Source organism: Pseudomonas palmensis (assembly GCF_049942755.1).
Lineage (GTDB): Bacteria > Pseudomonadota > Gammaproteobacteria > Pseudomonadales > Pseudomonadaceae > Aquipseudomonas > Aquipseudomonas palmensis.
Genome location: NZ_CP187958.1, coordinates 2,600,271 through 2,657,941 on the forward strand (window position 1 = coordinate 2,600,271; position 57,671 = coordinate 2,657,941).

Genomic DNA, 57,671 nt, shown 5'->3' on the forward strand with positions numbered 1-57,671 from the left:
ATCCTGGACTATCTGGAGGTCTGATCGGGCCTCTTCGCCAGCAAGGCTGGCTCCTGCCAAACCTGTAGGAGCCGGCCTTGCCGGCGAAGCTTTTAACTAAATCTATTGACCTACCACAGGTCGATAGACAAAAGGCACGGTTCATACCGTGCCTTTTACGTTGGTGTCTGAGAAAATGCCCCCACTTTTTTTCCGGATGCCGACATGACTGCCTTGAAGAACGATCGTTTTCTGCGCGCCCTGCTCAAGCAACCCGTAGACGTCACCCCGGTGTGGATGATGCGCCAGGCCGGCCGCTACCTGCCGGAGTACCGCGCCAGCCGCGCCAAGGCCGGTGACTTCATGAGCCTGTGCATGAACCCGCAGTTCGCCTGCGAGGTCACGATGCAGCCGCTGGACCGCTACCCGCTGGACGCCGCGATCCTGTTCTCGGACATCCTGACCATCCCTGATGCCATGGGCCAGGGCCTGTATTTCGAAACCGGCGAAGGCCCGCGCTTCAAGAAAGTCATCAGCACCCTGGCCGACATCGAGGCGCTGCCGATCCCCGACCCGCAAAAGGACCTGGGCTACGTGATGGATGCGGTCAGCACCATCCGCCGCGAGCTCAACGGCCGTGTGCCGCTGATCGGCTTCTCCGGCAGCCCGTGGACCCTGGCCACCTACATGGTCGAAGGCGGCTCGTCCAAGGACTTTCGCAAGACCAAGGCCATGCTCTACGACAACCCGCAGGCCATGCACCTGCTGCTCGACAAGCTCGCGCAGTCGGTGGTCAGCTACCTCAACGGGCAGATCCTGGCCGGCGCACAGGCCGTGCAGATCTTCGACACCTGGGGTGGCAACCTGTCGGCGGCGGCGTACCAGGAGTTCTCCCTGGCATACATGCGCAAGATCGTCAGCGGCCTGATCCGCGAGCACGAAGGGCGCAAGGTGCCGGTGATCCTGTTCACCAAGAACGGCGGCCTGTGGCTGGAGAGCATTGCTGATGCCGGCGCTGACGCGCTGGGCCTGGACTGGACCTGCGACATCGGTGAGGCGCGCCAGCGCGTGGGCAGCAAGGTGGCCCTGCAGGGCAACATGGACCCGACTGTGCTCTACGCCAAGCCCGAGGCCATCCGCGCCGAAGTCGGGCGTATCCTGGCCAGCTATGGCCACGGGACCGGCCACGTGTTCAACCTGGGCCATGGCATCACCCCGGAAGTCGATCCGGAACATGCCGGTGCCTTCATCCACGCCGTGCACGAACTGTCTGCGCAGTACCACCAGTAACGGGCAACTGCCTGGCGGGTGCCGCGTATCGCGGCCCCGCCACTGACTTTTCACGCTCCCCCGCCGATCCGTCCTACGGCCCGTCCAAGCCTCCTCCCTTACCATTCCGACCTCGATGCACAGCCGTGCCATTCAAGGAAGGAACCCGTGCCCAAGGATACCCGCGCAGTACAGCATCCCCTGCTGGCGACAACCTGCCAACGGCTTGCCGAGCACGGTGACAACCAGCAACTGACGCGTCAGGGCATCCGCCTGGCGTTGCTGTATCCGGCGATCCTGATGTGCGCCGTGCTGGCCATCTTCGCGTTCCTGCTGGGTGTCGTGATCCCTGATGTCGTGCAGATATTCGCCCATCACCAGCAGGCGTTGCCGGCCACGATCCGCGTTTCGATGGCGCTGAACGAGAGCGGGCAGCGCTTCGCGCTGCCGTTTGCCGGTGTGCTGGTCGCCGCCGGCGTGTTCGCACGGCTCGCGTTGCATGCACTGCGGCGTCGCCTGAGGTGGCACGGTTTGCTGTCGGGCGTAAGGGTTGAACGAGCCCTGGGCCTTTTTGAGCCATTGATGCTGGCGATGACGGGCGGTGTGATGCTGTTCATCGGGCTGGCCATCCTTATGCCGATTCTGAGCCTCACCGCGTTGCTGGCCTGATCGGGTTTCCCACCATCGCGCATTAAGCTTCAGTTCAGGCGTGGGGATTAACCTCAGCGCATCCCCACTTGAAACGGAATGCCCACCATGAAAACTCGTTACCTGGCTCTGCTGCTTGCCCCGCTGTTCACCACTGGCGCGATGGCCGCCGGCTACACCGGCCCTGGCGCCCAGCCGGTCACCACGGTCGCGGCAGCCAACGACGCCGCCGACGACACTCCGGTGGTACTGCAGGGCTTTGTGGTCAAGAAGCTCAACAACGACGACAAGTACGAATTCAAGGATGCCAGCGGCACCATCACCGTCGAGATCGACAACGAAGACTTGCCGGCGGTGGCCTTCAACGACAAGACCAAGGTCAAGCTGACCGGTGAGGTCGAGAAGAACCTGATGTCCCGCGAGATCGATGTCGACCTGGTCGAAATCATCAACTGAACAGCTTCGCCGGCAAGGGGTATCAGCCCTTCACATTCCCCGGCAGCGCCGGCAGCTTGCTCAGGTGCAACGCCACCAGCAGTGCGATCACCAGCAGGCTGCCGATGAACAGCCCGATGCCGTTCCACTCACCGTAATGCCAGAACACCCCGCCTGCCGTGCCCGCCACGCTCGACCCCGCGTAGTAGCTGAACAGGTACAGCGAAGAGGCCTGCCCCTTGGCCGTGAGCGCACGCCGGCCGATCCAGCTGCTGGCCACCGAATGCGCGCCAAAGAAGCCGAAGGTGAACACCAGCATGCCGACGATCACCAGCACCAGGGGCGAGAACAGCGTCAGCAGCAACCCACCGAACATCAGCAGGATGCTCATCCAGAACACCTTGCGCCGCCCCAGCTTGTCCGACAGTGCGCCGATCTGCGCCGAGCTGTAGATGCCTGCCAGGTACACCACCGACAGCAGCCCCACCAGCGCCTGACTCATGTGGTACGGCTCGGCGAGCAGCCGGTAGCCGATGTAGTTGAACAGCGTGACGAAGGCGCCCATCAGCAGAAACGCTTCCAGAAACAGCCACGGCAGCCCGGCGTCGCGAAAGTGCTGGGTGAAGCCGTTCAGCAGGCTGCGCGGGTTCATCGAGCGTGCACTGAAGTTGCGCGACTCGGGCAGGATCCTCCAGAACACTGCCGCCGCGACCAGTGCCAGGCCGCCGATCACCAGCATCGCGGTGTGCCAGCTGACGAAGTCGATCAGTACCCCGGTGATCAGGCGCCCGCTCATGCCGCCGATGGCGTTGCCGCCGATGTACAGCCCCATGGCCAGGCCGATGTGCTGCGGATGAATCTCTTCGCTCAGGTAGGTCATGGCCACCGCCGCCAGCCCGCTCAGCGACAGGCCCACCAGGGCACGCATGGCCAGCACGCCGTGCCAGCTGGGCATCAATGCGCTGGCGATGGTGCACAGCGCGGCGCAGAACAGGGCGAACACCATCACCGGCTTGCGCCCGACGCGGTCGGAAATCGGCCCGGTCACCAGCAGCCCGAACGCCAGCAGGCCGGTCGACACCGACAGCACCAGGCTGCTCTGGGCGGCATTGATGGAGAACTCGTGGGACAGCAGCGGCATCATCGGCTGCACGCAGTACAGCAGGGCGAAGGTGGCAAAACCGCCACAGAACAATGCCAGCACCGTGCGCATGAACGCAGGGGTGCCTTTCTCGATCCAGCTTTCGTTCAGGGGGGCGGCGGTGTTCGCCGGGGCAGGGGGCAGCTCATGGGCAACAGCAGTTTTCACGGGGACCTCGAAAGGGGCACGGCCTCGCAGGCAGTGAAAAAAGCATATAGCTGGCTATTGATCTTTTCCAATATATTGTTCGACCTGTTTAAGAGGTTTTGCGACCTATTGGAGTTGCCATGGAACTGCGCCACCTTCGCTACTTCATCGCCGTGGCCGAAGAGCTGCATTTTGGCCGTGCCGCACAGCAACTGGGCATCTCTCAACCGCCGCTGAGCCAGCAGATCCAGGCCCTGGAGCAGGAGCTGGGTGCACGCCTGTTCGAGCGTACCAACCGACGGGTGGCACTCAGCGAAGCCGGCCGGCTGTTTCTCGACGAGGCGCGCCAGGTGCTGGCGCAGGTCGACAAGGCCGCCGACGTGGCGCGGCGTGCCCAGCTCGGCGAGCTGGGTGAGATGAAGATCGGCTTCACCTCCTCGGCGCCGTTCAACTCCAGCATCCCCAAGGCCATCAATGCGTTTCGCCAGCGCTTCCCGGCGGTGCACCTGAACCTCAAGGAAATGAGCAGCCGCGACGTGGTGGATGCCTTGCTCGACGAGTCCATCGAGGTCGGCCTGATGCGCCCGATGAGCGTGCCTGATGGCGTGGTGATCACCGAACTGTTCCGCGAGCCGCTGGTGGCGGTGCTCAATGCCGCGCACCCGCTGGCCCAGGGCAACGAGCAGGGCCTGCCGCTGGCGGCCCTGGCCCAGGAGCCGTTCGTGTTCTTCCCGCGCAGCTACGGCAGCGGCCTGCACGCGCAGTTGCTCAGCCTGGCGCGCTCGGCCGGCTTCAGCCCGCACTTTGCCCAGGAGGCAGGCGAGGCCATGACCATCATCGGCCTGGTATCGGCGGGGCTTGGGGTGTCGGTGCTGCCGGCGTCGTTCAAGCGCATGCGCATCGACGGGGTGGTGTACCGCACCTTGCTCGACGCCGACGCGGTGACAGCGGTATGGCTGGCGCAGCGGCGTGAGGACGTGTCGGCGATGGCCCGGGCGTTCACCGAACTGTTGATCCGCCAGGCCCAGACGCAGGGCTGAAAGGCACTGGCTAAACCGGCGCAACCCTCACATACTCGGTAGTTCCTTTCACATGGAGGTCTGTTCATGCGGCGCGTGGTGTTCAATCAGAAAGGTGGCGTGGGCAAGTCGAGCATTGCCTGCAACCTGGCGGCAGTCAGTGCCAACGAAGGCTATCGAACCCTGTTGATCGACCTGGACGCCCAGGCCAACTCGACCCAGTACCTCACCGGCCTGACCGGCGAGGACATTCCCATGGGCATTGCCGACTTCTTCAAGCAGACCCTGTCCTCGGGGCCCTTCGCCAAGAAGAACAAGGTCGACATCTATGAAACCCCGTTCGACAACCTGCATGTGGTGACCGCCACGGCAGAGCTGGCCGACCTGCAGCCCAAGCTCGAGGCCAAGCACAAGATCAACAAACTGCGAAAGCTGCTGGACGAGCTGTCCGACGATTACGACCGCATCTACCTGGACACCCCGCCTGCGCTGAACTTCTATGCGGTTTCAGCGTTAATCGCCGCCGATCGCGTATTGATCCCCTTCGACTGCGACAGCTTCTCGCGTCAGGCGCTGTACGGCCTGCTGGCCGAGATCGAAGAGCTCAAGGAAGACCACAACGAGGGCCTGGAAGTCGAGGGCATCGTGGTCAACCAGTTCCAGGCGCGCGCCAGCCTGCCGCAGCAGATGCTCGACGAACTGATTGCCGAAGGCTTGCCGGTGCTGCCGGTGTACCTCAACAGCTCGGTGAAGATGCGCGAGTCCCACCAGGCCAGCCTGCCGCTGATTCACCTGGAACCGCGGCACAAGCTGACCCAGCAGTTCGTCGAACTGCATACGCTGCTGGAAAATGCCTAGACCCCCTGGCTGCGCAGCCATTCCAGCAGTTGCTGGAGTGGGAAGGCGCCGCTCTGGCGCGCCACTTCGCGGCCGTTCTTGAACAGGATCAGGCTGGGAATGGAGCGTATGCCCAGTTGCCCGGCCAGTTGCTGATTGGCTTCGCTGTCGAGCTTGGCCAGGCGGCAGCGTCCGGCCAGTTGGCCGGCGGCCTGTTCGAAGACCGGGCCGAACGCCTTGCAGGGCCCGCACCAGTCGGCCCACACATCGATCAGCAATGGCAGGTCGCCCTTGATCTGGCTGGCGTAGTCGCCCTGTTTCAATTCGAATGGCTTGTGCAACAGCACCTCACCCTTGCAGCGCCCGCACTTGGGTGCGTCCCTCAGGCGTGCGGCGGGGATGCGGTTGAGGCCGTTGCAGTGGGGGCAGGGGATGTGGAGGGGGTCGGTCATGGTGGGAGTCCGGATGCGTCAGGTGATGTTGGGTATCTGGAGGTGATGAGGGTGGATTGCAAGGTGCCATAGCCTGCCAGATAAGCCAGCGATGCTGGCGAAGAGGCTGTAATGGTTTAGCATGCGGCCTTTCTGAACAGGCCAGGGACAGACCGATGGATTGCCAGCATTCACCGCACATTCGTGTATTCGTCGACAGAAAGAAGAACGGCGAGCCGGTGTTCGAAAGCGTGCCGGTGCGCGAAGTGGGCGAACATACCTATGAACTGCTGTCGTCGCCGGGGCTGGCGCTGAACATGGCGCGCGGCGACATCATCTGCACGGCCATCCCCGATCAGCATGTCGAGGTGGTGCGCCGGGGTGGCAATTTTTGCATCCATGTCTACGCCGACGATCTGCCCCAGGATGCCGTCGACACGCTGGAAAGCGAGGTGCAGACGTTGCTGGGCGGCACGCTGGATGGTCGCTACAAAGGCAACCTGACGCTGGCAGTGCCGGCGAGCAATGGGTTCGAGGCGATTCGCCCGGTGTTCGACCGGTTTCGGGAGGCGACGGGGGTGCAGTGGTATTACGCCAACATCTACCAGAACCTCGATGACGACGAGGATGAGACGTTGCTGAACTGGTGGGTCGACAACTGAAGCTGCGAGCGCTGCGCGCTCTATCGCGGGTCAAGCCCGCTCCCACAAGAACACCGCAGTACCTGTGGGAGCGGGCTTGACCCGCGAAGCAGGCGCTGCGATCTCAGGATGAACAACTGATCTCCAGATGCTTGCCCCACTCGGGCGGGCGTTCGGCATAGGCCTGCATCCCCGGCTGTTCCTCGAACGGCCGTGTCAGCACCTGGTGCAGGCGTCGCACTTCCTCGTAATTCCCGCCTTCAGCCGCCTCGATGGCACGCTGCGCCAGGTAGTTGCGCAGAATGTACAGCGGGTTCACCGCGTGCATCCGCGCGCGCCGGCCTTCGGCATTGCCCGGCTCCTGGTCCAGGCGCGCCAGGTACTCCACCGCCCAGGCATCGAACCCGGCCAGGTCGACGAAATCGTCGCGCACCACCCGCACGGCCTGCGCCGCCGGCTGATCACCCAGCTTGCGGAAGAACAGCGTGTAGTCCACAGCGCCCTTGTTCATCAGCCCCAGCAAGCGCTCGACCAGCGCCGAATCGTCATCGCGCGCCTCGGTCAGCCCCAGGCGTCGACGCATCAGGTCCAGGTAATGGGCCTGGTACAACGGCAGGAACAGCCCCAGCGTTTCCTTCAGCGCCTCGACGCTGATGAACGGGGTCAGCGCCTGGGCCAGCGCGCTCAGGTTCCAGTGTGCGATCGGCACCTGGTTGCTGAAGCTGTAGCGCCCCTGGTCGTCGGAATGGTTGCAGATGAAGCCGGCATCGAAGTCGTCGAGGAAGGCAAACGGCCCGAAGTCGAAGGTGATGCCCAGGATCGACATGTTGTCGGTGTTCATCACCCCGTGGCAGAAACCATAGGCCTGCCAGCGCGCAATCAGCTCGGCATTGCGTTCGACGATGGTACGGAACATCGCCAGGTACGGCTCGGGCTGCTCGCGGCACTCGGCAAAGTGCAGGTTGAGCACGTGCTCGGCCAGCTCGCGCTGCTGCTCGGGTTGGCGGGTGTAGTAGAAGTATTCGAAGTGGCCAAAGCGCACATGGCTGGGCGCCAGGCGCAGCACCATCGCCGCGCGCTCCTGGGTTTCGCGCCACACCGGCGTGCTCGAGCCGATCACGCACAGCGCGCGGCTGCTGGGGATGCCCAGCGCGTGCAGGGCCTCGGAGGCGAGGAACTCGCGGATCGACGAGCGCAGCACCGCACGGCCATCGCCCATGCGTGAATACGGCGTCTGCCCGGCACCCTTGAGGTGCAGGTCCCAGTGCTCGCCGGCATCGTTGTACACCTCGCCCAGCAACAGCCCGCGACCGTCACCCAGGCGCGGGTTGTACGAACCGAACTGATGCCCCGAATACACCATCGCCCGCGGCTCGGCCTCGGCCCACAGCTTGTGTCCGCTGAACAGCTCGGCGAACACCGGGGAATGCGCCTCGGTAGGGTCCAGGTCGAGCAGTGCCATGGCCGCGTCGCTGGCCACGACCAGGCGCGGCTCGGCAATCGGCTCGGGCAGCACGTGGGTGGAGAACGCATCTCCCAGGCGGGCGAAGCGGTTGTCGAAGGTCAGTTCGTCGAGGGATTTCAACGGCCATCTCCTGGCGCATCGGTGGGGGGCTCGGGCAGCACGGTCTTGTTCGGCGCTTCGACCGGTACCATCTTGTACTCCTGGCCCTGCATGTTCTTCAGGTACACCTCCATCTGGCGGAACGAGATGTTGATGTGCTGGCGCTTGAATTCCTTGTTGATGTAGCGGTTGATCTCGTCGAGTACCGGGTTGCGGTCACCCAGGTCACGCACGTGCATGCGCAGTTCGTGGTCCAGGGTACTCTCGCCGAAGTTCAGGAAGTACACGATCGGTGCCGGCTCCTTGAGCACCCGCGGGTTCTCGTTGGCTGCTTGCAGCAGCAGGGTGCGTACCAGGTCCAGGTCCGAGCCGTAGTCCACGCCCAGCTTGAGGGTGACGCGAGTGATGGTGTCGGTCAGCGACCAGTTGATCAACTGGCCGGTGATGAAGGTCTTGTTGGGGACGATGATGTCCTTGCGGTCGAAGTCGGTGATGGTGGTGGCGCGGATGCGGATCTTGCTCACCGTGCCCGACAGGTTGCCGATGGTGATGGTGTCGCCGATGCGCACCGGGCGCTCGAACAGGATCATGATGCCGGAGATGAAGTTGGCGAAGATCTCCTGCATGCCGAAGCCCAGGCCCACCGACAGCGCCGCCACCAGCCATTGCAGCTTGTCCCAGCTGACGCCGAGGGTCGACAGCGTGGTGACGAAGCCCACCCCGGCAATCACGTACGACAGCAACGTGGTGGTCGCATACGCGCTGCCCTGGGCCAGGTTCAGGCGTGACAGCACCAGCACCTCGAGCAGCCCCGGCAGGTTGCCGGCCAGGGCGAAGGTGATGCCGATGATCACCAGTGCCCCGAGCAGGTCGCCCAGGCTGATCGGCACCATGCTCATGGCCGCGCCGGTGCCGCTGGTGTACTCGTACAGGGTGATGTTGTCGAGGTAGGCGAACACACTGATCAGGTCGGCCCACACCCAGTACAGCGCGGCGATGAAGCCGCCCAGCAGGGCCAGACGGATCAGGCGCAGCGACTGCTGGTTGACCTGCTCGATGTCCAGGGTCGGCTCCTCGACGATCACCTCGCCATCGAGCCCTTCCTTGGTGGCCTGGCGCTTGCTCAGTGCGCGCTGGTAGGCCAGGCGCCGGGCGGCCACGGCCAGGCCGCGCACGAAGGCGGCCTCGATCACCAGCCAGAACATCAGCAGGTACAGGGTGTCGATCAGGCGGTCGGTGAGCTTGAGTGCGGTGTAGTAGTAGCCAAAGCACACGGCAATGAACAGCGCCACCGGAAGCGCCGTGAACGCCACGCCCACGGCCTTGCGAAACAGCGAGGTATTGCGGTGCGCGGGGCTGCTCAGCAGCAGGCGGCTGAGCAGCCAGGCCATCAGTGCGTAACAGGTCAGTACCACACCGATGCCGAGCACGTCGTCGGCCAGCGCCGAGGGCTGGTGCTCGGCCACCGCCACCACGCCGACCAGCGCCAGTACCACGCTGCCCAGGCGGCGGATCCAGCCGCGCAGGAACTCGACCTGGGCCTTTTCCCAGCGAAAGTGCAGCTCGGCCACGCCGCCGGGCGCCAGAATCCGGTAGGCGGTGTAGAACACCAGCCAGGCCTGGGCGATCTGCCACAGCGCGGCGCCCAGGTTGGCGTTCTGGCCGCGGGCGTCGATCTGCAGCGCATAGCCGCACAGCGCCAGGCCCAGGCTCAGCGGCATCGCCAGCAGGATATTGATCAGAATGGCCTGGGGCGTGTGCCACTGGCTGTCACGCTTGAAGTGGCCCACATCCTGGTGAACCTTGTTCAGCCGCGCATACAGGTACTTGCGCCGCCACAGCAGGGCGCCGATCAGCAACAGCAGCGGCAGGAACAGCAGCGGGCGCTGCGTCAGGCCGTCGGCCAGTTCGTTGATGCCCGACCCCCACGGCAGGCTCACCACCTGCTTTTGCAGGCGTTCGGGCACGCTGCGCAGCCATTCGAAGTCCAGCGGCTTGTTGCTGGGGATCCAGAACATCTGTTCGTCGAGGGTGCCGCGCAGGTTCTGTGCGGTGCTCAGCAGCTGCTTCTGGTTCAGTTGCAGGGTGATGGATTCGTTGAGCAGGGCGCTCAGCTCGCGGTTGAGCCGCTCCAGCAAATCGCTGCGGGTGATCGCCACCTCCAGCAGGGCCTTGCGCAACTGTGGGGTGACGCTGTCGGGCGGCTGGGTGGCCAGCAGCTTGTCGACGTAGCTGCTGGGGCTGCTGATCTGCTCGCGCTGCTGGTTGACCTCGAACTGGTACAGGCGAATGTCGGCGATCTGGTCGGCCAGGTCGCGATCGACCTTCAGGTGCGGCAGGGCCTGCTTCTGCTTGTAGAGGATCTTGGACAGCAACAGGCTGCCCTTGAGCACGCTGATCTGTTCGTCCAGTGCCTGGTCGGCCTGGGTCAGGCTGTCGAGCTGCTGCTTGGTCTGCAGGTTCTGCTGGGTCAGCTCGTTGAGGCGGTCGGTGCTGCGCAGCAGGTAGTCGGACAGCTTCAGGTTGGTGGCGCTTTCGGTGGCCAGCACGCTGCTGCCGCCGGCCTTCTGTGCCTCGATGGACTGTTCGGTGACGGTCTGCTGCGACTGCGCCAGGCGCTTCTGGTTGATCAGCGTCTGCAGGTCCTGGATCTCCTGCTCAAGGCGTGTGGCGCGCTCGATCAGCAGGTCGTGCTGGCTGTTGCCCAGGTCTTGCAGCAGGCTGTTGCCGGCCAGTTCCTGGCGGCGCAGCAGGGTCAGCGCGTTGAGCGAGGCGAGTTCGGCATTGAGCTGGTTGCGCTGGTCGGCCGAGAGGCTCTTGCCGTTGTCCTTGCCCAGCTTGAGGATGCTGTTGATCTGCTGGGTGCGGGTCTGGTTGCTGCTGATCTCGGCCTGGGCGCGCTCGGGGCGGGTCTGGGAGTTGATGATCAGGCTGTTGGCTTCGGACAGCGCCTTCTGCAGCTCGCCCTGCTGGGTGGTGCGCTCGGACAGCAACTGCTCCAGCTGCGGCACGCCCATGCTGGCGTAGCGCTGCGCCACGGGCAGGGTCTTGGTGTCCTTGAGCCGGGTCAGCTCGCGCTGGTTTTCGCTGGTCTGGCGCGGGGCGTCGGCCAGTTGCTGCTTGAGCGCGGCCAGGCGCTTGTCGTAGTCGTCGCGCGAGGCCAGCAGGCCAAGGGTCTGCTCCAGCACTTGCTGCAGGGCCTTCTGGTCGGCCTCCGGCAGCTTGCGCTCGGCGATCTTGTCCAGGCTGTGCTGGACGCTTGCCGTGGTGGGGGGTTCCGCCGCCTGGGCGAAGGAGAGGGACAGGCACAGCCCGAGCAGGGCTGCGCTAACAACAGTGCGCAGGGACATAGGCAGACGTCGTAGAACCGGGCAGAGAATCGAAGTTTAAAGGAACAACCCGGGGCCGGGTCGAGAACCTTCGGGGAATTTGATACCCACTTTGAGGATCTTGTTCCCTTCCATCAGCGCAACGGTCCACAGGGTGTTGTTCCATTCGATCTGGTCGCCCACCACCGGTGCGCCGCCGACCTTCTGCTCGATGAAGTGCGCCAGCGGCTGGTGCGGGTCCTGGCCGTCGAGCTGCAAACCGTACAACGCCGCTACAGCCCCCAGTTCTGCGTCACCTTCGAGCACGAAGTCGCCGAAGAAACGCAGGTCCAGGCCGCGTTGCGGCGCCTGGCTGAACAGCTTGCCCAGCGCCGGCAGGTTGTGTTCGTGGCCGATCACGCACAGCAGGTCGCCAACTTCGAGGGTGGTACTTCCCGACGGATGGAGCAGTTGCTGGCCGCGAAACAGGGCAGCGATACGCGTGCCTTCGGGCATTTTCAGCTCGCGCAGGGCGGCACCGATGCACCACTTCTCCGCACCCAGGCGATACACGAACAGCTCCCACTCGCTGGTGATGTGCACTTCCAGGGCCGAGCGCGAGATCGGCGCCGGGTCGGGCGGCACGGTCACCTTGAGCAGGCGCGCCACCCACGGCAGGCTGGTGCCCTGCACCAGCAGCGACACCAGTACGATGAAGAAGGCCAGGTTGAAGTACAGCTGGGCATGCGGCAGCCCGGCCATCAGCGGGAACACCGCAAGGATGATCGGCACCGCGCCGCGCAGGCCGACCCACGAGATGAACACCTTTTCGCGGCCATGGAAGGCCTTGAATGGCAGCAGGCCGATCATCACCGACAGCGGCCGCGCGAACAGGATCATCCACAGCGCCAGGCCCAGGGCCGGCAGCGCGATGGGTAGCAGGTCGTGGGGCGTGACCAGCAGGCCCAGCACCAGGAACATGCCGATCTGGGCCAGCCAGGCCATGCCGTCGAGCATGTGCAGGATGCCGTGGCGGCTGCGGATCGGCCGGTTGCCCAGCACCAGGCCGCACAGGTACACGGCCAGGAAACCGCTGCCGTGCAGGGCGTTGGTGAGCGCGAACACCACCAGGCCGCCGCTGATCACCAGGATCGGGTACAGGCCGCCGGCCAGGTTCATGCGGTTGACCAGCTGCAGCATCAGCCAGCCGCCGCCCAGGCCCAGCAGGCTGCCGATGCCGAATTCGCGCACCAGGTGGCCGAGCAGGCCCCAGTGCAGGCCGTTCTGGCCGCTGGCGATCATCTCGATCAGGGTCACGGTGAGGAACACCGCCATCGGGTCGTTGCTGCCCGACTCGATTTCCAGGGTGGCCGTCACCCGCTCGTTGAGGCCCTTGCCGCCCAGCAGCGAGAACACCGCGGCGGCGTCGGTGGAGCCGACGATGGCGCCGATCAGCAGGCCCTGCATCAGGCTCAGGTCGAACAGCCAGGCGGCGGCCAGGCCGGTGAGGCCGGTGGTGATCATCACCCCCACCGTGGCCAGCGACAGCGCCGGCCACAGGGCCACGCGGAAACTCGAGACGCGGGTGCGCAGGCCGCCGTCGAGCAGGATCACGGCCAGTGCCAGGTTGCCCACCAGGTAGGCGGTCGGGTAGTTGTTGAAGATGATGCCGCCGCCGTCGACGCCGGCAACCATGCCCACTGCCAGGATGATCACCAGGATCGGGATGCCCAGGCGCGAGGAGAGTGAACTGACCAGGATACTTGCACCTACCAGCAATGCGCCGATCAAGAACAGGCTATTGATGGTGGACGCATCCAAAGGCAGTACTCCAGGGGGGATTGCAGAAAGAGGCGCGACTTGCTTTTTGCCTGACTTCAGCTAGCAGGTCGCGTGCCAAGGATTCTAACCTGTGAGGTTGGCGGGCTGTAAAGCGATTATCGCGGGCACAAAAAAAGCACCGCAGGGGTGCTTGATCTGCTGTGAATGTACCGCCCCCATCGCGGGTCAAGCCCGCTCCCACAACGATCACATTGGTCTCTGTGGGAGCGGGCTTGACCCGCGATGGGGGTAGCAGGGTCTTAAGCCTGCGGCACCTCACGCATCGGCTTGCCCTTCACCGGTGCACCATTGGCCACATAGTACTTGGCCGTGCTGCGCGGCAATGGCTGGCGGCCACGGATCTTGTCGGCGATCTTCTCGGCCATCATGATCGTCGGCGCGTTCAGGTTGCCGGTGGTGATGATCGGCATGATCGAGGCATCCACCACGCGCAGGCCCTGCATGCCGTGCACGCGGCCCTGGCCGTCGACCACCGCCATCTCGTCGATGCCCATCTTGCACGAGCACGATGGGTGGAACGCGGTCTCGGCGTGCTCGCGGATGAATGTGTCCAGTTGCTCGTCGGTCTGCACGTCGGCACCGGGGCTGATCTCGCGGCCACGGTAGGCGTCCAGCGCCGGCTGCGCCATGATCTCGCGGGTCAGGCGGATACCGTCACGGAACTCCTGCCAGTCCTGCTCGGTGGCCATGTAGTTGAACAGGATGCTCGGGTGCTGGCGCGGGTCCTTGGACTTGAGCTGGATACGCCCGCGGCTAGGCGAGCGCATCGAGCCCATGTGCGCCTGGAAGCCGTGTTCCTGCACGCCGTTGCTGCCGTTGTAGTTGATCGCCACCGGCAGGAAGTGGTACTGGATGTTCGGCCATTCGAATTCCGGGCGCGAGCGGATGAAGCCGCCGGCCTCGAACTGGTTGCTGGCGCCGATGCCGGTGCCCGCGAACAGCCACTGTGCACCGATGGCCGGCTGGTTGTACCAGAGCAGCGACGGGTACAGCGACACCGGCTGGGTGCAGGCGTACTGCAGGTACAGTTCGAGGTGATCCTGCAGGTTCTCGCCCACGCCCGGCAGGTCGTGCACCACCGGGATGTTCAGGCTTTCGAGCAGGGCCGCCGGGCCCACGCCGGAGCGCTGCAGCAACTGTGGCGAGGCGATGGCGCCGCTGCACACGATGACTTCCTTGCGGGCACGGGCTTCGACGCGCTCCTCGCTGGCGCCCACCAGGTAGGTCACGCCCACGGCGCGCTTGCCTTCGAACAGCACGCGGTCGCTCAGGGCATGGGTGACGATGGTCAGGGTCGAGCGTTTTTTGGCGGTGTCCAGGTAGCCGCGGGCGGTGCTGGCGCGACGGCCCTTGGGCGTCACGGTGCGGTCCATCGGGCCGAAGCCTTCCTGCTGGTAGCCGTTCAGGTCTTCGGTGCGCGGGTAACCGGCCTGCACGCCGGCTTCGACCATGGCGTGGAACAGGGGGTTGTTGCCGGCTTTTGGCGTGGTGACGCTCACCGGGCCTTCGCCGCCATGGTAGTCGTTGGGGCCGATGTCACGGGTTTCGGCCTTGCGGAAATACGGCAGGCAGTCCAGGTACGACCAGTCTTCCAGGCCTGGCAGCTTGGCCCAGCCGTCGTAGTCCATGGCGTTGCCGCGGATGTAGCACATGCCGTTGATCAGCGAGGAGCCGCCCAGGCCCTTGCCGCGGCCACATTCCATGCGGCGGCCGTCCATGTGCGGCTCCGGGTCGGTCTCGTAGGCCCAGTTGTAGCGTCGGCCCTGCAGCGGGAAGGCCAGTGCGGCCGGCATCTGGGTGCGGAAGTCGAAGCGGTAGTCCGGGCCGCCGGCTTCCAGCAGCAATACGGTGACGCCTTCGTCTTCGGTCAGGCGGGTCGCCAGGGTGTTACCGGCCGAGCCGGCCCCGACGATGATGTAGTCAAAAACGTGGGACATGTTGCGTACCCTCATAGGCAGTGAGCAGGGGAGCGGGGGAGGCGCCCGGACCTGGCGGCCCGGGCGCGGCTACACGGGTGCTTAGAACACCGAGGCGTAGTTGCCCAGCTCGACCTGTACCGACTTGATCCGCGTGTACTGGGCCAGCGAGCTGACACCGTTTTCACGGCCGACACCGGATTGCTTGTAGCCACCGACCGGCATCTCGGCCGGCGATTCGCCCCAGGCGTTGATCCAGCAGATGCCCGCTTCCAGCTGATGGATGATGCGGTGCGCGCGGCTGATGTCGTTGGTGCAGACACCGGCGGCCAGGCCGTAGTCGGTGTCGTTGGCGCGACGGATGACTTCTTCTTCGGTCTCGTAGGAGAGGATGCTCATCACCGGGCCGAAGATCTCTTCCTTGACGATGGTCATGTCGTCACGGCAGTCGGTGAAGACAGTCGGGGCCACGAAGGCGCCCTTGGCGAACTCGCCGTCGGTCAGACGCTCGCCGCCACACAGTACGCGGGCACCTTCTTGCTTGCCCTTGGCGATGTAGCCCAGCACGCTTTCCATGTGGGCGAAGCTGACCAGCGGGCCGAAGTTGGTGTTCTCGTCCTGCGGGTTGCCGATGCGGATGCGCGCCACGCGCTCGGCGATCTTGGCTTCGAAGGCGGCTTTGAGCGAGGCCGGGATGAACACGCGGGTGCCGTTGGTGCACACCTGGCCCGAGCTGTAGAAGTTGGCCATCATCGCGATGTCGGCGGCGCGGTCCAGGTCGGCGTCTTCACAGATGATCAGCGGCGACTTGCCGCCCAGCTCCATGGTGACTTCCTTGAGCGAGGAGCTCGAGGCGCTGGCCATGACCTTCTTGCCGGTGGCGGTGCCGCCGGTGAACGAGACCTTCTCGATGCGCGGGTGTTCGGTGAGGTAGGTGCCGACGTCGCGGCCGCTGCCGGTCAGTACGTTGAACACGCCGTGCGGCAGGCCGGCTTCGGTGTAGATCTCGGCCAGTTTCAGGGTGGTCAGCGAGGTGACTTCCGAGGGCTTGAAGATCATCGCGTTGCCGGCGGCCAGGGCCGGGGCGGATTTCCACAGGGCGATCTGGATCGGGTAGTTCCAGGCGCCGATACCCACGGTCACGCCCAGCGGCTCGCGACGGGTGTACACGAACGAGCTGTCGCGCAGCGGGATCTGCTCGCCTTCGATGGCCGGCACCAGGCCTGCGTAGTATTCGAGCACGTCGGCACCGGTGACGATGTCGACGTAGCGGGTTTCGGAGTAGGACTTGCCGGTGTCCAGGGTTTCCAGTGCAGCCAGCTCGTCGTTGCGCTCGCGCAGGATGTCGACGGCGCGGCGCAGGATGCGCGAACGCTGCATGGCGGTCATGGCCGCCCAGACTTTCTGGCCACGCTCGGCGCTTTCCACTGCGCGCTCCACGTCGGCCTGGTTGGCACGTTGCACCTGGGCGAGGACTTCGCCGTTGGCCGGGTTGATGGCGTCGAAGGTGGCGCCGCTGGAAGCGTCGACATAACCACCGTCAATGTAGAGTTTTTGCGTTTCGAAACGGGCCATAGTGTCCTCGCAAGTGCAGTGTGTGTCGGCTATCCGCGCTGTGCTCCTGCTTGTTTGGCACTCGCGACGCGCAGTGGTTCAGAGGCCGGGTCCTGTAGAGCCGGGCTGCTCTGTTTAGCCAGTTGTGAATCCATGTATTCGTAAGCGATCTGCTGCGCCTGGTCGGTATCGAAGGCATCTCCCGACAGCGCGCCGCGCAGCCACAGCCCGTCGATCAGGGCAGCCAGCCCGCGGGCCGCGCTGCGGGCTTCGGGCAGCGGCAACACACGGCGGAACTGGCAGCACAGGTTGGAATACAAGCGGTGATCGTTGATCCGCTGCAACCGGTGCAAAGACGGCTGGTGCATGCTGGCGGCCCAGAAGGCCAACCAGGTTTTCATTGCCGGGCCGTTGACCTGACTGGCGTCGAAGTTGCCCTCGACGATCACCTTCAGGTGGGCGCGCGGGGTGTCCTCCGTGAGCGCCTGGCGACGTGCCGCGACGTTGTCGATCAGCACGTTCATCAAGTACCGCATGGTCGCTGCGATCAGGCCGTTCTTGTCCTGGAAGTAGTGACTGATGATGCCGTTCGACACACCGGCCAAACGGGCGATCAGCGCAATGCTGGCGTCCCCCATGCCGACCTGGTCTACCGCCATCAACGTGGCTTCGATCAACTGCTGGCGGCGAATGGGTTGCATACCGACCTTGGGCATCTGGCAAATCTCCTCAGGCCTTCGGGCAGACGACAGGCGGCTGACTCGGCGAAGACCAGTCTATTTTGTTTTGATTGAACGTTCAATCAACAAAGAATAAGCTCTGCGACAATTCGCGCCATTGACAGGTTTTTGTGGCCCGTCACTGACGCCGATTGGCACCCTAAAAAGACGTGTAACCCCCGTAATACAAGGCGTGCACGGGTTTAAACGAAACGTTGATCAGAATTGCCCAGCGGTGTCGCACCGTTCGGCGGGCCCTCGGATCGGGACCCTTTTTCTGTTTTTTTCAACGCAATCGGTTTGGGATCACGGTTTTTCAAGGTGCTTTTATAACACCTGACGCAGTGGGGCTATTGCACCAATTGCGCGGGTGACGGGTCGTTTCGTGTTTTCTCTCGCACTGCCTGGAGCATCTGTGCAATGAGTTCTGCCTCCCTGATAAAGACCCCTGCCGAGAGGGTCCGGGTCAACAGCGTGGTGTTCTACACCACCGCGCTGCTGATCCTGTTGTTGACTGCCTTGCTGATCGCCGCCCCGGACACGGCCGGTCAAATTCTCGGCCAGGCCCAAGCCTGGCTGTCGCGCAGCTTCGGCTGGTACTACATGCTGGTGATCGGCGGCTACCTGCTGTTCGTCATCGGGCTGGCGTTTTCCTCCTACGGCAAGCTCAAGCTTGGCGGCAAGGACGACAAGCCCGACTTCAGCTACGGTGCCTGGGCCGGCATGCTGTTCTCCTCCGGTATCGGTATCTCGCTGCTGTACTTTGGCGCGTCCGAACCGCTGGACCACTACTTCAACCCGCCTGCCGGTGCGCCGGCCAGCCTGGAGGCCGCACGCCAGGGCATGCAGCTGACCTTCCTGCACTGGGGCCTGCACGGCTGGGCGATCTATGCGCTGGTGGGCCTGGCCGTGGCCTACTTCGCCTATCGCCACAACCAGCCACTGGCCTTGCGTTCGGCGCTGTACCCGCTGGTGGGTGAGCGCTGGGTCAAGGGGGCTGCCGGGCACACCGTGGACATCTTCGGCATGTTCGTGACCCTGCTGGGCCTGGTGACCAACCTGGGCATCGGTGCGATGCAGGTGTCCTCGGGACTGGAGTACCTGTTCGGCATGCAGCACAGCAACACCAACCTGCTGATGGTGATCCTGGTGATGAGCACCGTGGCCACGATCGCGGCGGTGTCGGGCGTGGAGAACGGCATTCGCCGCCTGTCCAACCTGAACATCCTGCTGTTCAGCGGCCTGCTGCTGTTCGTGCTGCTGTTCGGTGACACCCTGCACCTGCTCAACGGTTTCGTGCAGAACATCGGCGACTACCTCAACGGCGTGATCCTCAAGACCTTCGACCTCTACGTGTACGAAGGCAACAACGCCAGGTCCGAAGGCTGGCTGGGCCTGTGGACCCTGTTCTACTGGGCCTGGTGGATTTCCTGGGCCCCGTTCGTGGGCATGTTCATCGCGCGTATCTCCCGTGGCCGCACCGTGCGCGAGCTGGTGGCCGGCGTGCTGCTGATTCCGTTGGGCTTTACCCTGGCGTGGCTGTCGATCTTCGGCAACACCGCGCTGGACCTGGTGATCAACCACGGTGCGGTGGAGCTTGGGCGCACGGCGGTGGAACAACCGGCGATGTCGATCTACCAGCTGCTGGAGCACTTCCCGGCGGCCAAGATCGTGGTTGGTGTGGCGGTGTTCGTCGGCTTCGTGCTGTTCCTCACTCCGGCTGACTCGGGCGCGGTGATGATGGCCAACCTGTCGTGCAAGGGCGGCGACGTGGACGAGGATGCCCCGCACTGGCTGCGTATCCTGTGGTCGGCGATCATCACCCTGGTGACCATCGGGCTGTTGCTGGTGGGCAACTTCCAGGCCATGCAGACCATGGTGGTATTGGCCGGGCTGCCGTTCTCGGTGGTGCTGGTGGTGTTCATGTTCGGCCTGTTCAAGGCCATGAAGCAGGACACCCAGGTCGAGCAGGAGCAGGCCGAACTGGCGGCGCGTGGCCGTCGCGGCTTCAGCGAGCGCCTCACCCAGCTGGACCTGCAGCCGACCCAGGCGATGGTGCAGCGCTTCATGGACAAGCAGGTGAGCCCGGCGCTGAAAGAGGCGGCGGTGCAGTTGCAGGGCATGGGCCTGCAGGTGCAGAGCCGCGTCGGCCAGTCGCGCGAGGCGATGGGCTTGCGCATCGAGATGGAGGAGGGCAACCCGTTCGTCTACGAAGTGAGCCTGGACGGCTACCTGGCGGCGCCGAGCGAAGCGCCGGCGCAGGGTGAAGGCGACGTGCGCCAGCGTTACTACCGGGCCGAGGTGTACCTGCACAACGGCAGCCAGGAGTACGACCTGATGGGCTTTACCGTCGAGCAGATCACCCGCGACGTGCTGGATCAGTTCGAGAGTCATCGCCAGTTGCTGGGGCGTGTGTACAGCTGATGGCAGATAGCTGAATGAAGAAGGGCCCTGCCGGTGACGGCAGGGCCTTTTTTTTGCTGGCGATGCGTTGGCGTTCTACAGCGCTGACGAAGGATAAATAAATTAAAAGGTTTGCTGGCTGGCGACCAAGGAAGCACGAAAAAGTCGATTCTCGACTTTTAACAACTGCGCAACTTCTTGCACAGTGCTGCGCAAGAAGTTGCGCACTTTTTCGGGTTTTGCCTTTCCCAAGGCCAGCGGGTTAAAACGTGCAGCGGGTACAGTTGCACTGGGAACAGCAGAAAGTATTAGGGTTGCAGGATTCGATGTAATCAGTGATCCGACGAATAAATTTCCCAATCATGCGAGAATTATTCATCTGGATGGAAGGGATGGATTTAGTGACTAAAATTTAGTCGGTCTATCAAATGCGCTGGGGGATGAAACGAGATGTCAATAACTGAAGAGCTGTTTTACTTATTTGATAAAGATGATAAGTGCTTGGGGCAGATCATATTGCAGGTTGTTGACAACCCCAAAAAGCAAGGAAGGTTCTCTCCAGTCAAAGAGTTCTCGAGGTACCGGAATTTGTTCAAAGAGCTTGAAAGTGCGGCAAATGCTATGCTGTTTAGTCATGTAGACGAAATAGAAGAAAAAATCGCCTTGCTAGGTTTCTACGTCAAAGCAGAAGGGTCGGAAATTAAACTAAAAATAAAAGGGCTTCAAATAATGAGGGGGTGGGCAATTTTTGAAGTTGGACAGGCACTTTAAAGTCGATAAGTAAAGTTGCACTTAAATAAAGTGTTTTTTGGCTCTAAAGTAATTGTATGCGTTTAGGCCTCTACAAGAAGGCCCCTTCGGATGCACAGAGAAGTGTACTTATGCTCCAAGCTGACAGCCCCATGCTGAATGACCGGTATAGCAGTGAATAAAGTACTACCTCTTCTAGCCGGGCCGTGGCATCACTCCGCTGGAACGAACCCTGTTATTAAATTCTTGGTGAAAACAATGTTGAGAGCTACATTTTTCGAAATATTTAATATTTTTTTGGATAAATTAACATTTGAGGATTTAGAGATTCTTGGGCTGCCTGATATGGAGCGCTCCACCCTAGAGGACTACGGGTATGAATTGGTGGGTGATAAGTCAGACTGTCACGCTTACGAAAAAGAAATTATTGTGCCTCATAGAAATACTGGGCTTAGTCTGATGCACAAGTTGTATTTTTTTGCAGATGAATCTGTCGGCACTGGATTGGGTGTTGAGCCGAAGGTTAGATTAACCACGCTGCTGAAAGCGTATTGGAATTATCGAGACTTACGGGGCGGATCGCTCGATAATATAAGTTTTTATTTCTGGGATGGTAATGATGAGGGCGCTGTTGTGTTTGAGGAAAACATAGTGGTCAGATTTGGTTTTCGCCAGAACAGGGGGGCATACTTGATTGATAATGTGGAAAGTGGTCTGGATAGAGTTGGTAGTGTTCCTGGTGTTTCAGTAAGAAGCGTAAAAAAATACATGAATTCGTTTGAGCTGGATTGTGCTATCAGTAGGCGTGAGGTAAGTAAATATCCTTGTGCATTTTCAAGGTTAGTTGGCTTTTTGTGCAAAAATAGCAGGAGGTTTTAATATGCCCCTATAAAAATAGAAGTGTGAGTCTTGTGTATAAGCTCTGTTTTTATGGAAGCAGTGTTTTCGGAAGCGGGCTAAGTATTGAATTGTCATTAATTGGGAATTCGCACCCTTTACTACGCCCCCGCAGCGTCAATACGAGAATTACGCCCCCCCCACGACCGCCCCACCATAAGCGGCTGTCAGCATGAGAATAGACAGTTTTTACTTTCAAACTTGAAAACCCTGCCCCACAGTTCAAACTTGCCAGAAAAAGAATTCATATCGACGTCTTGCCCTCACGGCCCCCTCGCTGGCAAGTCATGCGCTGACCTTGCCGGCGAAGAAGCCATCCGCTTCACCCCAGATTCTTGCCCAACAACGCGTGATACAGCTCGCTGTCGCCCAATATCCCCACCACTTGATTCCCCTCCTGCAGCACCAGCTTGTTCCCCGTCTGATACCGAATCTGCAACGCCTCGCGCATGCCGATATTGGCATTCACCAGCGTCGGCTTGCGCTCCAGCCCCTCCACCGCCTCGCCGGGCGCCCAGTTCTGCAAGGCCATGCCGTTGACGCCCTGGCGCGCGCCCCTGATGGTGTTGCCCTCGGCCAGGTCCAGCCAAGAATCACCACCCGGGTCCAGGCATACCGAACCGTTGATGCGCTTGCACTTGTCCAGTGTGCGCATCAGGCTGCGCCCGCACAGCACGTTGAGCGGGTTGGTATGCGCGACGAAGGTACGCACATACTCGTCTGCCGGGTTGAGCACGATCTCCTCGGGCTTGCTGTACTGGATGATGCGCCCGTCCTTCATGATCGCGATGCGGCTGCCGAGCTTTAGGGCCTCGTCCAGGTCATGGCTGACGAACACGATGGTCTTGGCCAGCTTGCGTTGCAGCTCAAGCAGCTCGTCCTGCAGGCCCTGGCGGATCAGCGGGTCGAGCGCCGAGAACGGTTCGTCCATCAGCAGGATGTCGGCGTCCATCGCCAGCGCCCGGGCCAGGCCCACGCGCTGCTGCATGCCGCCCGACAGCTCGTCGGGCTTCTTGTTGCGCCACTGGGTCAGGCCCACCAGCTCGAGCTTCTCGTCCACCAGCTTGCGCCGCTCCTTCTCGGGCCGGCCCTGCATCTCCAGGCCGAAACTGATGTTCTCGCGTACCGTCAGCCAGGGCATCAGGGCGAACTTCTGGAACACCATGGCGATACGCTGGGTGCGCATCATCTTCAGCTCGGCCGGGGTGCAGTGGGCAATGTCGATCTGTGCGCCTTCATGCTCGACGAACAGCTTGCCGCGGCTCACCGTGTTCAGGCCGTTGATGCAGCGCAGCAGGCTCGACTTGCCTGAACCCGACAGGCCCATCAGCACGCAGATCTCGCCCTTGTTGATGTCCAGGCTGGCTTTCTCGACGCCGACCACCAGGCCGGTCTTCTTCAGGATCTGTTCACGCGTGAGGCCCTGGTCCAGCAGGCTGAGCGCCTCACGCGGGTGGCGCGAGAAGATCACGTCGACCTCTTCGAAGCGAATGATGCTCATGCTTCACTCCTTGCCGGTGCGTCCGGTTGCTTGCAGATACGGTCGAGCATGATCGCCAGCAGCACGATCGCCAGCCCCGCCTCGAAGCCCAGCGCGATATCGGCGGTGTTGAGTGCGTTGACCACCGGTTTGCCCAGACCGTCGGCGCCCACCAGCGCGGCGATCACCACCATCGACAGCGACAGCATGATGCACTGGGTGACCCCCGCCGCGATGCTGGGCATGGCATGCGGCAGTTCGATGCGCGAGAGCAGCTGGCGCCGCGAGCAGCCGAACGCCTTGCCGGCATCCAGCAGTTCCTGCGGCACGTCGCGGATGCCCAGGTAGGTCAGGCGGATGGGCGCGGCAATCGCGAACACCACCGTCGAGATCAGCCCCGGCACCACGCCCAGGCCGAACAGGGTCAGGGTCGGGATCAGGTACACGAACGTGGGCACCGTCTGCATCAGGTCGAGTACCGGGCGCATGGCGGTGTAGAACATCGGCTTGTGTGCCGCCAGGATGCCCAGCGGCACGCCGATGGCCACGCACACGAAGGTGGCGAACAGCACCTGGGCCAGGGTTTCCATGGTTTCCTGCCAGTAGCCGAGGTTGAGAATCAGCAGGAACGACAGCGCGCAGAATACGGTGAGCGCCCATTTGCGCTGGATCAGGTGAGCGATCAGGGCCACCAGGGCAATCAGGACGAATGGGTTGAACCAGGTCAGCGCCCCGGTCACCCCGTGAATCATGAACTCCAGCGCCTCGGCGAAGGCGTCGAAGTAGTTGGCGCCGTGTTGCGTCAACCACTCGACGAAGGCCGCGATGTGCTGGCCCAGGGGTATTTTTTGATCGATCAGCATGATAGCGAGCGTCCACCTGCAAGGGATTGGAAACAACCCGCGCCGGGCAATCGCCCCCCGGCGCGGGGCGTGCTTACTGCGTCAGCTTGGCCTTGGCCGCCTCCAGGCCCGGTTTGCCATCCACGGTGGTCACGCCGGCCAGCCAGGTGTCGAGCACCTGCGGGTTCTGCTTGAGCCAGGCCTTGGCGGCGGCGTCGGGCTTGACCTTGTCGTCGAGCACCTTGCCCATCAGGGTGCTTTCCATGTCCAGGGTGAAGGAGAGGTTCTTGAGCAACTGGCCGACGTTGCTGCACTCCTGGCTGTAGCCCTTGCGCGTGTTGGTAAGCACCGTGGCCTTGCCGTAGTCGGGGCCGAAGAAGTCGTCGCCGCCTTCGAGGTATTTCATCTTGAAGCGCGTGTTCATCGGGTGCGGTTCCCAGCCGAGGAACACCACGTCGGTGCCACGGCGCTGGGCACGGTCGACTTGCGCGAGCATGCCGGCCTCGCTCGACTCCACTACCTTGAAGCCGGCATCCTTCAAGCCGAAGGCATTCTTGTCGATCATGCTCTGGATGGTGCGGTTGCCGTCGTTGCCCGGCTCGATGCCGTAGATCTTGCCGTCCAGCTCCTTCTTGAATTTCGCGATGTCGGCGAAGTTCTTCAGGCCCTTGTCATACAGCGCCTGGGGCACGGCCAGGGTGTACTTGGCATTCTCCAGGTTGGCACGCACGGTCTCGACGGTGCCGGCATCGCGGTACGGCTTGATGTCGTTTTCCATGGTCGGCATCCAGTTGCCGAGGAACACGTCCATGTTCTTGCCGTCGGCCAGCGACTTGTAGGTCACCGGTACCGAGATCATGGTGGTGCGGGTCTTGTAGCCGAGCGCTTGGAGCACCGCACTGGTGACTGCAGTGGTCACGGTGATGTCGGTCCAGCCGACGTCGGAGAAGTTGACGGTGTGGCACTGCTCGGGCTCCACGGCCTGGGCCAGCGCCGGCAGGCTCAGCAGCGCGGCCAGCAACAGCGGGGGTGAACCTTTCATGGTGGACTCCTGGTTTTTTTCGGATGTCCCACGGGACAGGGGCCGTGCAATCGAGTCGGTACCGATCATCTAACAGCGAAAATCAAACGCCTACCGGGTGCGTCGTATCCAGTACAGGCAGGGTCGCATCCAGTGCCAATGAGGTCGCTTACAGTGTCGTCGGCCTCGAAAAACGCGGTTCTGGCGCATGTGCACCGCAAAAAAACGGCGCAGGTCCTGCCCTGGCAACGGGCGGCGCTGCTGGACAAGAGCGCGTCGGTTGCAGACGTCGTGGTCGCTGACAAAAGCCTGATGATGCGCGAAACCGGCGGATTGCCGCCTTTTCAGCGTAGCAGCCAGAGGTACGCGGCATGGCCATCAGTGTGTTCGACCTGTTCAAGATCGGTGTCGGCCCTTCAAGCTCGCACACCGTCGGCCCGATGCGCGCCGCGGCGCTGTTCGTGCAGGGGCTGCGCGAGCGCAACCTGCTGGCCCGGGTGCGGCGTATCGAGGTGCGCCTGTACGGCTCGCTGTCGGCCACCGGCATCGGTCACGGCAGTGACAACGCGGTGATCATGGGCCTGATGGGCGAATGGCCGGACGCCATCGACCCGGCGCAGATCGCCCCGCGCATCGCCACGCTGCGCGAAACCGACAGCCTGCTGCTGGACGGACGCTGGCCGGTCGGCTTCGTCTGGGCCCGCGACATGCGCCTGCTGGACGAGAACCTGCCGTACCACCCCAACGCCCTGACCCTGATCGCCGAGGGCGAGCAGGGCGAGCTGCACCGCGATACCTACTACTCGGTGGGCGGCGGCTTCGTGGTGGACGCGGCGCAGGCGGCCAGCGGTGTGCTGGACGCCGACACCACCGTGCTGCCCTACGACTTCAACAGTGCCGTGGAACTGCTGGATTTGTGCCGGCAGCACGACCTGCGCGTGTCGCAACTGATGCTGGAGAACGAAAAGGTGTGGCGCAGCGAGGCTGAAATCCGTGCCGGGCTCATGACCCTGTGGCGGGCCATGCAGGCCTGTGTCGAAAACGGCCTGCGCCACGAGGGCATCCTGCCGGGCGGGCTCAATGTGCGCCGCCGCGCGGCACGCCTGCACCGCAGCCTGCAGGAGCTGGGCAAGCCCAACGTGATCGGCTCCACCCTCAGTGCCATGGAGTGGGTCAACCTGTATGCGCTGGCGGTCAACGAGGAAAATGCCGCAGGCGGGCGCATGGTCACCGCCCCCACCAACGGCGCGGCAGGCATCATCCCGGCGGTGCTGCACTACTACATGCGCTTCAGCGACGAGGTCAGCGAAGCCAGCGTGGTGGACTTCTTTCTGGGCGCGGCGGCGGTGGGCATCCTGTGCAAGAAGAACGCGTCGATCTCCGGCGCCGAAGTCGGCTGCCAGGGCGAGGTCGGCTCGGCCTGCGCAATGGCGGCGGCGGGCCTGGCCGAAGTGCTCGGGGCCACCCCGGCGCAACTTGAGAACGCCGCCGAGATCGGCCTGGAACACAACCTGGGGCTGACCTGCGATCCGGTTGGCGGGCTGGTGCAGGTGCCATGCATCGAGCGCAACGCGATTGCCGCGGTCAAGGCGATCAACGCCGCGCAGATGGCCTTGCGCGGTGACGGCGAGCACTTCATCTCCCTCGACCGGGTGATCCGCACCATGCGCGACACCGGCGCCGACATGCACGACAAGTACAAGGAAACCTCTCGCGGCGGCCTGGCGGTGAACGCCATCGAATGCTGAGGCGTGGCTGCGCCGTTTTGGTCCACTACCTTGAGCGAGCGCTGCGTTTTGACGCACCCCGGCCGATGGCGATTCACTGGCCACGCCACCCCTTCCAGCACGCGCGGTGACACCGCGCGTTGTCGTTTCTGGGCATCCTTCCCACAAGTGCTACCCAATTTCACAACGGGACTACAGACAGGCTTTGGCCCGGCCTTTTGCGTTTAAAAGCGACCCTGCGGGCGTGGGCGAACTAGACACATCGCGATGTCGTTTTCAGGTGTTGTTGAATGCGTATTCAAGTTTGGGCATGGCATTTGCGTTGGGTTTGGCAAAGCCCCTGCAATCGAACCGGGGCCATGACAAAAAGCCCGAGCCTGAGGCACACCCTGCATTGTGTGAGGAGAGATCGCGATGACGCCGTACAACTCCGCAACCCCAAACCAGAACCGCACCCCCCAATCCATCGGTTTCCTGCTGCTGGACAACTTCACGCTGATCTCCCTGGCCTCTGCGGTCGAGCCGCTGCGCATGGCCAACCAGTTGTCGGGTCGCGAGCTGTATCGCTGGAGCACCCTGAGCGTGGATGGCGGTCAGGTGTGGGCCAGCGACGGCCTGCAGATCACTCCCGATTCGGCGATGCACGCGGCGCCGGCGATGGACACCGTGATCGTGTGTGGCGGCATCGGCATCCAGCGCACCGTGACCCGTGAACATGTGACCTGGCTGCAGAGCCAGGCCCGCCAGTCGCGTCGGCTGGGGGCGGTGTGTACCGGCAGCTGGGCTCTGGCCTGTGCGGGGCTGCTCGATGGCTTCGATTGCAGCGTGCACTGGGAGTGCCTGGCCGCGATGCAGGAGGCCTTCCCGCGGGTGAGCATGAGCACGCGCCTGTTTACCCTGGACCGCAACCGCTTCACCAGCTCGGGCGGCACCGCGCCGCTGGACATGATGCTGCACCTGATCAGCCGCGATCATGGCCGCGAGCTGTCGGCGGCGATCTCGGAGATGTTCGTGTACGAGCGCATCCGCAACGAGCAGGACCACCAGCGCGTGCCGCTCAAGCACATGCTCGGTACCAACCAGCCCAAGCTGCAGGAAATCGTGGCGCTGATGGAGGCCAACCTCGAAGAGCCGATCGACCTGGACGAACTGGCGGTGTACGTGGCGGTGTCGCGGCGTCAGCTGGAGCGGTTGTTCCAGAAGTACCTGCATTGTTCGCCGTCGCGCTATTACCTGAAGCTGCGGCTGATTCGTGCGCGGCAGCTGCTCAAGCAGACGCCGATGTCGATCATCGAGGTGGCGTCGGTGTGCGGGTTCGTGTCCACGCCGCACTTTTCCAAGTGCTACCGGGAATACTTCGGGATACCGCCGCGTGATGAGCGGGTAGGCTCGAACACGGCCCAGCAGGTGGCGATGATGCCGCTGCCGCAGGCGCTGGTGCTGTCGCCGCTGGCCGGGCCGATGTCGGCGCTGAGTCAGGCGCGCAATGAGTCGACGTTTGCCAGTGTGAGGCTGTAGACCAGGCCGACCGCATCGCAGGTCAAGCCCGCTCCCACCGGTACATCGCTGCTCTGAAGGGCAGTGAAGCGCCTGTGGGAGCGGGCTTGGCCCGCGATGGGGTCAACCGTGAAGGCTTTTGTGGTTCGCCAGCGCCGGCAGCAACTGCTTGTCGATCGCCTGGCGCACCGCCGGCAGGATCGTCGCGCTGCCGGTGTACAACTGCTCCACCAGGCCGCGCAGGGCCCGGGCGCGTTCCGCGCTCAAGCCGCGTACCGCACATTCGCAGGCCTGCTCGGCGCTGGCGCCGGCAGGCATCTCGAAGCCCAGGGCGCGCAGTTGGCCCAGCAGGTCGTCCTGATCGATCAAATCGGCGTGCATCATGGCGGTTGTCCTTGTTCGAGGCGAAGGGTGCCCCGATTCTGGGAGCGCTGCGCGGTGGCGACAAGGGGCATGGCCGGCATACCTATGAACAGGTCGTTTTTGGCTAGATCAGTGACGTGCGCAGGCGCCCTCAGCCGCGCTTGAGCAGCGCCGCACAGGCGCTCTTGTAGGCCTCATGCTGATACTTGTTCAGCGTTCCCGGCAGCTCGAGATTGTGCTTCTTGGCCTGGGCGCTGACGGTCTGTGGCGACACCAGCTCCACCGTGCAGTTGTCCAGCAACTGCAGCACGCCCTCGATCTTGAAGGTGGTCGGGCCGCCGGCAAAGTCGCCCTTCTTGCTGCGCTTCTTGATCGCCAATTGCCCGATGCCATGCTCGCTGACAAAGGCTCTGACCTGTGCGGCGAATGCCTTTACCTGGGCGGCATCCTCGTCATCCTCCAGGCCGATCTTCTTGGTGGCCACGCCAACGTGCACGGGCTGGCCGGCGTCCAGGCTGGCCACGGCCAGCAGGGCTTCGCTGCCCTTGATTTCGATGCCGCAGATTTTCATGGGGTGCCTCAATCGGAGTTTTGCAGGCCAAGGGACTGCAGGTATTCGGAGCGGTCGTCGCTGCGTTGCGCCAGGCAGGTGTTCAGTGCGGCGTCGTACTCCTTGCTCGGTGTGCTGTCGAAGGTCTCGACCTTGCAGTCGGCGTCGCGTACTTGCTTCCACAGGTTCTGGGCGGCGTTCAGGCGGTTGCTCAGTTCGGTGATCTTCGCACCCTGGCCGGCATACTGTTCCTTGATGCGTTCGAGCAGGTCGCCGAAGGCGGCGTTCAGCTCGCGTTCGGCGACCGTACGGCTGTAGGCGGCGCAGGCGTAGTTCTGCTGGGCCGTCTCGACGTTGTCGCACGGGGTGGGAGCGTCACTTTCCTCGGCGTGCACGGCAAAGGCCAACGGCGCCAGCAGCAGCCATACCATCGATTTCATCAGCGACATCCTCGCAACCGGTGTGTGGAAGGTGGGGGTCGATTCTCGCTCAGTGCCAGGCTAAATGACAGAGACCCGTCGCCCGACGCTAAGCGGTTTCATTCAGGTCCTCCCAGCCTCGATGAAACTGGTCGAAAAGATCGGCGTACATCTTGCCCAAGGGGTACTCCCTGTACTCCGAGCGCTCGAAACGCAACAGGCGGGTACGCAGCGTTACCTGCTCCAGGTCCAGGTGTTCGCCCGGGTCCCAGCGGCTGGCCGTGTTCAGGTTGCTCAACAGGGCCTCGATAGCGAATTGGGCGGCGATGAAATTGATGCCTTCCTTGCTGAACCGGGCATAACGCTGGCGCAGGGCAAACAGCGAGACGCTGTTGCGGGTCAGGTCACAATCGGCACGGGGCTGCAGTTCTACGCACAGCGAGCCCTGGATGGCATCAAACGCCATGAGCACCGAAACAAAGTCGTGTTCCGGGTGGTAGCACTCGAAGTTGACGGACTCCTGGTCGAAATAAGGGTGCAAGTGCTTGTGGAGGAAGAAGTCCGCTTCGCCTTTGAGCGACGAGTTGCACGCGTAGCAACTGGGGATGAGATTGGCGAGGGTCAGGCCCAGGTGCGGGTAAAGCGCCTTGGGATAAAAGTGGTCGAGCGTTGGACGCATCGCCCCCTTGCCGTCCCTGAACAGGGTGTGCGCATAGTTGTAGTTGCAGTACGGGCAGGTGGCGAGTTGCGAGCTGGCACACAAGGCGTAGGCGTCCCAGTGGTCAGGCATGGGCTTTCGGGGTTTGGCACTGAACGTGTCGTAATTGAACACGCGCGTGAGGTCGCTGAGCAGATCGGCGTAGACCTCATCCGTCATGAACTGCCGACAGTCCAGCAACTCATGAATGGACCATTCCATTTGCGCGCGGCTGTCCGAGAGGATGGCCTTTTCGACATCAGCCACAAAGGTGCGGCTGTACCAGTTCTTTGCCTTGGGACGATCGTTGTTGACGAACGCCGTAATCCGTTCCTGCAGGTACTGCGTATGCCGCGGCCTTGCCGCACGCCAGTTGTCGGGCATGGAAATGATCATTGGCTTTGGTGCTCTGTGTGCGGCACCAGGCGCTGCAGTTCGCGCTGGATGATCGGGTCGTCCACCACCGATATCAGGTACTTCTCCTGAGGGCCATATGTGCCGGCTTTCAGCGCGGCAATCGCGGCATTGATCCGGCGCACGGCGAATTCGCCGATAGTGACAGCGCCGAAGGAGCGGTTGAGGATGGCGTGCAGCGGTGCGGCAAAGGAGGGCGAGGTGGTGTCGGGCTCGATGAAGTCATCGTTGCTCGCGGCCCGGCCTTTGTTTTGCGCGTGGTCCTCCAGGTTCAACTGGCACACAAATTCGCCGGGCACATCGGAAGCCAGCAGCGGGGAATGGGAGGCGATGATCAATTGCAGGAGGGTCAGTCCGAAGGTGTGCTTGCACTCGCTGAGAAATTTGTTCATTTGCCAGATGTACTTGCGTTGCCACGCAAGGTGCAAAAAGGCGTCGCCTTCATCGATCAGCACCAGCAGTTTGGTGATCGGCTCGCGCGGGGAGGCGCGGTTGCCGGCTGGCGGCGCGGCCAGGCGCTTGATCGCTTCGTACAGGGAAATGATCTGGTTGAAGATCGCCCATTGGCCGGAGCTCATGCCAGGCAGGACCATTTCGAACGGTCCTTCCCGATCCGAGGCAAAATGCAGGCGCTCCTGCTCATTGGTCAAGGCGTACTGGTACACGCCACGTGGGCCTTTTTCGAATGCGAAGTTGTCCAGGCGTTCGAGGATGTACCTGAACAGGCGGCGGCTTCCCACGTGTTTCTTTTGTTGCAAGGTGCCAGGGTCAATGTGCTGGAAGTAGCTTGAGGGCAAGTGTTCGTCGATCAGCGCGATGTAGCTCAGGATGTCGTAGTTCTGTTTCTGCATGTGGTGGAACGTGGCGCAGAGTGCCGTCAGGACGTTTGATGCCGCGGGCTCCCTCGTGCGCAGGTCGTCCAGCACATAGCCACTCAGAAGGCTAAGTTCACGCTTGTACTGATTCTGCAGGTACGTCAGCTCGCGCTGATCGCCGTTGAAGTCGGAAAACCGCTCCAGGCGCGCCTTCAGATCGCGTATCGATCGCAGCTGCGGCTGGTGGCGCTTGCTGGCATAGCGGTCCTTTTCATCCTCCACCAGTGCCAAGGCCAGAAAATCACCGACCTTTTTTTCATCTGCACGCAATTTGACCAGCAGGTTTATCTTCAGCCCGAAGCTCTCGATGATTTCGCGGTGTTCATACAGTTGAAGCAGATCCTGCTCCCGACGCTGTGATGCATCCACAAAGTGCTTCTGCGCGCGAAAGGCGATCCGGTTCTGCACCGGCGTGTAATACACAACGCCCCAGTCCTGAGGCTTGCGCTGATCGACATAGTTGAACACCAGTTGGCAGTCACTGCCGAAATCCGGCAGCCTGCGGCTGGCGAACTGCTCTACCGTGCGCTGCAGAAAGCGGCTCTTGCCCGACCCGTTGGGCCCGATGATCAGCGACACCGAATCAATGTCGAACAGGTTGAAGCTTTCCCGCGTGCGCAGGTGAAGGACGTGGCCGTCCTGTTCGATCGACGTCAGCATGGTCTGGCATTCCTTGTCTGAACACGACGCCGGGCGGGCGTCGGGCAAACCGCTATTTGAGCCGATTCTTGCGCGTCGCGAAAGCGGCCAACGGCCAATGGCCATGCCGGCCTTTGTCGCACCTTGACGTTTTCGGCAATTCCCCTGTCGTTTTTGCATCCTGGCGACCTGACGCCTAGGCATATGCTGGCCCCAAAGCGCCGGCAGACGATTCGGCGCCGCAACGTCATACAAGGGGACAGCCTGATGAGCCCGGCCGAATTGCACGCAGACAGCATCGTTATCGACGGGCTGATCATCGCCAAGTGGAACCGCGAGCTGTTCGAGGACATGCGCAAGGGCGGCCTCACTGCCGCCAACTGCACTGTCTCGGTGTGGGAGGGCTTTCAGGCCACCATCAACAGCATCGTCGCCAGCCAGAAGCTGATTCGCGAAAACAGCGACCTGGTACTGCCGGTACGCACCACCGCCGACATCCGCAAGGCCAAGGAGCAGGGCAAGACCGGCATCCTCTTCGGCTTTCAGAACGCCCATGCCTTCGAGGACCAGCTCGGCTACGTGGAGATCTTCAAGCAGCTGGGCGTGGGCATCGTGCAGATGTGCTACAACACCCAGAACCTGGTGGGTACCGGCTGCTATGAGCGCGACGGCGGGTTGTCCGGCTTCGGTCGCGAAATCGTCGCCGAGATGAACCGCGTGGGGGTCATGTGCGACCTGTCCCACGTCGGCTCCCGAACCAGCGAGGAAGTCATCCTCGAATCGAAAAAACCGGTGTGCTATTCCCACTGCCTGCCCTCCGGGCTCAAGGAGCACCCGCGCAACAAGTCCGATGCCGAATTGAAGTTCATCGCCGACCATGGCGGCTTTGTCGGCGTGACCATGTTCGCGCCGTTTCTGGCCAAGGGTATCGACGCGACCATCGACGACTACGCCGAGGCCATCGAATACACCATGAACCTGGTGGGTGAAGACGCCATCGGCATCGGCACCGACTTCACCCAGGGCCACGGCCAGGACTTCTTCGAGTACCTGACCCACGACAAGGGCTATGCGCGCCGCCTCACCAGCTTCGGCAAGATCATCAACCCGCTGGGCATCCGCACCGTGGGCGAATTTCCCAACCTCACCGAAACCCTGCTCAAGCGCGGCCACCCCGAGCGGGTGGTGCGCAAGATCATGGGCGAGAACTGGGTCAATGTCCTGAAAGACGTCTGGGGCGAGTAACCCCACGCCTCACCCAGCCGCATCCTTTTTCTTTTATGGAGTTCAGTTTCCATGGCCAAGATCGCCCCGCAATTGCCCATCGAAGTCGACAGCGAAACCGGTGTGTGGACCAGCGACGCGCTGCCGATGCTGTACGTGCCGCGGCATTTCTTCGTCAACAACCACATGGGCATCGAAGAGGTGCTGGGCGCCGACGCCTACGCCGAGATTCTGTACAAGGCCGGCTACAAGTCGGCCTGGCACTGGTGCGAGAAGGAGGCCGAATGCCACGGCCTGCAGGGCGTGGCGGTGTTCGAGCACTACATGAAGCGCCTGTCGCAACGCGGCTGGGGGCTGTTCACGATCCAGGACATCGACCTCGACAGAGGTACCGCCAGCGTCAGGCTCGAACACTCGGCCTTCGTCTATGTGTACGGCAAGGTCGGGCGCAAGGTCGACTACATGTTCACCGGCTGGTTCGCCGGCGCCATGGACCAGATCCTGGCGGCCCGCGGCAGCCCCCTTCGCACGGTCGCCGAGCAGGTCTACGGCGGTTCGGAACACGGCCACGACGACGGCCTGTTCATCGTCAAGCCCCTGTAAGTCGAGGAACCCGCCATGGCTTTCGAAGCAATGTTCCAGCCGCTGCAGATCGGCAAGCTGACCATCCGCAACCGGGTACTGAGCACCGCACACGCCGAGGTGTACGCCACCGACGGCGGCATGACCACCGAGCGCTACGTGAAGTACTACGAAGAGAAGGCCAAGGGCGGTATCGGCCTGGCCATCTGCGGTGGTTCGTCGGTAGTGGCCATCGACAGCCCGCAGCAGTGGTGGGCCTCGGTCAACCTGGCCACCGACCGCATCATCCCGCACTTCCAGAACCTGGCCGACGCCATGCACAAGCACGGCGCCAAGATCATGATCCAGATTACCCACATGGGCCGGCGCTCGCGCTGGGACGGCTATCACTGGCCGACCCTGATGTCGCCCTCGGGCATCCGCGAACCGGTGCACCGCGCCACCTGCAAGACCATCGAGCCGGAGGAGATCTGGCGCGTGATCGGCAACTACGCGCAGGCCGCGCGCCGCGCCAAGGAAGGCGGGCTGGACGGGGTGGAACTGTCGGCAGTGCACCAGCACATGATCGACCAGTTCTGGAGCCCGCGGGTCAACAAGCGCACCGATGAATGGGGCGGCAGCTTCGAGAACCGCATGCGCTTCGGCCTGGAAGTGCTCAAGGCGGTGCGCGAGGAAGTCGGCCCCGACTTCTGCGTGGGCATGCGCATCTGCGGTGACGAGTTCCACCCCGACGGCCTCAGCCACGAGGACATGAAGGAGATCGCCAGGTACTACGACGCCACCGGCATGCTGGACTTCTTCGGCGTGATCGGCTCGGGCTGCGACACCCACAACACCCTGGCCAACGTGATCCCCAACATGAGCTTCCCGCCCGAGCCGTTCCTGCACCTGGCGGCGGGCATCAAGGAGGTGGTGAGCGTGCCGGTGATGCACGCGCAGAACATCAAGGACCCCAACCAGGCCACGCGCATTCTGGAGGGCGGCTACGTGGACATGGTCGGCATGACTCGCGCGCACATCGCCGACCCGCACCTGATCGCCAAGATCAAGATGGGCCAGATCGACCAGATCAAGCAGTGCGTGGGCGCCAACTACTGCATCGACCGCCAGTACCAGGGCCTGGACGTGCTGTGCATCCAGAACGCCGCCACTTCGCGGGAATACATGGGCGTGCCGCACATCATCGAGAAATCCACCGGCCCCAGACGCAAGGTGGTGGTGGTCGGTGCCGGCCCGGCCGGCATGGAGGCGGCGCGGGTGGCGGCCGAGCGCGGGCATGACGTGACCCTGTTCGAGAAGAAGGAGGCGATCGGCGGGCAGATCAGCATCGCCGCCAAGGCTCCGCAACGCGACCAGATCGCCGGCATCACGCGCTGGTACCAGCTGGAGCTGGCGCGGCTGAAGGTCGACCTGCGCCTGGGTACGGCGGCGGATGTCGACACCCTCATGGACCTGCGCCCCGACGTGGTGGTGCTGGCGGTGGGCGGGCACCCGTTCATCGAGCAGAACGAGCACTGGGGCGCGGCCGAGGGCCTGGTGGTCAGCAGCTGGGACGTGCTCGACGGCACGGTGGCGCCGGGCAAGACCGCGCTGGTGTACGACACCATCTGCGAATTCACCGGCATGTCGGTGGCGGATTTTCTGGCCGACAAGGGCAGCCAGGTGGAGATCGTCACCGACGACATCAAGCCGGGAGTGGCGATTGGCGGCACCTCGTTCCCCACCTACTACCGCAGCATGTACCCCAAGGAAGTGATCATGACCGGCGACCTGATGCTGGAGAAGGTCTACCGCGAGGGCGACAAGCTGGTGGCAGTGCTGGAGAACGAATACACCGGGGCACGGGAGGAGCGGGTGGTCGACCAGGTGGTGATCGAGAACGGTGTGCGCCCCGACGAGACCCTGTACTACGCACTCAAGGAGGGCTCGCGCAACAAGGGCCAGATCGATGTAGAGGCGCTGTTCGCGATTGAGCCGCAGCCGATATTGAGCCAGCCGGGGGAGGGGTACCTGCTGTACCGGATCGGCGATTGCGTGGCGCAGCGCAACACCCATGCGGCGATCTACGACGCCTTGCGCCTGTGCAAGGATTTCTGATCGCTCTGTGAACCGATTGTCCCGGTCGCTCGGGCTTTTTGTGGGAGCGGGCTTGACCCGCGATGCAAGCACTGCGGTGTGTCAGGCGTGCCGCCATCGCGGGTCAAGCCCGCTCCCACAGTGTGTGCAACCGATCATATCGAGTGTGGGAGCTTCCCATGTTGAACACCCTGCTACCCCTGCTGCTGTTCGCTGCCCTCGGCCTGGCCGTGCTCGGCGCGCTGCGGCGCGTGCGGATGTGGCGCCAAGGCCGGCCATCGCGGGTCGAGCTGCTCAAGGGCCTGCTGGCCATGCCACGCCGGTACATGGTCGACCTGCACCACGTGGTTGCCCGCGACAGGTACATGGCCAACACCCACGTCGCCACCGCCGGCGGCTTCGTGCTGGCCGCCGTACTGGCGATCCTGGTGCACGGTTTCGGCCTGCACAACCGCCTCCTCGGCTACGCCCTGCTGGTGGCCACCGCCTTGATGTTCGGCGGTGCGCTGTTCGTCTACAGGCGCCGGCTGAACCCGCCCGCGCGCCTGTCCAGAGGCCCCTGGATGCGCCTGCCGAAAAGCCTGCTGGTGTTTTCCGCCAGCTTCTTCATCGCCACTCTGCCGGTAGCCGGCATCCTGCCCGAAGGTACCGGTGGCTGGGTGCTGGTGGCCTTGCTCGGGCTGGGCGTGCTGTGGGGTGTGAGCGAGCTGTTCTTCGGCATGACCTGGGGCGGGCCGATGAAGCACGCCTTCGCCGGTGCCCTGCACCTGGCCTGGCACCGGCGCGCCGAACGCTTCGGCGGCGGACGCTCCACCGGGCTCAAGCCGCTGGATCTGCAAGACCCGAGCGCACCGCTGGGTGTGGAAAAACCCAGGGACTTCACCTGGAACCAGTTGCTTGGCTTCGACGCCTGCGTGCAATGCGGCAAATGCGAGGCCGCGTGCCCGGCGTTCGCCGCCGGCCAGCCACTGAACCCGAAAAAACTCATCCAGGACATGGTGGTGGGCCTGGCGGGTGGCACCGATGCGAAGTTTGCCGGCAGCCCGTACCCCGGCAAACCGCTCGGCGAGCACGGCGGCAACCCGCACCAGCCGATCGTCGACGGCCTGGTGGATGCCGACACGCTGTGGTCGTGCACCACCTGTCGGGCGTGCGTGGAAGAGTGCCCGATGATGATCGAGCACGTGGATGCGATCGTCGACATGCGTCGCCACCTGACCCTGGAAAAAGGCGCCACGCCGAACAAGGGCGCCGAGGTGCTGGACAACCTGATCGCCACCGACAACCCCGGCGGATTCGCCCCGGGCGGGCGCATGAACTGGGCCGCCGACCTCGACCTCGAGGTGCTGGGCGAGGTGCACGGCACCGACGTGCTGTTGTGGGTGGGTGACGGCGCCTTCGACATGCGCAACCAGCGCACCCTGCGCGCCTTCGTCAAGGTGCTCAGGGCGGCCAACGTAGGCTTTGCCGTGCTCGGCCTGGAGGAACGCGACAGCGGCGACGTGGCCCGCCGGCTGGGCGACGAGGCCACCTTCCAGCAACTGGCCCGGCGCAATATCCGGACCCTGGCGCAGTACCGCTTCACACGCATCGTCACCTGCGACCCGCACAGCTTCCATGTACTGAAGAACGAATACGGCGCGCTGGGCGGGCACTATCAGGTGCAGCATCACAGCAGCTTCATCGCCGAGTTGATCGCCGCCGGCCGCCTCGACCTGGCGCCGCACAAGGGCGCCAGCGTGACCTATCACGACCCGTGCTACCTGGGCCGCTACAACGGCGAGTACGAGGCGCCGCGCCAGGTGCTGCGCGCGCTGGGCATCGAGGTGCGCGAGATGGCGCGCTCCGGCTTTCGCTCGCGTTGCTGCGGCGGCGGCGGCGGTGCGCCGATCACCGACATTCCGGGCAAGCAGCGCATTCCCGACATGCGCATGCAGGACATCCGCGAGACCGCCGCCGAGGTGGTGGCCGTGGGCTGCCCGCAGTGCACCGCGATGCTCGAAGGCGTGGTCGAACCACGCCCGCAGATCAAGGACCTGGCCGAGCTGGTGGCCGACGCGCTGCGTGAAGCGACGGTTGCCAGCACGCCGGTAGCAAGCCAACCAGAACCTGCGCAGGTGGACCCATGAGCGACATCATCCGGCGTGACCCGCGTGCCGAGTGGATTGCACGCAACCGCCTGCACCCGCTGCACGCAGCCATGCAGGCCCAACAGACGCAGTGGATGGGGCCCAATGGCGTGCTGCGCAAGAACCCGCATGCGGTGGGCTTCATCGGCCCCAATGGGATCAAGCGCATCGATCGCAGCGGCGCGAGCCAAGGCGCTACGAGCAAGCGCAGCGCCGCCGCCGAGGTGCTGGTGCCGCTGCATCAGGTGCCGTTGCCGGCGTTCTACATCGTGGTGGTGCCGGACATGGTCGGCGGGCGCCTGAGCAGCCACGACCGGGATGTGCTCGGGCTGGCCCACGGCCTGGCCGGCAGCGACGGCGCGGTGCTGGCAGTGGTGTTTGGCGAGCACAAGGAAACCGCCTTCGGCACGTTCGGCGTCGACCGCCTGCTGCAGATCGACGGTGACGCGTTCGCAGGTTATGCACCGGAGCAGCGGGTGCAAGGCCTGCGGGCTGTGGATAACCAGTTCAACCCGCGCCACTGGCTGCTGCCCGACAGCCGCAGCGGTGGCGGCGAGCTGGGCCGGCGCCTTGCCGCGGCGCTGGGCGAGCGCCCGGCCACGCGGGTGTGGCAGGTCAAGGACGGGCTGTGCAGCGGGCGCGCCGGGGCTGGCCAGCAGGACCTGGTACGCGGGCTGGCGCGCCTGATCCTGGCGGCGGCCGAATGTGCCGAGCCGGTCAGCGAAACCCGCCATGAAGCCCTGCCGGTGGAGTTGTCCACAGGCGCGGCGCGCAGCCTGGCGCGTATCGAAGACCTCGGCCCGGTGCCGGTGGACCCGGCCACCATCGCCATGGCCGAGGCCGAATTCATCCTGTCGGGCGGCAACGGGGTCAAGGACTGGGCACTTTTCCACAGGGCCACCGCCGCGCTGGGGGCCACCGAAGGGGCCTCGCGGGTGGCGGTGGACGATGGCTTCATGCCGCGCAATCGCCAGGTGGGGGCCACCGGTACCTGGGTCACGGCGCGGGTGTATGTGGCTGTGGGTATCTCCGGGGCGATCCAGCATCTGCAGGGCATCGGTGCCTGCGACAAGGTGGTGGCGATCAACCTGGACCCCGGCTGCGACATGATCAAGCGTGCCGACCTGGCGGTCATCGGCGACAGCGCGGCGATTTTGCAGGCGCTGATCGAGGCTGTGGACAACTATCGCAACGGCGCCCGACGCGATGCGGCCTGAGGGGGCATTCATGAACATCAAGGTCATCAGCCTGGTCTCGATCGGCGCCCACCCCACCTCGGGGCGCATGCGCCGCGCCGAACAGGATGCGCGGGCCGTGGAGCTGGGGTTGCAACTGGCTGGGGATAACCTGCAGGTGCTGCATGCCGGCGACCCGTACGAGCCTGCGCTGCGCGCGTACCTGGGCATGGGGCTGGCGCAGCTGGACGTGTTGCAGCAGCCCGCAGGCGCCGATGTGCTGGGCGTGCTCGGCGACTACCTGCGCGAGGCGGGGGCACAGTTGGTGCTGAGCGGCAGCCAGGCCGAAACCGGCGAAGGCTCGGGCATGCTGCCGTTTCTGCTGGCCGAGCGCCTGGGCTGGCCGCTGGTGGTGGGGCTGGCGCAGGTGGAATCCATCCACAATGGCGTGGCCCAGGTGCTGCAGGCCCTGCCACGGGGGCAGCGGCGTCGCCTGAGCGTGCGCCTGCCGATGCTCGCCACTGTGGATAACGCCGCGCCGGTGCCGCGCCAGAGCGCCTATGGGCCGGCGCAACGCGGGCTGTTGGCGGCCCATGAGGTGGCGGTGGTGGAGGACGAGTTATTCACAGATGCTGTATTGCAGCCGGCCAGACCCCGGCCCAAACGCCTCAAGGTAATCAAGGCCAAGAGCGGTGCCGACCGCATGAAAGCCGCCACGGCGAAGGCCAGTGGCGGCGGTGGACAGGTACTCAAGGGCGTGACCCCGAGCGAAGGCGCCGAGGCGATCCTGAAGCTGTTGGTGGAGGAGGGTGTGCTGCGCTGAAGGGTTGTGCACAAAGGCTGTTGGCGGTTCTGTGGATAAAGTGTTTGCCTATGGCTGCAGGCCACGTCAACCGTGGCCTGCAGGCTATTGTTCAAATAGTGATCAATACACGCCGCGAATTTTTCGCGGTTTTTTCATGCCCGTCGTCCAGCGAGACGGCAGTTTTGCTCACAATCCTTGTTGGCGGCTCTGTGGATAATCTGTTCGGACATGGCTGCAGGTCACGTGGTTAAAGGTGTTCAGCTATTTGATCAAAAAACGCACAAAACCTCGTCAATCCACCGCGAAATACTCACGCGGCAGCGAAAATCGGGGGTTTCGGCGGTTTATCCACATGGGTTTTGCAATGAGGGCTACTTGCACACAAAGTCTGTTGGCGGCTTTGTGGATAAGGTGTTCGTGCAGTGCTGGGGGGCACGTATTCAAAGGCTTACAGAGATTTGATCACTTTTTGATCTATTGTACGCTGTGGATTGAACGGCGCTGGGCGGAAGTTTTCCACAAGGGTTGCCCACAATTGCTGTGGGTGTGGCTGTGGATAAAGTGTTGGTGGAGTAGGTATGGGGCAGTAGGGGCTGGGGTTTGCGGGTGTTGGTCAAAATTTGTACAGATTGTATGGGGTTCTTCGCCGGCAAGGCCGGCTCCTACAGTTGATGCGTAGGAGCCGGGCTTGCCGGCGAATGGGACTACTGCGCCGCCACGCCCTTCAGATACGGCGCCGGCGCCGCGCCCAGGTTGCTCAGCATCCGCTCGCTGTACCAGTCCACGAAATTCACCACGCCAAACTCGTAGGTTTTCGAATACGGCCCCGGCTGATACGCCGTCGAGTTGATGCCGCGCTGGTTCTCTTCGGCCAGGCGCCGGTCCTGGTCGTTGGTTGCGTCCCACACCTGGCGCATGCGCGCCGGGTCGTAGTCCACGCCCTCAACCGCATCCTTGTGCACCAGCCACTTGGTGGTGACCATGCTCTCCTGGGCACTGATCGGCCATACCGTGAACACGATGATGTGATCACCCATGCAGTGGTTCCACGAATGCGGCAGGTGCAGGATGCGCATCGAGCCCAGGTCGGGGTTCTGGATGCGCCCCATCAGTTTCTGGCAGCCCAGCTTGCCGTCCAGGGTCATCGACAGCGTGCCCTTGAGCAGGGGCATGCGCACGATACGGTTGCGCAGGCCGAAGCTGGCATGCGCATAGGGGATCTTCTCCGCGTCCCACGCCGCAGCGCTGGCCGCCACGTGATCCTTGAACGCCTGGTCGGCGCGCGGGTCGGTGACGTCGTCCCATTCGAGCAGGGTCTTGAGCAGCTCCGGGTGCGAGGCGTTGCAGTGGTAGCACTCGCGATTGTTCTCCAGCACCAGCTTCCAGTTGGCCTTTTCCATCAGGGTGGTCTGCACCGCCACCTTGGTGTTCTCCATGTCGTAGGGCTCCATGTAATGGGCCAGGGTGGCGAGGAAGTCATCGATGGCCGGCGGGTTGTCGGCCAGGCTGACGAAGATGTAGCCACCGGCGGTCTTCACGTTCACCGGCTTGAGACCGTACTGCTGCATGTCGAAGTCGTCGCCCATCTCGGTGCCGGCGAACAGCAGCCGCCCGTCCAGCTCGTAGGTCCACTGGTGGTAGTGGCACACCAGCTTGGCCACCTTGCCCTTGTCGCTGGTACACAGGCGCGAGCCACGGTGGCGGCACACGTTGTGGAAGGCATGCACCTTGCCCTCGGCACCGCGGATCACGATGATCGGGTTCTTGCCGATCTGCAGGGTCAGGTAGTTGCCCTTGGCCGGGATCTCGCAGGTCATGCCTGCAATCAGCCATTCCTTGTGGAAAATCTCCTGCATGTCGATCTGGAACAGCCGCTCATCGGTGTAGAAGGGTTGCGGCAGCGAGAAGGTGCGCTCGCGGGTCTGCAGCATGTCGGCGGTGGCCTTGCGTGCAGCGTCCAGTGGGTCGCCCAGGCTCAAGGTTGCGGTGACGTCCATCGTTCAGGTCCTCATGGCCCGTGCGGGCCGCGAAAGTGGCTAATCGTTCGTGTGGCGACGCAGGGCTCAGACAGCAGGTTGATGTGCGATGGAGTGTGCGTTCGCCCGCGCCGGCAACCATGCCCATGGGCGACATGGCCAGATCCGTTCCCGACGCGCGAGCCCTTGTGGGCGGGGGCTGGTCGCGATAAGTACGCCGATGTCGCGAACAGGAATGTGCGCCGCCTGCACCTTGCGCATCATCGTCGCCATAACAGGCCCCGATCGGCCGCGGAGACGAGCATGTCGAACAACTTCCTCAACCCGGTGACCACTCAGACCTGGGCCAACGGCCGGCATACCGTGCGCTGCGTCAAGGTCATTCAGGAAACCTGGGATGTGCGCACCTTCTGCTTCATGGCCGACCAGCCGATCCTGTTCTTCTTCAAGCCCGGGCAGTTCGTGACCCTGGAGCTGGAAATCGACGGTCAGCCGATCATGCGCTCGTACACCATCTCCAGCTCGCCCTCGGTGCCCTACAGCTTTTCGGTGACCATCAAGCGCGTACCCGGCGGCAAGGTTTCCAACTGGCTGCACGACACCCTGCATGAAGGCCAGGAGCTGGCCGTGCACGGGCCGGTGGGGTTGTTCAACGCGATGGACTTCCCCAGCCCCAGGGTGCTGTACCTGAGCGGCGGGGTGGGCATCACCCCGGTGATGTCCATGGCGCGCTGGTTCTATGACACCAATGCCAATGTCGACATGGTGTTCGTGCACAGCGCGCGTTCGCCCAAGGACATCATCTACCACCGCGAGCTGGAGCACATGGCCTCGCGGATCGACAACTTCAGCCTGCACATCATCTGCGAGAAGCATGGCCTGGGCGAGGCATGGGCCGGTTATCGCGGCTACCTGAACCAGAAGCTGATGGAGCTGATCGCGCCCGATTACCTGGAACGCGAGATCTTCTGCTGCGGGCCTACGCCCTACATGAACGCGGTCAAGCGCATGCTCGAAGCCAGCGGCTATGACATGCAGCGCTACCATGAGGAGTCGTTCGGCGCCACGCCTCCCGAGGCCAAGGCCGATGCGGTAGAGAACGCCGAGCAGGCCGCCGAGGCCGCCGAGGTGGACGTGGCCGACCAGCACCAGGTGGAGTTCACCGCCAGCGGCAAGAGCATCCGCGTGGCGCCGGGCGAGACGGTGCATGCGGCAGCCGCCAAGCTCGGGCTGATGATCCCCAAGGCCTGCGGCATGGGTATCTGCGGCACCTGCAAGGTGCTCAAGCTGGGTGGCGAGGTGGACATGGAGCACAACGGCGGCATCACCGAGGACGACGAGGCCGAAGGCTATATCCTGTCGTGCTGCAGCGTGCCGCGTGGTGACGTGCGCATCGAGTTCTAGTCGCGCAGCAGCTCGTGGTACAGCGCAGGGCGCCGGTCGGCCAGCACGTGGTTGTGGTCGCTGATCTGCTTGTCCAGTGCCTGGCCCAGCCTGATGTCGGCCAGCAGCAGCTGCTTCTTGCCGACACGCTTGCCGCCCTTGAGCACATAGCCGTCGGCATCGGTGAGGGTCGAACCGCCCACCCAGCCAACCCCGCGCTCCTCGCCACAGCGGTCGCAGGCAATGACGAACAGCCGGTTCACCGAGGCGCTGGCCTGAACCCGGATGACCTCGGCCGGGCGCTGGAAGCCGGGCCGGGAGGTGTCCGGCCAGTTCACCGGTGCGCACAGCAGCTGGGCACCGCGCAGCGCCGCCAGGCGCACCCATTCGGGAAACTCCAGGTCGTAGCAGATCATCATGCCGATGCGCCCCAGGTGGGTGTCCACCACCGGCGGCGGCTCGCTGCCGGGGGTGAAGATCTGCGTTTCGCGGTCCCACAGGTGGGCCTTGCGGTAGAAGGTGCGTCGGCCGTCGGGCTCGATCAGCACCGAGCTGTTGGCCACCTGGCCGTCGGGCAGGCGCTCGCAGAAGCCGCCCACCACGATGATCTGGTACTTGGCGGCCTGCCGGGCCCAGGCCTCGAGGGTCGGCCCGTCACGGGGCTCGGACAGCGCGTGGGCCTCTTCGCGGTCGTAGAACGCGTAGCCGCTCTGCGCCAGCTCGGGCAGTACCAGCAGTTGCGCGCCGCGCTCGGCGGCCTCGGCGATGGCCACCCGGGTACGGTCGAGGTTGTAGCTTGGATTGGCAATGGCCGGCGCCAGCTGGTAGCACCCGACACGCACGGTTTGCGGGGATGGGGTCATGGCTGCGGCGCCTTGCGCTCGGCGACCGGGGGCGGCGGGGTGCCGGGCAGGTGGCGCATCAGGAGCCAGTACAGCAGGGCCGAAATGATGAAGCCGGGAACGAAGGCCAGGTCGGCGCCGGACAACGCCACCGCCACCGGCCCTTGCACGCCGGCCAGCGACACGAAGGGCAGCATCGCCAGCAGCCCCCCCAGGTAGGCCAGGATGCCGGCCCAGGCCCACTGGCCGTATTCGCCCGCCGGGTCGAACATGGCCGGGATCACGTAGTTGCCTTTGCGCAACAGGTAGTAGTCGGTGAGATTGATTGCACTCCAGGGCACCAGCACATACAGCATCAGTTGCAGGAACAGGTTGAAGCTGTCGAGGTAGCTGTCGGGCAACGCGATGGCGGTGAGGTACACCACCGCGCCAATGCCGCCCAGGCCCAGGGCACGCCCGGCCAGCCCCGGCGCCAGCGGGCGAAACGCGGTGATCGCGCTGATGCCGGTCAGCAGCGCGCCGTAGCAGTTGACGGCCATGATGCCCACCAGCGCCGGCACCGCCATCAGGATCGCGAAGGTGCCGAAGCCGGGCAGGAAGCGGTTGCCCAGGTGTTGCAGGCTGCTGATGGCTTCGGGCGCCACCACTGCCGAGGCTACCAGTGCGCCCAGCGACATCAGCCACACCGCAGAGCCTGCGGCGCCCAGATAGGTCCATAGCACCACCTTGCGCGCCGAGGTGCTGGGCGGCAGGTAGCGCGAGTAGTCCGAGACATACACCGAGTAGCTGATCTGGTAGCCGGCGGCGGCCGACAGCTGGATGAGAAAGCCCGACCAGGAAAACTGCAGCTGGCGCTGAACGGTGTCGGCCTCCAGCAACAGCAGCGCTGCCAGGGTGAGCAGGCCGAACACGCCGATCAGCAGGTAGGTGAGCCAGCGCTGCACGGTGTGCAGCAGGTCGTGCCCGACCACGGCGATCACCACGGCCACCGCGATCAGCAGTGCGTACCAGAAGGCATCGCTACCCGGCAGCACAGTGGTCAGTGCATCGGTGGCCAGGATCACGTTGAACACGTTGAAGCCGATGTACACGCACACCACCGCCATGAACGGCAGCACGGCGCCTCGCAGGCCGAACTGGGCACGGGACTGGATCATCTGTGGCAGGCCAAGGCGCGGGCCCTGGTTGGCATGCAGGGCCATGCACAGGGTGCCCAGGGCCACCCCGAGCAGGATCGCCAGCACCGCCTGCCAGGCGGCCAGACCCAGGGCGGGCCCGACGAAGCCGGTGACCATGGTGGTGAGTACGAAGTTGCCGGTGAACCAGAAGGGGCCCAGGTGCCAGGCCTTGCCGTGACGCTCGTCAAGGGGCACCGGGTGGATGGTACGGGTTTCTATCTTCAGGCCTGACGTTTCAGGTGCAGGTGCCGCATTGTTCATGGCGTTCCCAGGCATTCGGGCGAAAGTTTCAATGCTGATGAGGTTAGATGAAGCTGCAACTAACGGAACAACGACACACTTTCAGCGAGCGCGCAGGTACTTGCCTGAAAGTGTCTGTAATGTCCGATGTAGAGCCATTCTGATTTGTAAACTGGTATTTATGCCAGTCTGCAATGCGGGGAGGTTATTGCGAAAAGTTATCGTGCGGCGTGAGGTTTTTGATGCCGAAGTTAAAGTGCAGTGAATATTCCTACTTAATATTAGGAATAGTTTGTGAGCAACTTTAGATAAGTCTGACGAGATAGTGTTTTCGACGGCGAGCGGGGGCCGATCGAAAAAAACCGGGCGCCCGGCGCGCACTGCGCCGGGGCCCGGTGGCGACCTACACGCTGAAGCGTGCGACCAGGCCGTTCAGGCCCACCGCCAGGCGAGACAGTTCGGCACTCGCGGCGCTGGTCTGGTGTGCGCCGGTGGCCGACTGCACCGACAGGTCGTTGATGTTCACCAGGTTGCGGTCCACTTCGCGGGCCACCTGGGCCTGCTCTTCGGCGGCGCTGGCGATCACCAGGTTGCGTTCGTTGATTTCGGCCACCGCGGTGGTGATGGTCTCCAGCGACAGGCCGGCGCCGCGGGCGATGCTCAGGGTCGACTCGGCGCGTTCGGTGCTGTGGCGCATCGAGTTCACCGCCTGTTCGGTACCGCCCTGGATGCTGCCGATCATGCGCTCGATTTCGCTGGTCGACTGCTGGGTCCGGTGGGCCAGGGCGCGCACTTCGTCGGCGACCACGGCGAAGCCGCGCCCGGCTTCACCGGCACGCGCCGCCTCGATGGCGGCGTTGAGGGCCAGCAGGTTGGTCTGGTCGGCCAGGCCGCGGATCACATCGAGCACCTTGCCGATGTCACGCGACTCGCCGGCCAGGTTGCCGATCAGCTCGGCAGTACCCTGCACGTCGGCACTCATGCGCTCGATGGCGCTGACGGTCTCCATGACCAGGTCGCGACCGTCGCCGGCCGAGCGGGTGGCCTGCTTGGACGCCTCGGATGTGCTCACCGCGTTGCGTGCCACTTCTTCCACCGCGCTGGTCATCTCGGTGACGGCAGTGGCGGCCTGCTGGATCTCGTTGTTCTGCTGCTGCAGGCCGCGTGCGCTTTCGTCGGTGACTGCATTCAGCTCTTCGGCCGCCGAGGCCAGCTGGGTGGCGGAGCCGGCAATCTGCTGCAGGGTGTCGCGCAGCTTGTGCTGCATCTTGCCCATGGCATGCAGCAGGCGCGCCGCTTCGTCGGTACCGGTGGTGTTGATCGGTTTGGTCAGGTTGCCATCGGCGATCAGCTCGGCCGCCTGCAGCGCTTCGTCGATCGGCTTGACGATGCTGCGGGTGAGCAGCAGCGCGCACAGCAGGGTCAGTGCGGTGGCGGCCACCAGCAGCACGATCACCAGGGTGAAGGCCGTGTCGTATTGCGTGGCGGCGGTCTGGTTGGTCACACGGGTCTGATCGGTGTTGATCTTGACCAGGCGATCGGTGACTGCGCTGATCTGCTCGGAGTTGTCGAGCAGGTCGTGGTTGATCAGGCTGCGCAGTGCTTCCACATCACCGGCCTGCGACAGGCTTACCATGCGGTTTTCGAGCTGGCGGTACTGGTTGAGCAGCTGCACGTACTGGTTGTACGCGCCCCGTTCCTCGTCGCCTTCGATCAGTGGCTCGTAGGCCCGGCGCGCTTCGTCGATCTGGGCATTGCGCTTGGCCAGCAGTTGCACGGTGTCCTGCAGGGTGGCGGCTTCGCGGTTGAGCAGCAGGCGGTAGGACAACGTGCGCAGGCGCAGGGTGAGTTGGGTGAGCTGGTCGAGGTTGGTGATGCTGGGCACGCTGATCTGTTCGATGGCTTCGCCGGCCTTGCGTATCTGCCCCATCTGGTTGAGGGCAAAGATGCCCAATGCAAGCATCAGGGCGCCGATCAGCGAAAACCCCAGAAGTGCGCGCGGGGCGATGTTCATGTTACGTAATGACATGGTTTTATCCGGCAGGGAATAGGAATGCGCGCGGTCCATGCGTCGTGGGGCAACTCTTATTGCCTATCGGTCAAAGCAGGGCAGACTTGAGGGGGCATGTAACTAAATGTGAACCACCGGTCATTTTTTTTACCCCGGCATCCGACCAAGCGCTGGAACCGGTTGCCGATCGACGGGTCAATCTGCACCCGGTCGAGGCTCTGGCCCCGATATCCCTGGCGAGTGCGGTGAGATTTCTTTATCGTGTGCGCCCCCTGAAAAACCGTGAGAACGCAATCATGCTGGAAACATCCCTGAGTCAACTGGAGCAACTGGTCAACGACCTGGTGCAGAAGAACCTCGACCTGGCCGAGCGCAACGCGCAGCTGAGCGACGAACTGGCCCAGGCCAAGGACGAGAACGAAAGCCTGCAACTGAGCCTGATGGAGCAGGAAGAGAAGCAAGGTGCAACCGCCGCGCGTATCCAGGCGCTGGTTGAACGTGCCGGTGGCGGCGCCGTTACCGCATGAAGACCACCGCGCAGTCGATCAATGTCGTGTCGATAATGGGCAATGACTATTCGATCAAGGCCCCTGAAGGTCAGGAGCAGACCCTGGCGCAGGCGGTGCAGATGCTCAAGGCCTCCCTGGCCGATACCAAGCGCAAGTACCCGTCGCTGATCGGCGACAAGTTGCTGGTGCTGGCCGCCCTGAACCTGTGCTCGCAGCAGATCGAACTGCAACAGGCACATCAGGAAGCCCTCGACCGTTATCAAGAGCAAGTCAGCGCCACGGTCGACGTCATTGCCCGGACAATCGGCAACAGCTGATTTCCCCCTCGCGTGCATTCCCTCTTTACTGTGCTGGCTCACTGACCCCTGGGGGCAGTGAGCGGCCCGAGTGTGGCTGACTGCTAGCATTGTATTTTCTGTTGTATACAATTGGCCTGGTGTTTGCGGTACACGGCTGGTTTAACTCAGGGGAAATTCATGCAGTTCTGGCGGCGCAGTATCCAGTGGCAATTGATCGCAAGCATGGGCGCGGCCCTGGTGGCGAGCATTCTGATCGTGGTTGGTATCTACACCGTGGCGGTCAATCGACTGACCGAGCGCTACCTGGTGGAGACGGCGCTGCCGGCGAGTATCGAGGCCATGCGCAACGATATCGAGCGCATGTTGGGCCGGCCTCTGACGGCGGCGGCCGACATTGCCAACAACACCCTGTTGCGCGACTGGCTGGCAGCGGGGGAGCCCCCCGAACAGGCCGGTGCGTTCGTCGAGTACCTGGAGTCGGTGCGTGTGCACAACCAGGCGTTCACCGCGCTGTTCGCCGCCACGCGCAGCAATCACTACTACAACCAGGGCGGTCTGGACCGCACCTTGAGCCGCGACAACCCGAAGGACTCGTGGTTCTTCGGGTTCATCGACAGCGGCAAGCCGCGCCTGCTCAATATCGACACGGACATCAGCAGTGGCGACCTGGCGCTGTTCATCGACTTTCGGGTGGAAAAAGCCGGCCAGCTGGTGGGCATTGCCGGGCTGGGCCTGCGCATGACCGAGTTGTCCCAACTGATCCACGACTTCAGTTTCGGTGAGCGCGGCCGGGTGTTCCTGGTGCGCGGCGATGGCCTGATCCAGGTGCACCCGCAGTCCGAGTTCAGTGGCAAGCGCCAGTTGGCCGAGCAGATCGGCGAAGGCGCCGCCCAGCGTGCGTTGACCCCGCACGAGGGCCTGCAGCAGAGCCGCTTCGAGCGCGATGGCGAGACCTACCTGGCCCTGAGCCTGCCGCTGCGCGACCTGAACTGGACCCTGGTGGCCGAGGTGCCCGAGGCGCAGATCTACGCCCAGGTGAACCAGGCCGTGTGGCTCACCAGCCTGATCGGCGCGGCGGTGGCGTTGCTGTCGCTGCTGCTGGTGGTATGGCTGGCGCGCGGCATCGTGCGCCCGCTGCGCCGGGTGACCGGTGCGCTGACCGCGATTGCCCAGGGCGGTGGCGACCTGACCCAGCGCCTGGACGAGTCGCGGGCCGATGAACTGGGCGACCTGGCCCGGGGTTTCAACCGTTTTCTGGACAGCCAGCGCGACCTGATCGGCGAGGTGCTGCGCACCACCGAGCACCTGCGCAGCGCCGTGGGGCAGGTGAGCGCGGTGGTGGAGGACACCGCCGGGCGCTCCCATCGCCAGCAGGAGATGACCGAGATGGTGGCCACTGCCGTGCACCAGATGGGCCTCACCGTGCAGGACATCGCGCAGAATGCCGGCCAGGCCGCGCACGCCTCGCAGACCGCGCGCACCGAAGCGTTGCAGGCGCGCGAGGTGGTGCAGCGCTCGATTGCGCACATCGAAGGCATGTCGGGCGAGATCGGCGTGGCGGCCAGTGCGGTTGGCCAACTGGCGCAGGAGGTGGCGTCCATCGACGAGGTGCTGGCGGTGATCCGCAGCATTTCCGAGCAGACCAACCTGCTGGCGTTGAACGCGGCGATCGAGGCGGCGCGGGCCGGGGAGATGGGCCGTGGCTTCGCTGTGGTGGCCGACGAGGTACGTACCCTGGCCCAGCGCACCCAGGTGTCCACCGACGAGGTGCAGCAGATGATCCAGCGCCTCAAGCAGGGGGCGGGCAGCGCGGTGGCGTCGATGCAGGCGGGGCAGGCGGCGACCGGCACCGGCGTGGCGTCGAGCCAGCAGACCGGAGCGTCGTTGACCACCATTACCGGGCAGGTGGAACACATCACCGACATGAACCTGCAGGTGGCCACGGCCACCGAGGAGCAGTCGGCGGTGACCGAGGAGATCAACCGCAACGTGCAGGGGATTTCCGACCTGGCGCGCCAGACGGTGGCGCAGGTGGAGGCGTGTCAGGTGGATTGCCAGGCGTTGCGCGGGCTGGCTGATGACCTGGCGCGGCAGATGGGTGGGTTCAGGCTCTAGATCAGGGTGATTGCTTCGCCGGCAAGGCCGGCTCCTACAGGTTGGCGGTGTCTGTAGGGGCCGGCCTTGCCGGCGAAGGGGCCATCAGCGACCCAGCGTTACCGCACGAATATCCGCCGCCAGCTCGCGCACCCGTGCCTCGTCGGTGTCCCACGAGCACATGAACCGTGCGCCGCCGCTGCCGATGAAGGTGTAGAAGCGCCAGCCCTTGGCGCGCAGCGCTTCCAGTGCCGGCTCCGGCATCTGCAGAAACACCCCGTTGGCTTCTACCGGGAACATCAACTGCACCGCCGGGATGTCCGCCACCAGCCCGCTGAGCAACTGCGCGCAGTGGTTGGCGTGCTGCGCATGGCGCAGCCACGCACCGTCTTCGAGCAACCCCACCCACGGCGCCGACAGAAAGCGCATCTTCGACGCCAGCTGCCCGGCCTGCTTGCAGCGGTAGTCGAAGTCTTCGGCCAGCTTGCGGTTGAAGAACAGGATCGCCTCGCCCACCGCCATGCCGTTCTTGGTGCCGCCAAAGCACAGCACGTCGATGCCGGCCTTCCAGGTCAGTTCGGCCGGCGAGCAGCCCAGGAACGCGCAGGCATTGCTGAAGCGCGCGCCGTCCATGTGCAGGTTAAGGCCCAGTTCCTTGCAGGTGGCGCTGATCGCCTTGAGCTCTTCGGGCCGATACACGCTGCCCACTTCGGTGGCCTGGGTGATGGTCACCACGCGTGGCTTGGGGTAGTGGATGTCCTGGCGCTTGAGCGCCACTTCGCGGATGGACTCGGGCGTGAGCTTGCCGTTTTCGCTGCGGGCGGTGAGCAGCTTGGAGCCGTTGGAGAAGAACTCCGGCGCGCCGCATTCGTCGGTCTCGACGTGGGCGGTCTCGGAGCAGATCACGCTGTGGTAGCTCTGGCACAGGGACGACAGGGCCAGGGAGTTGGCGGCGGTGCCGTTGAAGGCGAAGAACACCTCGCAGTCGGTCTCGAACAGTTTGCGAAAGTGGTCGGAGGCCTTGGCGGTCCACTGGTCGTCGCCGTAGGCGCGTTCGTGGCCCTGGTTGGCCTTGTCCATCGCCGCCCAGGCTTCGGGGCAGATGCCGGAATAGTTGTCGCTGGCAAATTGCTGGCTTTGTTCTGTCATTGCACTGTCCTGTGGTCGACGCAGGCAAGCACTCTAAACCAACTATCAAATCGCCGACTACAAGGGCCATGTCGTAAACGCACCTTTGCGTGGCGTGCGCAGGCATCTGGACGGCCCGCGCCAGCCCTACCATCGCAGCCAAAGGGCGCTGTCCATGCCACTGCCGGGAGAGATGCGATGTTCACCAAGCACGACCAGATCCAGGGTTACGACGATGCACTGCTGGCGGCGATCAACGCCGAGGAACAGCGCCAGGAAGACCACATCGAACTGATCGCCTCGGAAAACTACACCAGCAAGCGCGTGATGCAGGCCCAGGGCAGCGGCCTGACCAACAAGTACGCCGAAGGCTACCCGGGCAAGCGCTACTACGGCGGCTGCGAGCACGTGGACAAGGTCGAGCAACTGGCCATCGATCGTGCCAGGCAGCTGTTCGGCGCCGACTATGCCAACGTCCAGCCGCACTCCGGCAGCCAGGCCAACGCTGCGGTGTACCTGGCCCTGCTGCAGGCCGGCGACACCGTGCTGGGCATGAGCCTGGCCCACGGCGGCCACCTCACCCACGGTGCCAAGGTCAGTTTCAGCGGCAAGCTGTACAACGCCGTGCAATACGGCATCGACACCCGCACCGGCCTGATCGACTACGACGAGGTCGAGCGCCTGGCCGTCGAGCACCAGCCGAAGATGATCATTGCCGGGTTTTCGGCCTACAGCAAAACCCTCGATTTCCCACGCTTTCGCCAGATCGCCGACAAGGTCGGCGCCTACCTGTTCGTCGACATGGCCCACGTCGCCGGGCTGGTCGCGGCGGGCCTGTATCCCAACCCGCTGCCCTATGCCGACGTGGTCACCACCACCACCCACAAGACCCTGCGTGGCCCGCGTGGCGGGCTGATCCTGGCCAGGGCCAACGAAGCGCTGGAAAAGAAACTCAACGCCGCGGTGTTCCCCGGCGGGCAGGGCGGCCCGCTGATGCATGTGATCGCGGCCAAGGCGGTGTGCTTCAAGGAGGCCCTGGAGCCCGGCTTCAAGGCCTACCAGCAACAGGTGATCGACAATGCCCGGGCGATGGCTGCGGTGTTCATCGAGCGTGGTTTCGACGTGGTGTCCGGTGGCACCGACAACCACCTGTTCCTGGTCAGCCTGATCCGCCAGGGCCTGACCGGCAAGGACGCCGATGCCGCCCTGGGGCGCGCCCACATCACCGTCAACAAGAACGCCGTGCCCAACGACCCGCAGTCGCCGTTCGTCACCTCGGGCCTGCGCATCGGCACCCCGGCCGTCACCAGCCGTGGCTTCAAGGTGGCCCAGTGCACGGAGCTGGCCGGCTGGATCTGCGACATCCTCGACCACCTGGGCGATGCCGATGTCGAGGCCGACGTGGCCAGGAGCGTGTCGGCACTGTGTGCGGATTTTCCGGTTTACCGCTGAGTGGAGTAACAGACCATGCAACGCTATTCGGGCTTCGGCCTTTTCAAGCACTCGCTCAGCCACCACGAGAACTGGCAGCGCATGTGGCGCACGCCCACCCCGAAGAAGGTCTACGACGTGGTCATCGTCGGCGGCGGCGGGCACGGCCTGGCCACCGCCTACTACCTGGCCAAGGTGCACGGCATCACCAATGTGGCGGTGGTCGAGAAGGGCTGGCTGGGCGGCGGCAACACCGCGCGCAACACCACCATCGTGCGCTCCAACTACCTGTGGGACGAGTCGGCGCACCTCTATGAGCACGCGATGAAGCTCTGGGAGGGGTTGTCCCAGGACATCAACTACAACGTCATGTTCTCCCAGCGCGGGGTCTACAACCTGTGCCACACGCTGCAGGACATGCGCGACTCCGAGCGCCGGGTCAGCGCCAACCGGCTCAACGGCGTGGACGGCGAACTGCTGAACAGCAAGCAGGTGGCCGACGAGATTCCGCACCTGGACTGCTCCAGGAACACCCGTTATCCGGTTCTCGGCGCCACCGTGCAGCGCCGCGGCGGCGTGGCGCGTCACGATGCCGTGGCCTGGGGCTATGCGCGTGCCGCCGATGCCCTGGGCGTGGACCTGATCCAGCAGACCGAGGTGATCGGCTTTCGCAAGGAAAACGGCGCGGTGGTCGGCGTCGAGACCAACAAGGGCTTCATCGGTGCGCGGCGCGTGGGCGTGGTCACCGCCGGCAACTCCGGGCACATGGCCAGGCTGGCCGGCTTTCGCCTGCCCATCGAGTCGCACCCGCTGCAGGCACTGGTGTCCGAGCCGCTAAAGCCGATCATCGACAGCGTGATCATGTCCAACGCGGTGCACGGCTACATCAGCCAGTCGGACAAGGGCGACCTGGTGATCGGCGCCGGCATCGACGGCTGGGTGGGTTACGGCCAGCGCGGTTCGTACCCGGTGATCGAACATACCCTGCAGGCCATCGTCGAGATGTTCCCGATCCTGTCGCGGGTGCGCATGAACCGCCAGTGGGGCGGCATCGTCGACACCACCCCGGACGCCTGCCCGATCATCTCCAAGACCCCGGTGGCTAACATGTTCTTCAACTGCGGCTGGGGCACTGGCGGTTTCAAGGCCACGCCGGGCTCGGGCCACGTGTTCGCCGCAAGCCTGGCCACCGGCGAGATGCATGCACTGGCCAAGCCGTTTTCCATCGACCGTTTCCATAACGGCGCCCTGATCGACGAGCACGGCGCTGCCGCTGTCGCCCACTAACAGGAGACATTCCATGTTGCACATCTTCTGTCCCCACTGCGGCGAACTGCGCTCCGAGGAAGAATTCCATGCCGCCGGCCAGGCCCACATTCCGCGCCCGCTGGACCCGAGTGCCTGCACCGACGAGCAGTGGGGCGACTACCTGTTCTTTCGTGACAACCCGCGCGGCCTGCACCACGAGCTGTGGATCCATGCCGCGGGCTGCCGCCAGTACTTCAACGCCACCCGCGACACCGTGACCTACGAGATTCTCGAAACCTATCCGATTGGTGCCAGGCCCCAGGCGCGCGCCCAGGAAAACGCCCCGCAGCTGGCTGTCACCGGCCAGGGAGAAAAGGTATGAGCCAGCGCTATCGTCTGCCCAACGGCGGTCGTATCGACCGCAGCCAGGTCCTCGACTTCACCTTCAACGGCCAGCGCTACCAGGGCTACCAGGGCGACACCCTGGCCGCCGCGCTGCTGGCCAATGGCGTCGACATCGTGGGGCGCAGCTTCAAGTACTCGCGCCCACGCGGCATCATCGCCGCCGGCAGCGAAGAGCCCAACGCGATCCTGCAGATCGGTGCCAGCGAGGCCACCCAGGTACCCAACGTGCGCGCTACCCAGCAGGCGCTGTACGCCGGGCTGGTGGCCACCAGCACCAACGGCTGGCCCAGCGTGAACACCGACGTGATGGGCATCCTCGGCAAGGTCGGCGGCAAGCTGATGCCGCCGGGGTTCTACTACAAGACGTTCATGTACCCGCAGTCGTTCTGGATGACCTACGAGAAGTACATCCGCAAGGCCGCGGGCCTGGGCCGTTCGCCGCTGGAAAACGACCCGGACAGCTACGACTACATGAACCACCACTGCGATGTGCTGGTGGTCGGCGCAGGCCCCGCCGGGCTGGCTGCGGCACTGGCAGCCGGGCGCAGCGGGGCGCGGGTGATCCTGGCCGACGAGCAGGAGGAGTTCGGCGGCAGCCTGCTCGATACCCGTGAGACCCTCGACGGCCAGCCCGCCGCCGAGTGGGTGGCCAAGGTGATCGACGAGCTGCAGGGCATGCCCGAGGTCACCTTGCTGGCGCGGGCCACGGTCAACGGCTACTACGACCACAACTTCCTCACGATCCACCAGCGCCTCACCGATCACCTGGGCGACCGCGCACCCATCGGCCAGGTGCGCCAGCGCATGCACCGTGTGCGCGCCGGGCGTGTGGTGCTGGCCACCGGTGCCCACGAGCGGCCGCTGGTGTACGGCAACAACGATGTGCCGGGCAACATGCTCGCCGGCGCGGTATCTACCTACGTGCGCCGTTATGGCGTGGCGCCGGGGCGCAAGCTGGTGCTGTCGACCAACAACGATCACGCCTATCGCGTGGCGCTGGACTGGCACGACGCCGGGCTCAAGGTGGTCGCGGTCGCCGATGCGCGGCACAACCCGCGTGGCTCGCTGGTGGAGGAGGCACGTGCCAAGGGCATTCGCATCCTCACCTCCAGCGCGGTGATCGAGGCGCGCGGCAGCAAGCATGTGACGGCAGCGCGGGTGGCAGCCATCGACGTGGCCGCACACCAGGTCACCAGCCCCGGCGAATGGCTGGACTGCGACCTGGTGGCGACGTCGGGCGGCTACAGCCCGGTGGTGCACCTGGCTTCGCACCTGGGCGGCAAGCCGCTGTGGCGCGACGACATTCTCGGCTTCGTGCCCGGCGACGCGCCGCAGAAGCGCGTGTGCGTGGGTGGCGTCAATGGCGTGTTCGCCCTGGGCGATGCGCTGGCCGACGGGTTCGAAGGCGGCGTGCGTGCGGCCACCGAGGCCGGTTTCAAGGCAGTGGAGGGCGTTCTGCCCAAGGTGCTGGTGCGTCCGGAGGAGCCTACCGTGGCGCTGTTCCAGGTGCCCCATGACCGCAACACCGCGCGGGCACCCAAGCAGTTCGTCGACCAGCAGAACGATGTGACTGCGGCCGCCATCGAACTGGCCACCCGCGAAGGCTTCGAGTCGGTGGAGCACGTCAAGCGCTACACCGCGCTGGGGTTCGGCACCGACCAGGGCAAGCTGGGCAACATCAACGGGCTGGCGATCGCCGCACGCTCGCTGGGCATCGGCATTGCGCAGATGGGCACCACCATGTTTCGCCCCAACTACACGCCGGTGACCTTCGGCGCGGTGGCCGGGCGCCATTGCGGCCACCTGTTCGAGCCGGTGCGCTTCACCGCGCTGCATGCCTGGCATGTGAAGAACGGCGCCGAGTTCGAGGACGTCGGCCAGTGGAAGCGCCCGTGGTATTTCCCCCGCGGCGGCGAAGACCTGCAGGCGGCGGTGGCCCGCGAATGCAAGGCGGTGCGCGACAGCGTCGGCCTGCTGGATGCCTCGACCCTGGGCAAGATCGACATCCAGGGCCCGGACGCCCGTGAGTTCCTCAACCGCATCTACACCAACGCCTGGACCAAGCTCGACGTGGGCAAGGCGCGCTACGGCCTGATGTGCAAGGAAGACGGCATGGTCTTCGACGATGGCGTGACCGCGTGCCTGGGCGACAACCACTTCCTGATGACCACCACCACCGGCGGCGCGGCGCGGGTGCTGCAATGGCTGGAGATCTACCAGCAGACCGAATGGCCAGAGCTGAAGGTGTACTTCACCTCCGTCACCGACCACTGGGCCACGCTGACCCTGTCGGGGCCCAACAGCCGCAAGCTGCTGGCTGAAGTGACCGACATCGACCTGGACAGGGACGCCTTCCCGTTCATGAGCTGGAAGGAGGGCCTGGTGGGCGGGGTGCCGGCGCGGGTGTTCCGCATCTCGTTCACCGGCGAGCTGTCGTATGAAGTGAACGTGCAGGCCAATTACGCGATGGGCGTGCTGGAGCAGATCGTCGCCGCTGGCAAGCCGTACAACCTCACCCCCTATGGCACCGAGACCATGCACGTGCTGCGCGCCGAGAAGGGTTTCATCATTGTCGGCCAGGACACCGACGGCTCGATGACCCCGGACGACCTGAACATGGGTTGGTGCGTGGGGCGCACCAAGCCGTTCTCGTGGATCGGCTGGCGCGGCATGAACCGGGAAGACTGCGTGCGCGAGAACCGCAAGCAGCTGGTGGGGCTCAAGCCGGTGGACCCGAGCCAATGGTTGCCCGAGGGCGCGCAGCTGGTGCTGGACCCCAAACAGCCGATTCCGATGGACATGGTGGGGCACGTGACCTCGAGCTACGCGAGCAACTCGCTGGGCTATTCGTTTGCCATGGGGGTGGTCAAGGGCGGGCTCAAACGCATGGGCGAGCGGGTGTTTTCGCCGCA

Annotated in this window: 47 protein-coding genes and 2 pseudogenes (2 of these 49 cut by a window edge); 27 read left to right on the top strand and 22 right to left on the bottom strand. The window is 64.0% G+C overall.

The window, feature by feature from the left end; genetic code table 11:
* The 4 genes from ACPRTJ_RS11945 to ACPRTJ_RS11960 form a co-directional block, all read left to right on the top strand.
* Positions 1-24, top strand: partial view of an FAD-dependent oxidoreductase gene (locus ACPRTJ_RS11945; protein ID WP_043859935.1) — the 3' portion only. It extends 1,395 nt beyond the left edge of the window; the window shows 24 of its 1,419 coding nt (coding positions 1,396-1,419); its start codon lies beyond the left edge, outside the window; it ends in the stop codon at positions 22-24.
* A 180-nt stretch (positions 25-204) separates the two neighbouring features.
* Positions 205-1,269, top strand: coding sequence for a uroporphyrinogen decarboxylase (gene hemE / locus ACPRTJ_RS11950; protein WP_043859934.1), 1,065 nt, complete (start codon positions 205-207; stop codon positions 1,267-1,269).
* 147 nt (positions 1,270-1,416) lie between these two features.
* The gene (locus tag ACPRTJ_RS11955; RefSeq protein WP_258660324.1) at positions 1,417-1,917 is read left to right on the top strand and encodes a type II secretion system F family protein; all 501 of its coding nucleotides are present in this window, start codon (positions 1,417-1,419) and stop codon (positions 1,915-1,917) included.
* 87 nt (positions 1,918-2,004) lie between these two features.
* Complete coding sequence (locus ACPRTJ_RS11960; RefSeq protein WP_043859932.1) at positions 2,005-2,352, top strand: YgiW/YdeI family stress tolerance OB fold protein; 348 nt, start codon at positions 2,005-2,007, stop codon at positions 2,350-2,352.
* Positions 2,353-2,374: 22 nt separating this feature from the next.
* On the opposite strand, the gene ACPRTJ_RS11965 is transcribed toward ACPRTJ_RS11960, so the two are convergent.
* Complete coding sequence (locus ACPRTJ_RS11965; protein ID WP_426429111.1) at positions 2,375-3,616, bottom strand: MFS transporter; 1,242 nt, start codon at positions 3,614-3,616, stop codon at positions 2,375-2,377.
* Positions 3,617-3,759: 143 nt separating this feature from the next.
* On the opposite strand from ACPRTJ_RS11965, the gene ACPRTJ_RS11970 reads away from it, so the two are divergent.
* On the top strand, positions 3,760-4,659 hold the full coding sequence (locus ACPRTJ_RS11970; protein ID WP_054915554.1) for a LysR family transcriptional regulator: 900 nt from the start codon (positions 3,760-3,762) through the stop codon (positions 4,657-4,659).
* Positions 4,660-4,725: 66 nt separating this feature from the next.
* Complete coding sequence (locus ACPRTJ_RS11975; protein WP_043859929.1) at positions 4,726-5,496, top strand: ParA family protein; 771 nt, start codon at positions 4,726-4,728, stop codon at positions 5,494-5,496.
* Here ACPRTJ_RS11975 and trxC read toward each other — a convergent pair.
* Positions 5,493-5,927 carry a thioredoxin TrxC gene (gene trxC, locus ACPRTJ_RS11980; RefSeq protein WP_054915555.1) on the bottom strand — a complete coding sequence of 145 codons (435 nt, stop codon included), beginning with the start codon at positions 5,925-5,927 and terminating at the stop codon, positions 5,493-5,495. The genes ACPRTJ_RS11975 and trxC overlap by 4 nt on opposite strands.
* Before the next feature lie 155 nt (positions 5,928-6,082).
* On the opposite strand from trxC, the gene ACPRTJ_RS11985 reads away from it, so the two are divergent.
* Positions 6,083-6,568 (top strand): DUF4265 domain-containing protein, encoded by a 486-nt coding sequence (locus ACPRTJ_RS11985; RefSeq protein WP_058541795.1) that lies wholly within the window; start codon positions 6,083-6,085, stop codon positions 6,566-6,568.
* Positions 6,569-6,671: 103 nt separating this feature from the next.
* Here ACPRTJ_RS11985 and selO read toward each other — a convergent pair whose 3' ends face one another.
* The 6 genes from selO to betI form a co-directional block, all read right to left on the bottom strand.
* Positions 6,672-8,132, bottom strand: coding sequence for a protein adenylyltransferase SelO (gene selO, locus ACPRTJ_RS11990; RefSeq protein WP_286900975.1), 1,461 nt, complete (start codon positions 8,130-8,132; stop codon positions 6,672-6,674).
* Complete coding sequence (mscK, locus tag ACPRTJ_RS11995) at positions 8,129-11,461, bottom strand: mechanosensitive channel MscK (protein WP_043860373.1); 3,333 nt, start codon at positions 11,459-11,461, stop codon at positions 8,129-8,131. Before mscK ends, selO begins: the two co-directional genes overlap by 4 nt.
* Before the next feature lie 36 nt (positions 11,462-11,497).
* A complete protein-coding gene (locus tag ACPRTJ_RS12000) occupies positions 11,498-13,240 on the bottom strand; it encodes a potassium/proton antiporter (protein WP_043860372.1) in 1,743 nt (580 codons plus the stop codon).
* 260 nt (positions 13,241-13,500) lie between these two features.
* Entirely contained in the window at positions 13,501-15,198 is a 1,698-nt protein-coding gene (gene betA, locus ACPRTJ_RS12005; RefSeq protein WP_043860371.1) for a choline dehydrogenase, read from the bottom strand.
* Between the two features lie 81 nt (positions 15,199-15,279).
* Positions 15,280-16,752, bottom strand: coding sequence for a betaine-aldehyde dehydrogenase (gene betB, locus ACPRTJ_RS12010; RefSeq protein WP_116052372.1), 1,473 nt, complete (start codon positions 16,750-16,752; stop codon positions 15,280-15,282).
* A gap of 29 nt (positions 16,753-16,781) precedes the next feature.
* Positions 16,782-17,447 (bottom strand): transcriptional regulator BetI, encoded by a 666-nt coding sequence (gene betI, locus ACPRTJ_RS12015; RefSeq protein WP_043860369.1) that lies wholly within the window; start codon positions 17,445-17,447, stop codon positions 16,782-16,784.
* A 423-nt stretch (positions 17,448-17,870) separates the two neighbouring features.
* On the opposite strand from betI, the gene betT reads away from it, so the two are divergent.
* The 3 genes from betT (at position 17,871) to ACPRTJ_RS12030 (ending at position 21,482) form a co-directional block, all read left to right on the top strand.
* Positions 17,871-19,874 carry a choline BCCT transporter BetT gene (betT, locus tag ACPRTJ_RS12020; protein ID WP_054915558.1) on the top strand — a complete coding sequence of 668 codons (2,004 nt, stop codon included), beginning with the start codon at positions 17,871-17,873 and terminating at the stop codon, positions 19,872-19,874.
* A 429-nt stretch (positions 19,875-20,303) separates the two neighbouring features.
* Positions 20,304-20,624 carry a hypothetical protein gene (locus ACPRTJ_RS12025; protein ID WP_426428921.1) on the top strand — a complete coding sequence of 107 codons (321 nt, stop codon included), beginning with the start codon at positions 20,304-20,306 and terminating at the stop codon, positions 20,622-20,624.
* Between the two features lie 153 nt (positions 20,625-20,777).
* Positions 20,778-21,482 (top strand): hypothetical protein, encoded by a 705-nt coding sequence (locus ACPRTJ_RS12030; RefSeq protein ID WP_426428923.1) that lies wholly within the window; start codon positions 20,778-20,780, stop codon positions 21,480-21,482.
* A 340-nt stretch (positions 21,483-21,822) separates the two neighbouring features.
* Here ACPRTJ_RS12030 and choV read toward each other — a convergent pair whose 3' ends face one another.
* The 3 genes from choV to ACPRTJ_RS12045 all read right to left on the bottom strand — a co-directional run bounded on the left by choV (position 21,823) and on the right by ACPRTJ_RS12045 (position 24,864).
* Positions 21,823-23,001: a choline ABC transporter ATP-binding protein gene (gene choV / locus ACPRTJ_RS12035; protein WP_043860366.1), complete on the bottom strand. Its 1,179-nt coding sequence runs from the start codon at positions 22,999-23,001 to the stop codon at positions 21,823-21,825.
* Positions 22,998-23,846 carry a choline ABC transporter permease subunit gene (choW, locus tag ACPRTJ_RS12040; protein ID WP_173925098.1) on the bottom strand — a complete coding sequence of 283 codons (849 nt, stop codon included), beginning with the start codon at positions 23,844-23,846 and terminating at the stop codon, positions 22,998-23,000. Before choW ends, choV begins: the two co-directional genes overlap by 4 nt.
* A 70-nt stretch (positions 23,847-23,916) precedes the next feature.
* Entirely contained in the window at positions 23,917-24,864 is a 948-nt protein-coding gene (locus ACPRTJ_RS12045) for a choline ABC transporter substrate-binding protein (RefSeq protein ID WP_043860364.1), read from the bottom strand.
* A gap of 350 nt (positions 24,865-25,214) precedes the next feature.
* On the opposite strand from ACPRTJ_RS12045, the gene ACPRTJ_RS12050 reads away from it, so the two are divergent.
* Together ACPRTJ_RS12050 and ACPRTJ_RS12055 are read left to right on the top strand one after the other, a co-directional pair.
* The gene (locus ACPRTJ_RS12050; protein WP_054916697.1) at positions 25,215-26,591 is read left to right on the top strand and encodes an L-serine ammonia-lyase; all 1,377 of its coding nucleotides are present in this window, start codon (positions 25,215-25,217) and stop codon (positions 26,589-26,591) included.
* A gap of 393 nt (positions 26,592-26,984) precedes the next feature.
* A complete protein-coding gene (locus ACPRTJ_RS12055) occupies positions 26,985-28,088 on the top strand; it encodes a GlxA family transcriptional regulator (RefSeq protein ID WP_426428926.1) in 1,104 nt (367 codons plus the stop codon).
* 102 nt (positions 28,089-28,190) lie between these two features.
* Here ACPRTJ_RS12055 and ACPRTJ_RS12060 read toward each other — a convergent pair whose 3' ends face one another.
* The 5 genes from ACPRTJ_RS12060 to ACPRTJ_RS12080 form a co-directional block, all read right to left on the bottom strand.
* Positions 28,191-28,451 carry a hypothetical protein gene (locus ACPRTJ_RS12060; protein WP_043860361.1) on the bottom strand — a complete coding sequence of 87 codons (261 nt, stop codon included), beginning with the start codon at positions 28,449-28,451 and terminating at the stop codon, positions 28,191-28,193.
* 130 nt (positions 28,452-28,581) lie between these two features.
* Positions 28,582-29,001, bottom strand: coding sequence for a DUF3010 family protein (locus ACPRTJ_RS12065; protein ID WP_043860360.1), 420 nt, complete (start codon positions 28,999-29,001; stop codon positions 28,582-28,584).
* 8 nt (positions 29,002-29,009) lie between these two features.
* Entirely contained in the window at positions 29,010-29,420 is a 411-nt protein-coding gene (locus ACPRTJ_RS12070; protein ID WP_426428927.1) for a lysozyme inhibitor LprI family protein, read from the bottom strand.
* A gap of 88 nt (positions 29,421-29,508) precedes the next feature.
* The gene (locus tag ACPRTJ_RS12075; protein ID WP_078481675.1) at positions 29,509-30,480 is read right to left on the bottom strand and encodes a hypothetical protein; all 972 of its coding nucleotides are present in this window, start codon (positions 30,478-30,480) and stop codon (positions 29,509-29,511) included.
* 8 nt (positions 30,481-30,488) lie between these two features.
* Entirely contained in the window at positions 30,489-32,045 is a 1,557-nt protein-coding gene (locus ACPRTJ_RS12080; RefSeq protein WP_426428929.1) for a hypothetical protein, read from the bottom strand.
* Between the two features lie 246 nt (positions 32,046-32,291).
* Between ACPRTJ_RS12080 and ACPRTJ_RS12085 the strand changes: the two genes are divergently transcribed.
* The 6 genes from ACPRTJ_RS12085 (at position 32,292) to ACPRTJ_RS12110 (ending at position 40,033) form a co-directional block, all read left to right on the top strand.
* On the top strand, positions 32,292-33,269 hold the full coding sequence (locus ACPRTJ_RS12085; protein WP_043860376.1) for a dipeptidase: 978 nt from the start codon (positions 32,292-32,294) through the stop codon (positions 33,267-33,269).
* Positions 33,270-33,320: 51 nt separating this feature from the next.
* A complete protein-coding gene (locus ACPRTJ_RS12090) occupies positions 33,321-33,851 on the top strand; it encodes a 4-vinyl reductase (protein ID WP_054916693.1) in 531 nt (176 codons plus the stop codon).
* Positions 33,852-33,866: 15 nt separating this feature from the next.
* Positions 33,867-35,927 carry a dimethylglycine demethylation protein DgcA gene (dgcA, locus tag ACPRTJ_RS12095; protein WP_043860357.1) on the top strand — a complete coding sequence of 687 codons (2,061 nt, stop codon included), beginning with the start codon at positions 33,867-33,869 and terminating at the stop codon, positions 35,925-35,927.
* A 158-nt stretch (positions 35,928-36,085) separates the two neighbouring features.
* Positions 36,086-38,035: a dimethylglycine demethylation protein DgcB gene (gene dgcB / locus ACPRTJ_RS12100; protein WP_043860356.1), complete on the top strand. Its 1,950-nt coding sequence runs from the start codon at positions 36,086-36,088 to the stop codon at positions 38,033-38,035.
* Entirely contained in the window at positions 38,032-39,252 is a 1,221-nt protein-coding gene (locus ACPRTJ_RS12105) for an electron transfer flavoprotein subunit alpha/FixB family protein (RefSeq protein ID WP_054916006.1), read from the top strand. The genes dgcB and ACPRTJ_RS12105 overlap by 4 nt, the downstream gene beginning before the upstream one ends.
* 10 nt (positions 39,253-39,262) lie before the next feature.
* Complete coding sequence (locus ACPRTJ_RS12110) at positions 39,263-40,033, top strand: electron transfer flavoprotein subunit beta (protein ID WP_426428932.1); 771 nt, start codon at positions 39,263-39,265, stop codon at positions 40,031-40,033.
* A 686-nt stretch (positions 40,034-40,719) separates the two neighbouring features.
* Here the strand turns inward: ACPRTJ_RS12110 and gbcA are convergent.
* Positions 40,720-42,012, bottom strand: a complete 1,293-nt coding sequence (gene gbcA, locus ACPRTJ_RS12115; protein WP_043863625.1) for a glycine-betaine demethylase subunit GbcA — start codon at positions 42,010-42,012, stop codon at positions 40,720-40,722.
* A 282-nt stretch (positions 42,013-42,294) separates the two neighbouring features.
* Between gbcA and gbcB the strand changes: the two genes are divergently transcribed.
* Positions 42,295-43,395 carry a glycine-betaine demethylase subunit GbcB gene (gbcB, locus tag ACPRTJ_RS12120; RefSeq protein WP_043863626.1) on the top strand — a complete coding sequence of 367 codons (1,101 nt, stop codon included), beginning with the start codon at positions 42,295-42,297 and terminating at the stop codon, positions 43,393-43,395.
* On the opposite strand, the gene ACPRTJ_RS12125 is transcribed toward gbcB, so the two are convergent.
* The 4 genes and pseudogenes from ACPRTJ_RS12125 to ACPRTJ_RS12140 form a co-directional block, all read right to left on the bottom strand.
* Positions 43,392-44,237: a nitrilase-related carbon-nitrogen hydrolase gene (locus ACPRTJ_RS12125; protein WP_058541803.1), complete on the bottom strand. Its 846-nt coding sequence runs from the start codon at positions 44,235-44,237 to the stop codon at positions 43,392-43,394. The genes gbcB and ACPRTJ_RS12125 overlap by 4 nt on opposite strands.
* Positions 44,234-45,655 (bottom strand): purine-cytosine permease family protein, encoded by a 1,422-nt coding sequence (locus tag ACPRTJ_RS12130; RefSeq protein WP_426428935.1) that lies wholly within the window; start codon positions 45,653-45,655, stop codon positions 44,234-44,236. The genes ACPRTJ_RS12125 and ACPRTJ_RS12130 overlap by 4 nt, the downstream gene beginning before the upstream one ends.
* A gap of 382 nt (positions 45,656-46,037) precedes the next feature.
* Entirely contained in the window at positions 46,038-46,910 is an 873-nt protein-coding gene (locus tag ACPRTJ_RS12135; RefSeq protein WP_404940729.1) for a methyl-accepting chemotaxis protein, read from the bottom strand.
* A gap of 30 nt (positions 46,911-46,940) precedes the next feature.
* Positions 46,941-47,702 (bottom strand): annotated as a pseudogene (locus ACPRTJ_RS12140) (MCP four helix bundle domain-containing protein); the annotation flags it as partial.
* A gap of 239 nt (positions 47,703-47,941) precedes the next feature.
* Here ACPRTJ_RS12140 and ACPRTJ_RS12145 point away from each other — a divergent pair.
* From ACPRTJ_RS12145 to ACPRTJ_RS12160, 4 genes and pseudogenes are all read left to right on the top strand, one after another.
* Positions 47,942-48,172, top strand: coding sequence for a hypothetical protein (locus tag ACPRTJ_RS12145; protein WP_043863630.1), 231 nt, complete (start codon positions 47,942-47,944; stop codon positions 48,170-48,172).
* Entirely contained in the window at positions 48,169-48,471 is a 303-nt protein-coding gene (locus tag ACPRTJ_RS12150) for a cell division protein ZapA (protein ID WP_043863631.1), read from the top strand. The genes ACPRTJ_RS12145 and ACPRTJ_RS12150 overlap by 4 nt, the downstream gene beginning before the upstream one ends.
* Positions 48,472-48,813: 342 nt before the next feature.
* A pseudogene (locus tag ACPRTJ_RS12155) lies at positions 48,814-49,659 on the top strand (cache domain-containing protein); the annotation flags it as partial.
* Positions 49,660-49,863: 204 nt separating this feature from the next.
* A complete protein-coding gene (locus ACPRTJ_RS12160; RefSeq protein ID WP_426429114.1) occupies positions 49,864-50,568 on the top strand; it encodes a methyl-accepting chemotaxis protein in 705 nt (234 codons plus the stop codon).
* A gap of 84 nt (positions 50,569-50,652) precedes the next feature.
* On the opposite strand, the gene ACPRTJ_RS12165 is transcribed toward ACPRTJ_RS12160, so the two are convergent.
* On the bottom strand, positions 50,653-51,696 hold the full coding sequence (locus ACPRTJ_RS12165; protein WP_043863633.1) for a low specificity L-threonine aldolase: 1,044 nt from the start codon (positions 51,694-51,696) through the stop codon (positions 50,653-50,655).
* Between the two features lie 177 nt (positions 51,697-51,873).
* On the opposite strand from ACPRTJ_RS12165, the gene glyA reads away from it, so the two are divergent.
* The 4 genes in view from glyA to ACPRTJ_RS12185 are tightly spaced (at most 15 nt apart) and all read left to right on the top strand, a layout consistent with a single transcriptional unit that may run on beyond the window.
* Positions 51,874-53,127, top strand: a complete 1,254-nt coding sequence (glyA, locus tag ACPRTJ_RS12170) for a serine hydroxymethyltransferase (RefSeq protein WP_054916001.1) — start codon at positions 51,874-51,876, stop codon at positions 53,125-53,127.
* A 15-nt stretch (positions 53,128-53,142) separates the two neighbouring features.
* Entirely contained in the window at positions 53,143-54,393 is a 1,251-nt protein-coding gene (locus ACPRTJ_RS12175) for a sarcosine oxidase subunit beta family protein (RefSeq protein ID WP_043863635.1), read from the top strand.
* Positions 54,394-54,406: 13 nt separating this feature from the next.
* Positions 54,407-54,736: a sarcosine oxidase subunit delta gene (locus ACPRTJ_RS12180; protein ID WP_426428937.1), complete on the top strand. Its 330-nt coding sequence runs from the start codon at positions 54,407-54,409 to the stop codon at positions 54,734-54,736.
* Positions 54,733-57,671 carry the 5' portion of a sarcosine oxidase subunit alpha gene (locus ACPRTJ_RS12185; RefSeq protein WP_426428939.1) on the top strand. The gene runs 79 nt beyond the window's last position, so only the first 2,939 of its 3,018 coding nucleotides appear in the window; its start codon is at positions 54,733-54,735; its stop codon lies off the right edge, out of view. The genes ACPRTJ_RS12180 and ACPRTJ_RS12185 overlap by 4 nt, the downstream gene beginning before the upstream one ends.

Coding starts and splice junctions, on each gene's coding strand:
- glyA (WP_054916001.1), top strand. CDS start 51,874: ATGTTCACCAAGCACGACCAGATCCAGGGTTACGACGATGCACTGCTG.
- ACPRTJ_RS12060 (WP_043860361.1), bottom strand. CDS start 28,451: ATGATGCACGCCGATTTGATCGATCAGGACGACCTGCTGGGCCAACTG.
- betI (WP_043860369.1), bottom strand. CDS start 17,447: ATGCCCAAGGTCGGTATGCAACCCATTCGCCGCCAGCAGTTGATCGAA.
- betT (WP_054915558.1), top strand. CDS start 17,871: ATGAGTTCTGCCTCCCTGATAAAGACCCCTGCCGAGAGGGTCCGGGTC.
- ACPRTJ_RS12085 (WP_043860376.1), top strand. CDS start 32,292: ATGAGCCCGGCCGAATTGCACGCAGACAGCATCGTTATCGACGGGCTG.
- ACPRTJ_RS11960 (WP_043859932.1), top strand. CDS start 2,005: ATGAAAACTCGTTACCTGGCTCTGCTGCTTGCCCCGCTGTTCACCACT.
- hemE (WP_043859934.1), top strand. CDS start 205: ATGACTGCCTTGAAGAACGATCGTTTTCTGCGCGCCCTGCTCAAGCAA.
- ACPRTJ_RS12150 (WP_043863631.1), top strand. CDS start 48,169: ATGAAGACCACCGCGCAGTCGATCAATGTCGTGTCGATAATGGGCAAT.
- mscK (WP_043860373.1), bottom strand. CDS start 11,461: ATGTCCCTGCGCACTGTTGTTAGCGCAGCCCTGCTCGGGCTGTGCCTG.
- ACPRTJ_RS12090 (WP_054916693.1), top strand. CDS start 33,321: ATGGCCAAGATCGCCCCGCAATTGCCCATCGAAGTCGACAGCGAAACC.
- ACPRTJ_RS12135 (WP_404940729.1), bottom strand. CDS start 46,910: ATGGGCAAGATGCAGCACAAGCTGCGCGACACCCTGCAGCAGATTGCC.
- ACPRTJ_RS12045 (WP_043860364.1), bottom strand. CDS start 24,864: ATGAAAGGTTCACCCCCGCTGTTGCTGGCCGCGCTGCTGAGCCTGCCG.
- ACPRTJ_RS12130 (WP_426428935.1), bottom strand. CDS start 45,655: ATGAACAATGCGGCACCTGCACCTGAAACGTCAGGCCTGAAGATAGAA.
- ACPRTJ_RS12055 (WP_426428926.1), top strand. CDS start 26,985: ATGACGCCGTACAACTCCGCAACCCCAAACCAGAACCGCACCCCCCAA.
- ACPRTJ_RS12145 (WP_043863630.1), top strand. CDS start 47,942: ATGCTGGAAACATCCCTGAGTCAACTGGAGCAACTGGTCAACGACCTG.
- ACPRTJ_RS12105 (WP_054916006.1), top strand. CDS start 38,032: ATGAGCGACATCATCCGGCGTGACCCGCGTGCCGAGTGGATTGCACGC.
- ACPRTJ_RS12125 (WP_058541803.1), bottom strand. CDS start 44,237: ATGACCCCATCCCCGCAAACCGTGCGTGTCGGGTGCTACCAGCTGGCG.
- ACPRTJ_RS12050 (WP_054916697.1), top strand. CDS start 25,215: ATGGCCATCAGTGTGTTCGACCTGTTCAAGATCGGTGTCGGCCCTTCA.
- gbcB (WP_043863626.1), top strand. CDS start 42,295: ATGTCGAACAACTTCCTCAACCCGGTGACCACTCAGACCTGGGCCAAC.
- ACPRTJ_RS12080 (WP_426428929.1), bottom strand. CDS start 32,045: ATGCTGACGTCGATCGAACAGGACGGCCACGTCCTTCACCTGCGCACG.
- ACPRTJ_RS12065 (WP_043860360.1), bottom strand. CDS start 29,001: ATGAAAATCTGCGGCATCGAAATCAAGGGCAGCGAAGCCCTGCTGGCC.
- ACPRTJ_RS11970 (WP_054915554.1), top strand. CDS start 3,760: ATGGAACTGCGCCACCTTCGCTACTTCATCGCCGTGGCCGAAGAGCTG.
- choV (WP_043860366.1), bottom strand. CDS start 23,001: ATGAGCATCATTCGCTTCGAAGAGGTCGACGTGATCTTCTCGCGCCAC.
- ACPRTJ_RS12165 (WP_043863633.1), bottom strand. CDS start 51,696: ATGACAGAACAAAGCCAGCAATTTGCCAGCGACAACTATTCCGGCATC.
- betA (WP_043860371.1), bottom strand. CDS start 15,198: ATGTCCCACGTTTTTGACTACATCATCGTCGGGGCCGGCTCGGCCGGT.
- ACPRTJ_RS12075 (WP_078481675.1), bottom strand. CDS start 30,480: ATGCCCGACAACTGGCGTGCGGCAAGGCCGCGGCATACGCAGTACCTG.
- ACPRTJ_RS11985 (WP_058541795.1), top strand. CDS start 6,083: ATGGATTGCCAGCATTCACCGCACATTCGTGTATTCGTCGACAGAAAG.
- ACPRTJ_RS12110 (WP_426428932.1), top strand. CDS start 39,263: ATGAACATCAAGGTCATCAGCCTGGTCTCGATCGGCGCCCACCCCACC.
- ACPRTJ_RS12160 (WP_426429114.1), top strand. CDS start 49,864: ATGGGCCTCACCGTGCAGGACATCGCGCAGAATGCCGGCCAGGCCGCG.
- gbcA (WP_043863625.1), bottom strand. CDS start 42,012: ATGGACGTCACCGCAACCTTGAGCCTGGGCGACCCACTGGACGCTGCA.
- dgcB (WP_043860356.1), top strand. CDS start 36,086: ATGTTGAACACCCTGCTACCCCTGCTGCTGTTCGCTGCCCTCGGCCTG.
- dgcA (WP_043860357.1), top strand. CDS start 33,867: ATGGCTTTCGAAGCAATGTTCCAGCCGCTGCAGATCGGCAAGCTGACC.
- betB (WP_116052372.1), bottom strand. CDS start 16,752: ATGGCCCGTTTCGAAACGCAAAAACTCTACATTGACGGTGGTTATGTC.
- ACPRTJ_RS12175 (WP_043863635.1), top strand. CDS start 53,143: ATGCAACGCTATTCGGGCTTCGGCCTTTTCAAGCACTCGCTCAGCCAC.
- ACPRTJ_RS11975 (WP_043859929.1), top strand. CDS start 4,726: ATGCGGCGCGTGGTGTTCAATCAGAAAGGTGGCGTGGGCAAGTCGAGC.
- trxC (WP_054915555.1), bottom strand. CDS start 5,927: ATGACCGACCCCCTCCACATCCCCTGCCCCCACTGCAACGGCCTCAAC.
- ACPRTJ_RS12025 (WP_426428921.1), top strand. CDS start 20,304: ATGTCAATAACTGAAGAGCTGTTTTACTTATTTGATAAAGATGATAAG.
- ACPRTJ_RS12070 (WP_426428927.1), bottom strand. CDS start 29,420: ATGAAATCGATGGTATGGCTGCTGCTGGCGCCGTTGGCCTTTGCCGTG.
- ACPRTJ_RS12180 (WP_426428937.1), top strand. CDS start 54,407: ATGTTGCACATCTTCTGTCCCCACTGCGGCGAACTGCGCTCCGAGGAA.